The organism is Arthrobacter sp. TJ-270 (genome assembly GCF_058269075.1).
On the sequence record NZ_JBZCNB010000012.1, the window covers coordinates 1 to 53,896 of the forward strand.

Consider the following 53,896-nt stretch of genomic DNA (forward strand, 5'->3'; position numbering starts at 1 on the left):
TTGGTCGTCATCGCCGTGGTGGCAGGAGGCACATTGGGCGGAATCATCGGGGCCCTCGTCGCGGTTCCCGTGGCAGCCGCGGCCGTCATTGTGCTGCGAAAAGTTGTCATCCCGAAACAAAACCAGCGATAGAGCCGTTCCGGCCGCGTCGCAGAAGTATCCGCGGGAAACCCGGACAGGAAAAAAATGAAGCGTCTGTTCAAATCGGCGGCTGCCGGCCTGATGGTGTTTTTAGCACTGCTCATCGTTTATGGCACCTTCGTGGAGCCCCGTCTGATCCTCGTCGATGCCGTCGATCAACTCACGGCAGCACTGGAGTCCCGCGGGGTGACGGTGCTGCAGAACGCGGCCTCGCCCCTAACGGTCACCGGCAGCGATGGTACGGGTCAACCTCTGCACATCGTTGGCATCGGCCCCGCCTACAAGGGCTATGCCGACGTCGACCAGGCCCTCAGCGGAGTCCCTGACGCGGATCCGCGGATCGTCATGATGCACAACCCCGTAACGTTTCCAGCTATCCCTGCAGACAGCGCACCTCTTGCCGTCGCCGGCCATACCCGCTGCGGATAGATCGCGGTCCCGGGGCAGCCGCAGTGGTCCTGGCTCGCCCGGACCACCAAGGAAACCATGGTGGCCGATGGATTCGCTCCGGAGGAATACGGGGAGCAGGGAACGCCTTGTTTGTCACCTGCGGGATCGGTTCAGCAATCTGCCGATGAGAATCAGCGCACCGCCCCAACTGGTCTTCTTCGAATTACAGGCAGCGAATTAGGCATAGGGCCATACACCGGAAACGGCTGGGCCAACCACAAGCTGGACCCTTGCCCGATGCGCTTTGTCCTGGACTGGCCCCGGCGCGCGTGCCGGGACATGTACGGGAAATTGGCAAGGTGCTTGCTGACGAAAACCCGGGGGTGTGCTCAGGCAAAACGAAGGCGCTGGCCGGAAGCAGGACGACTCCCGGGCCAGCGCCACAGCAACGTCTGCTGTCCCTTTCTCATCCATGCGTGAAACAGGTGCTAATCAACGGATGGGCAGGTTCCAGCGGTAACCCTTTATGTTTTCGAGGCAACGCAACGAACTGTTCAGCGGTTCCTAGCCGCCCTCTTCGACGACTTCCTCTTCGACGACTTCCTCCTCCGCCGCGTTATCGTCGCATCCGACGACGCCTAGGGCGGACAGTGGCAGTATTGCTGCTACTGCCGCCTTTCTCCACCACGAATTCATGCGTCCGTTTCTCATGACTTCTCCTTCGTGTGCAATGGACCGCTGGCGCGGCGGCGCCATACACCGGTTGCAGGTGGACGCGCCAGTCGTTAAACGGTAAGTACCCCTGCTGTCGTGGATCAACCCTCCGCGTGCATTCTCGGCCGCATGAGTGCCGTGCAGGTCCAGTGGCTCGACACGCTCGGTGCCTGGCGCAGCACCGTCAATGGCGACGGGAAACGCACGGGGGACGAGTCCCACGCCCAGTTGCTGCAGTGGCACCGTTTGCACCGGCCGGAGGCGGCCTGAGTGGCCTAGGCTCCTGCTAGCGTCGCGGTCTGCGTAGCAAGGCGCAGACTAGAAACGTTCAACCTTCGGTGAGCCGAAGCGCAAGTGTGTCCTGTCCCTCCGAACCAGGGTCGCGCCGGTCTAGCTTCTCGGTGCGTTCTTCTTCTCGAATGTCTGCCTAACGAGGGCAGGCGAGGCGAGGTGTGATGGTTCTAGGGAAACGGTGGCCGGTGGTTATTCGGCTTCCACTGTGATGCGGTGGTAGCCGGTGGCGCCGCTTGGGATGACCGGGGCGACCTCGGCGGTCTGTATGACACCGTCTGCGTCGATTGCCCGCACGGCGAGCTCGTGGAGACCCGGTTCGAGCACTACCTCGGCAACCCACTGGCGCCACGTGTCCGCGGAAATCGCGGCCAGCAGCTCGGCTGGCTGCCACGCTCCGCCGTCGACCTGGACCTGGACCGCCTCAATCCCAAGGTTCTGCGCCCAGGCGTACCCCGCCATCACCACTGTGCCTGCCGGTACCACTGAACGGGGGCGCGGTCTGTCGATCCTGGCGGAAGTCTTGATCGGCCCCCTGGCCGTCCAGCCGCGCTCCGTCCAGTACGCAACTTCGTTCTCAAAGCGCGAAAGCTTCAGTTCCGTCACCCATTTTGTTGCCGATACATATCCATACAGGCCCGGAACCACCATCCTGACCGGGAAACCGTGCTCGTAGGGAAGGGGCTCATCATTCATCCCCACTGCCAGCAAGGAATCACGCTCATCCGTCAGAACTTCAAGCGGGGTGCCGGCGGTCCAGCCGTCCACGCTGGTGGAGAACACCATGTCCGCGCCGGCGGTCGGCCTCGCCTGGGCAAGTAGCTCGCGGATGGGCCAGCCAAGCCATTTCGCGTTGCCGATGAGATCTCCACCGACGGGATTCGAAACACAGGCCAAGGTCAGGTACTTCTCGACCAATGGTTTTGCGAGCAGCTCGTTGAAGGTCAGTTCGATTTCGTTTTCCACCATCCCGGTGACCCTGAGCCGCCACGACGCAGGATCAACCCGCGGTACCACCAGAGCGGTATCGATCCGGTAAAACTCGGGGTTCGGAGTAACGATCGGCGGAACTCCCGGCAGGCCCGCCGTCGCGCCTGCCGGGATAGGACCGGCGGGGTTCACTGGTGAAGGAAGGGTCACGGCAGAGCGCAGTTCGACGACTCCGGTCTGCGTACCCCGCAGGGTTGTGCTGGCAACGACGCCGGCCACTGCCACGACCGCGCCGGCGCCTGAGGCTTGCAGGAAACGACGCCGGGCCACGGAGCTGCCGTCACCGAGTTCAGTGCTGTTCCATCGGCGCAGTAACTGGCCGAGCGAGACGATGATCAGCGCCCCGGTTACACCAACCACGATCGGTGGTGCGATGGCCGCGGGTTCTGCTTGCGGTGTGGCCAGGACAGCGGCAAGTCCGATGAGAGCAAACACGACAATCACCGCAGCTCCCACGTAACGACGGCGGAACTCGGCAACACCGGCAACCGCGGCAAGGACACTAATCACCGCCGCCATCACGACCAACAGGACGGCCTTATCGGCGGTGCCGAAGGTAGCGATCGCCCATTCCTTCAACGGTTGCGGCATCACATTGATGACGGTCGAACCGACAGCGGTCACAGGAGTCACAGCAGGGCTGACCACAAGAGCAACCAGTTCACCGGCGGCCGCCGCGACGCCCACCGCAACCACTCCGGCCAACGCCGCCCACCACAATTTCCTGTGCACTTTGGGTTCCTGCCCCAGCGTTGACGCAGCGGCGTCGGCGCTGTCTGGTCCGTCGTATCCTGCCAGCGTAACCAGCAAGGGCTCAGCCCCGACGCCAACCATCCAATCGTGAGGCAATCGTTAGGTACCCTAGCCATCAGCCGGTAGTGGCCAACACGGTTGCCGGCAAACCCGAAAAGGTGATCGGCAGGCACGGAACCGACGAAGCCCATGACGCGCTACTTGTGAATCATTGTTCTCGAGGTGGGTGAACGGTTCGGGCGGCTCACCCACAGGTGGACGGCTTTGAGCTCTATCCTTCGGGCTCCACCCGCCCACAGGTGGATGACCCATCAACAGTCGACATCCGTGCCTTCGGTGGCCTAGGGGCCTGTAATCAGGGGCCCAGCGTGAAGGGGGCTGTGCACGTCCACCGCTTGCTCAAGGCGAGTCCTCCCGTGTCGGTGATGTGGTGGGTGTGTGCATGCGGGCCTTCTGGTTCCTGCTGTCCAGATGTGTGCGGGAAAAAGCAGCGGAGCGTGGGGAGCTTTTGCCGTGCCCATGTGGGCAGGAGGCGCAGCAGCCGGCCACTCAAGGGCTAGATTGTGGAAGACGGAGGAATTTGCCAGCGAGTTAGCTGGCATTTCCTGCATAGTGTTCAGGCGAGGATCCATCAACATACCAATGCTCCGAACACAAGGCTGGACTGTTGGTCCCCAGCGGTCCTATTCAGCGAGTGTGACGGTCGTAGTGGGCTGTAAAGGACGGACTGAATTATCACCTCGAGTCCGAGTTTGGATCCTTCTGGTTGAGTAGCTGCAGCTGCTCCCTGATGTCGCTCAGTTCTCGGCGCAACGCATTATCACTTTCGATCTCGGCTTCCGTATCGGCGGTCACGCTCTCCACCAGCCAGGACGCCAGAGACGCCGTTACGACACCGAGCACGGCGATGCCGCCGATCATGAGCGCTGCAGCGATGGAACGGCCAGGGGCGGTGACCGGGAATTGGTCCCCGTATCCGACGGTCGTGATGGTTGCCATCGCCCACCAGAGCGCGTCACCGATCGTGGTGATGTTCGCATCGGGCGCATCCCGTTCAACGTCAAGAACGGCCAGCGCAGCCGCATAAGACAGGATGGTTGCAGACGTAGCCACATAGGTGAGCAGCTGGCCCCGGAGAGCGTGCCCGCCAGCCCGGTGTAGGACCCGCAGCAGAGTCACCAGGCGCAATAGCCTCAACGGGCGGAGCATGGGCAAGGCAACGATCAGAAGCTCATGAATGTTCCGGATGAACCATAGGCGCCGATCCGCTGCCAGGGACAGCATGACGACGTAATCGACCAGGAACACCGCCCATATGACCCACAGGAATGTAGTAAGGATGTCTTCGGACCGGCCCTCGGGCTGACCAATCACTTGCACCGAATACACGATCAGGAACACCACTGCGGCACCTGCCAGCGGTCACTCGGTACGGGTACGCCACGCTTCTTGAGTCATGGCGTTATCCTATTGACCTCCTTCGGGAGGGCCTGCAGCCGTGAACACGCGTGGGCGGTAGGCCCACAGCCAGGGGGAATTGATTCACCGCGCTCCTCGCCATATGAACCGAAATACCGTTTGGACATGCTTGAGCAGCCGCGGCCCGTGCAGATTGGACTAACGTAATGGGCCGTTATCGGCATTCACTTAATCAGAAGGACCTCGGCACCCTCCAGGGTGTCGGATCCGTTGAGAATGAGTAGAGCAGGTGGGGTGTCTGTCACTGAAAGGGCGGCAGTTAGGAGTTCATATGGCAAATCTCGACCTGCGGGATTTCCTACGTCGCCGTTGTCGAACAGTAGAGCAGCATCACCACGGTCCTACTGGTAGGTGACCAACCACGGCTTCGGATCAACGATGGTGTAGGTCTGCTGGGGCGTGAGCATCGGCTGGTCCTCATCATAGAAGTTCTTCCACGAGGGCCAGATCCCTTCAGGAGGCACGGACTGCAGGGCGGCCCAGGTCTCAAGTTTCTGGTCCGGGGTGCCGTGACCGTCGGCGTGCAGAGTGATGGCCAGCTCTGTCCTCGAGGTGTCGAATTCTGCACGGTCGTTGATCATGTCGATGCGGAACTGGTGGACCATGAGGAGTTTCTGCGGCAGGTTGCGGTCCCGCGTAAGGTCCGCAAGCCAGGTCGAGACCGCGTTGATCTCTGCGGCACCGACGGTGCCGATCTGCTCGAGCGGCTGCTGGCCCTGTGCCAGACGCCATTCAGGATCAAGCGCGAGTCCCACAAAGGGGCGTGCAAGGAACTCCTCGTACAGCTTCGCCTGGGACAGAAAATCGCTGCGCCCGGACTGCAGGTCCAACACCACGTAGACGCCTTCCTTCTCTGCGGCGTCAATCCATGGGCGAAGATCCTCCAAGGTCGTCTCGGTCGAGTAGTCGCCGTCGTCACCGGGTTCAGCGCTGGCGATCGTGGCGATAAGGTCCAGGGCCGGAATGACAGGCTCATCGCTGAAGGGCTGGTATTGGGCAGCGAGTCCCTTGACTCTGGCGATGGTTTCCTCAATTCCTTGTTCCCCCAGGGCGCCCAGTGCCGGGCCGCTCGGGTGTCCATAGAGGGCCACCATGCGCCGGCCGGGAAAGACGGTCTGGCCTCCTCCGGGCAACTGCACGCCTGTAGCGGCGACCGCGGTGTGTGCGGCGAATCCGGCCTGGGTGCCGAAGGCTTCTCCGACCGCGAGGATGGGCGAGCCTGCGTGGCTGCGGACAGCTTCGACCGCGGCCGGGGTGGACCGCGGATCGGCATCCGTAACGATTTCGACGTTGGCCCCTGCCGCCCGGGCGGTCGCCAGGGATGCGGGAGCGGACGCACCTGTTGCCAGCACCAGCGCCGGGGCCGCCTGCCCTGCGGGCTGGAACTCCGGCAGCTGCGTCATCGTCGCCAAACCTGCCAAGCCCGTGCCGGCACCGGATGCGGTGGGCTGCGCCGATGCGGATCCGGCCGGGGGTACCGAAGCCGGTGGGCCGGCCGTATCCGAGGAAATATGGATCAACCGCGGGTTGCTGTCTTCCAGGCCGCTGACCGCGGCCACCACATCCGGTGCCTGTACCGGCTCCTCCGTGACCTCCAGTCCCAGAACCGATTCGAAACCGTAAGCGTCGGTGGGTCCGGCGAGCATGTCCCGCGAACCCAGAAGCCCCGCCCAGTCCGCGGCGGGATCGCCGTAGCCCACGATCGTCTCAACCCCCAACCTCTCGATCTCGGCAGCGATCTCCGCCACGCCCTCACCGCCGGGGCCAATAACGAGCAGCGGGATGTGTAGGCCGGCCGCCGCACTGGCGGCGGGGCCGAATTGTGCGTCAGTGAGGGAATAACCGCCTTCGGCATGACGGGCGAACACGACCGCTGCCGGACTGCGCTCAAACAACGCGCGGCTCATCTGCACGGAAACCTGGGGCCCGGTGCCGGTCACGACCTCGCCGCCTGCCGCGGCCGGCTGGGCCAACTCAACAGTGGGCACGGGCGATATAGCCGAATCGGTCACCCCAGGTCTCGGAGGGTGATCAGTTGTGCAGCCCGTCGCTGCGACAAGGACCACAAGGGCAAGGGCCACACTGGTGCGCCGGAGACGAAGGACGATAACTGCCTGCTTTCACGAAAGGTTCCTCCACTTAGCCTATGCCCAACGCCCCGAAGCTCGACCCCTGGCGCAACCGGACCTGCTCGGTGAATGGCTGGCTCTTAGAAAGCTTTAGGTTTTCGGGACGCACTAGGGCGGACTGTGGTCCGATTCGGCGTCCGTCAGGTGAGGGAAATGACCTCGTAGGTATGGCCTGCCGCGCGCAGCCTCTCAACCAGGACGTCGCCGAGGGCGGTCGCCGGGGTCAGCGATCCTGCAGCGGGCGGCAGGCGGGCGCCGTCGAGGGCAAGTGAGAGCGCTGTCTCCCCGGCCATCACCGCGGTGGCGGCGTATCCCGGGTCGCCGGGCCCGGCTGCGACGGCCCGGTACCGCCGGCCGCTCTCTGTGGAAGCAGTCACCTCGGAACGGAACCAGCCTGAGCGCCGCGCGGCCTCGCTCGGGCCCGCACCGGGCGACGGAAGGACGCGGTCCAGTAGTTTCCTCGTGAGAGGTATGGCCAGTGTGGCTCCGAACACCCGTAGGCCGAGCGCCGTCGCTCCGGCAATGACGGCGCCGGCGGGCCCCCGCCCCATACCCATCACCTCGCCGTACCGCAGGGACCGACCGTAGGCCCAACCCTGCAGGGCATTGCTGCGACGCACGATCCGCGTGTTCGCTGACGCCATGATGAAGGGCGCGGTCCGCAGGCCGTCCTCCGCACGGCCGACCCACCCCAGGTCCGCCGGCTGCCGGGTCGAGGGCTCCGCCGTCCGGTCCGGACTGAGGGAGTAGGGATCGCCCGCGAGCGATCGCAGCACAGGGTCCGACCGCATGCCGTCGAGCTGCCCACGCATCGACTCGATGGTGCCGCCGCTGAAGCCACCCTTCGCCCTGGCGACGAGCTGCACCTCGGTCAGTCTGCCCGCGCCGTCGGCCTCCACGGCACGGTGTAGGAGGAGCACTGCGAGGTCCGACGGGACGGAGTCGTAGCCGCACGCATGGACGATCCGTGCACCGGTAGTTCTTGCCAGGGTGTCGCAACGGTCGATGGCTTCACGGACGAAGGACACCTCGCCCGTCAGGTCCCCGTAGTGGGTGCCGGCGCGGGCACACGCCTCGACGACGGGCAGTCCGTACTTTGCGTAGGGACCCACCGTGGTGAAGAGAACTGTGGTGCCCGCGGCCAGCGCAGCGAGCGAGTCAGGGTGATCCGAGTCGGCCTCGATGAGGGCCCAGTGGTGTGCGGCGACGGGCAGCCTGGACCGTACGGCCTCGAGCTTCACTCTTGACCTCCCGGCGAGCCCCACGCGCAGGTCCGGCGGAGCGTGGTCCGCAAGATATCCGGCGATCAGTTCACCGACGAAGCCGGTCGCACCGAAGAGGACGAGGTCGTGGTCGCGCGCTGGGGCCTCCATGCCAGCAGTCTTCCACGGCAGCGGCCGGACCGACGCGGAGAAGTGCCTACCTCTCCTGTAGCTGAAGCGCCCCGTCACCCTGAAACTAAATCGCAGATCATCACTAGATCGCGAGGGCCGGTGCCCTGACCAATCATCTACTCGTCAGGTGTTGCGTCGAGTACACCGTGAGCAGCCAATCTGCGGCGGCAGTGGTGTCTTATTCATCCCTGTCGGTTAGTGGGTCGATCTAATCGAAGGCCGCCGAGAGGTCAGAAGCCGGGCATCGCGGACGTGGCGCTTTAGAGCGCGAGCGTTTGGCCGTAGCCATCAGGAAGAACATCATCAACACCGGCCTGCATCCTCCCGACGATGGCCGCTCGGGAACCAAGCTGCGACGAGTGACTCCAATGCTCGTACCGTTTGGTCAACATAATGGGCCGTTATCGGCGTTGGGCTGCCGGCCCCTTGCCTCCGGGGTAGCCGCACGGTGCCGGCCTTGCTATGTGTGGCCCGACGCTGGAGCGAGCTGGCCAAGGTAATAGTTCTTCGGCCAGTGCCTGATCCGTTGCGGAAGCAGCGGATAAACCCTGGCCAACAGACTTATCGTGCATTTGAAACACAGACGGTGCCGCTGGTTCCACGGCAGCCGGAAGTCCTTCCGAAGCCGGCGCGGCAGGAGCCCTGCCGTGATCAGGCGCGCCAGCGGCATGACCAGGCGCATCACGACCGGTCCGGCTGACGGATAAAGCAGGTCACGTGCAACGCGCACCGCGACCTCATCGGCTTCCAGTCCGGCCAGGGTGCGGTTCCAGTATTCGCGGAAGGCCGCCCTGTCAGCCGGCCACATTTTCTCCGGCAGCTGCAGGGCAGTGCCGATCCTGGCGTACTCGCGGTAGACAACATCGGCCGAGGCCTCGTCGAGCGGGCCGTGGATTTTCTCGTGGACCGTGACCATTGTGTCGTACAGGGTTGCCACCACCCAGAGCTGGGTTTCGGCGTCGAAGGCGTTGTACCCCCTCGAGGCGGCGTCCGGCTGGCGGCGGACACGGGCATGGGCCCGGTTTACGGCACGCCTGACGGCGGCCACCTGGCCCGAGGTGCCGTAGACCACGGCGTAGACATAGCTCATCGTGCTGCGGAGCCTGTCCAGGGGGCGCTCGGAGAAGTTGCTGTGTTCAGCGATGGCATGACCGATGGCAGGATGGGCGATCTGCAGCAGCACGGCGCGCCCCGCGCCGGCAAGCAAGACACCCTCCGCCCCGATGTCGGCAAGTCCACGAACCATTCAGACACTATACCCGAGCGGTTTTCCGGGGCTGTGGCAGGTCCGGATGGCCCCGGCAGGACGTTCTCATGCCTGGCCCCGGTTCACTGCCGGCAAGGCCCGTACCCGGATGCACGTCCGCCGGCGCGGCCGCGGCTGCCGGGCTGTTATCGGCGTCTGTGCAAGGCGTAAAAGGACCGTTTGTGACCTGCAGCGTTGATTTGTGTGCTGGTCGTCTCAGTTGGTATCAGAAACCAAGTGCTGAACCATTACGGCCATTCTGGACCGCGAGGATGGGTTCTGACCCTGTGGGGTCCACACATTGGCGAAGTGTGGTGCCCGATCCGCCTGTATAGGGACCAGACAGAACATCCGCTTCCTAGGCCATCACATATCAAGCCCTCTGATGTCCTCGGGCGAGGATGCGGCCGCGGAGGCGGTGAAGGTGCGGCATGATGCCGTAAATCACGATGGGAACCGCGGTAGTGGCGAGCACGAAGGTGCGCAGGACAGGGTGCAGCATTTCCAGCCAGTGCCCGAAGGCAAGGTTGATGATGGTCAGTGTGGGGAAGACGGCCAGCCAGATCATCAGCGCGAGCTGGTGTTTCGTTGGTGGTGTGGGGCGGTGGGTCGCGGTGGATGCGGACATCGGTACTCCAGGAGTGTCTATGGGCGGAATGGGCGGGCAGGGTGTCGAAGTTTCTTGTCAGATGCCGAGGTTGAAGTTGTGGACGGCGACCCGGACGTCTGCGTCGATGAGGTCGGCGTTGATTGCCATGGCGGAGGAGGATCCTTCGCCGGCAGCGGTGATGACTTGGGCCCGCGGGTTTGACACGTTGCCCGCTACCCAGAGGCCGGGAACAGTGGTGAGGCCGGTACTGTCCTTGACGGGCCAGCCTGTTTCGTCAGTCTGGCAGCCGACGCGGGTCAGAAGGTCGTTGTTCGGGACGAAGCGCGGCGGCACGAACAATGCGTCACGGCGGACGATGCGGCCGTCATCCAGTTCCACTCCGAGGAGGCGGTCATTCTCTACAACGACCCGCTTCACGGTGCCTTCGACTATCCGTATGGCCCGGGCTAGCAGCTCGGAGCGCTGGGGAACGGTTAGGGACCCGGCCGGTACGAACAAGACCAAATCTTGGGTCCATTGTCGAACGATCTGTGCGTAGCGTACGGCCTCGGGGGAGCCACCAATGACTCCAAGCTGCTGGTCGCCGACCTCGTAGCCATGGCAGTACGGACAATGCAGAACATCGCGTGCCCACCGGTCGCTGAGGCCTTGAATGTCGGGCAGTTCATCGCGCAGGCCGGTGGCCACGAGCAGGCGCCGTGCGGCAACACGTTGGCCGCCGGAGAGCAGCACCTGGAACCGGTCTTGTCCGCAGCGGATCAGTTCCGTGACAGTTCCCTCAAGGACCTCTGCACCGTAGCCCTTCACCTCGGCCCGGCCGATGGCAAGGAGCTCGGCTGGCGGTAGACCGTCTTGAGATAAGAATCCGTGCATGTGTGAAGCCGGGGCGTTCCGCGGAGCACCCGAATCAACCACCAGCACCCTGCGGCGGGCTCGGGATAGAACCAGTGCTGCCGACAATCCGGCGGCACTGCCGCCGATAATCACTACGTCATAATTGCTCATAACCCTAGAGTGCCCACGCACTCCCAGTCCGCCAACGAACGTTGCCGTTTCCGGGAATTGCAGGGTCCGGTGGCCCTTCAGGTGATTGGATGGCTCTGTGGACGACCAAACAACGGCGATCGAGGCGACACTTGACCACATTGGCGCCCGACTAAAGCAACTGCGCACCCGGCGCGGCGTCACCCTGACCAGCCTTGCGTCCACCACCGGTATCTCCAAGAGCACGCTCTCCCGTCTGGAGACAGGGCAGCGGCGTGCGAGCCTGGAACTCCTCCTTCCCCTGGCGCTGGCGTTCCACGTTCCGCTGGATGAGCTGGTTGGCGCCCCGGAGGTCGGAGACCCCCGCATCCGCCTGAAACCAGCCAACGCCAATGGACGTACCGTGATCCCGCTGACCCGCCAGCCCGGCGGTATGAAGGCGTGGAAAATTATCATTCCCACCTCCAAGTCCATTCCCGAATTGAAAACCCATGAGGGATACGAATGGCTGTACGTCCTATCGGGCCGCATGCGGCTTGTCCTTGGAGACCATGACCTGGTTTTAGGCCCTGGGGAGGTGGCTGAATTCGATACTCACGTACCCCACTGGTTCGGGAGCACAGGGGAACGGCCGGCGGAAGTCCTCAGTGTGTTCGGCGGGCAGGGCGAGCGGATGCACGTCCGCGCTAAGTCCACTAAAGAACCAGCCGAATAGCGCGTACCGGTAGCGGTCCGGTAATTCGCGAGCCGCTGCCGGGCAGTCCCTCGCGTTCTAACCATCACGCAGACTAGGCGTGGGGCGTATTCCGGCGAGGAACGTGCGGCGACGTCCACGTAGAGCGTTGCCCATTCATCTGACGAAAGTGAGCAATCGCGTGGGCTCCGTTTCCCGGTTTTGGCAACAAAACCCGACCGCGACCTGTCGGAGACGCACCCTCAAGGTACGACCTTTTCGCAGCTGTCTAGCCAGTGCGTATGGGACGAGCAAATCGGGTGTTGACCGCTTCTCTCACTTATCAAGGATGAAAATCATGAAATCTCCAAAACGTCTGGCCCGAACCGCCGGCGCGCTGTACCTAGTCGTCGCCATCCTGGCTGGCTTCGCCATCGGCTTTGTACGTAACAGCATCTACGTTCTCGGCGACCCGACCGCCACCGTAGCGAACATTGCCGCCAATGAGGGCCTGTTCCGACTGGGCTTCTTGGCGGACCTGACGCAAGCGACGCTGATGCTATTCATTGTGATGGCGCTCTATCTGCTGCTTCAACACGTCAATAAGAACATCGCCCGGGCGATGGTTCTGATTGTTGCCATCAGCGTCGCAATCCAGACGTTGAATCTCGTACCCTCGTTGGCTGCGCTCAGGGTTGCCACCGATCCGGACTATGCGGCCTCAGTTGGTTCCGACGGTGCGGGCTCTCTCGCGATGCTGATGCTGGATATGCAACGGGACGGCTTCCTGATCGCCCAGGTGTTCTTCGGTCTCTGGTTGCTGCCTCTTGGATACCTGGTTCTCAAATCAACCATGTTCCCGCGGGGGCTCGGTGTGCTGCTGATGATCGCGTGCTTCAGCTATCTGGTTCACCTGCCTTTCATGTTTTTCTGGCCCGAAGTAGGAACGATACTCACGCCGATCATCGCCGTGCCAGCAATAGTGGCCGAGGTCTGGATGGTGCTGTATCTGCTCATCAAGGGTGTGCGGACCCAGGAACCCATCGAGGATGCACGAGTCGCGGCTTGACTGACCAAATCCGACGACGAAACCCAATGATCAACAGCACCACAGCCGCGCAATGAACGGACCAAGTGGTGCCGACACCACTAAGTAGCCGACACGCCTAAGTAAAGGAAATGCCGTGATTCGCAGCAAAGAAGAACATCGTCCGGCCAGTCGCGCAGGAAAAGTCGCGGCGGCTCTGCTGATAGTTGCCGCTGGCTTCCAAGGACTGCTGGCGGCCGGTGCACCTTGGGGTGAAGCTGCATACGGAGGAGCCAACTCCGGGGTCCTGCCCGAGACTCTTCGCGTAAGCAGCGCCGTCGCCGCCGTGGTCTATTTGGGGCTGGCAGGCATTGCCGGAACCGGGCTGGCCCCCACATCCATTCGCAGCCGCTTTATGTACGGCACAAGTGCGTTGATGACCGTCGGAGCCATACTGAACATTGCTTCCCCCTCACTCGTAGAACGCATCATCTGGACTCCGGTGACCATACTGCTGGTTATCAGCCTCTGGCGTGCGGCCAGGTTAGATGCAGCCGCACCGCGCGAGAAGACGATCACCCAGAGGCTCTCAAGCTTGAGTGGATGAAGGGGATGGGCTTTGATGAAGCACGAATCAGGGATCGTCATTACCATCCAGCCTGAAGGGTCTACAGGTTGGGAGGACGACGTCGCCTTTCAGCGACAGCCAGATCGCCAATGCCCGCCGGCTCATCGAACAGGGGCAACCCGCCTCCCATGTCGCACGTGACCTCGGCATGTCGAGAGCCACCCTGTACCGGCGAATCGCCGACCTCGACGCACAGCAATGGATCGCTATCCACCCAGATTCCACGAACGTCTAGATTCCAGTTGAGAAGCCAAGAGCCGACGGTGCGAGAAGCTTCTTCGAAAGAACCGCCAATCGATCCGGGGAAGGCGCTTGTGTCGCGGTTTCTCGTCAGGCTGGGGTGGCTTGGAGACGGGTGATGATGGTGATCAGCTGGTTTCGTAGGATTTGGTCGGGCATCACGGCTTTCGGCCGGGACCTTAGTCATCTGATCTATGCGCCGTAATACAGTCTTGCCGCGCTGCATGAGGCGGATGCGTGTTGAACGCCTGTCCTTTGTGTTGCGGGCCCTGGAGACCAGCCCTTTGAGTTCGAGCTTTTCAAGGACCTAGGTCTAGGCCGGCGTTTCGGCGTTTCGTGTTGGAGTCATTGACGCGTTCCCGCTTGATCTCCAGCTCCATTTGAGCCAGGCAGCCATAACGGTGAAGACCATCGAACCCATGGGTGTGCCGGTATCGACATTCCCGCCGCCGAGGTACAAGACTCGCAGGTTCACCTTTTGAGCTCGAAGTTCATCGGCCAGGGAGAGCATGTTTGAGGTGGAGCGCCCGAGAGGATCAAGGGTAGTGACGATCAAGGTGTCACCTCCATGCAGTGCGTCGAGGGCTTTGTCGAACTGGGGCCGCCGCGCATGAGCACCGCTGACGCCGTGGTCGTGTACAGGTCATCGAGGTGGACGCCGGCGGCGAGTAGGTCGGTGACTTGCCTGTCGGTGTCCTGGACGCGAGTTGATACCGCGCGTACCCGATCAGCTTTCCCACGCCGTTCCTCAACGTCGATCTGTCCCGGATGGAGTTCGTAATCGTTCTGCCCGGCCGCGTCGCGGAGCAAGGTGAAGAATGATTCAGTCAATAAGTCGGCACCGGTGAGAGCGTGGACCCGATGTATCGGCTCACCGTGGCACAATTTGTGCACAGTGTTCACATTCGGCCTGACCTGCGCACTTCAGGCTTCGGGAACCGTGAGGAGGCGGCGTGACGCATCGGAAACGCACCACTTACCGTCACGGTGACCTTCATCGTGCACTCGTTGCGGCAGGAACTGATCTTGCCCGCGAGGGCGGGCCGTCCGCCGTCGTGCTTCGCGAGGTCACACGCCGCGCAGGGGTGACACCGAACGCCGCCTACCGGCATTTCGCGGACAAGCGTGCACTTCTTCACGCGGTGTCGATGGCGGCGCAGGCCGAGCTTGCCCGTTCAATCGAGGATGAGCAGTCGAAGATTGACCGGAACGACGACGGTGCCGCCGTCGCGAGGGCACGCCTGCGCGCGGTCGGTGCGGGTTACGTGCGTTTCGCGCAGACGCAACCGGGTCTATTCCGGACGGCGTTCGCGGAGCATGTGGACCTTCGCGATGCTGCCACCGCGGCCTCGGCGGGGGAGAGCGGGCTGACTCCGTTTCAGCTGTTGTCCGCGGCGCTGGACGGCTTGGTCGAAGCGGGTGTCCTCCCGGCGGAGCGGCGCATGGGAGCGGAGTTTCTGGCGTGGTCGTCAGTACACGGGTTTGCGATGCTGGTCATCGACGGGCCGCTCCGGGGGCTTGACGTGGAGCAGCGGACCTTCGCTGCACAGCGTCTGCTGGAGATGGTCGAAAAGGGCCTGTGACCCGGTCAGTCCCACCTTTGCGCAGCTGCTCGCGTCCGAGCCCTGTACCGGAGCACGTGCCCCCGCGCGAACAGTACGATGGCGGTCACCACCAGTACGGCACCAATGGCCAGCAGCATCGGTGAACCCGGATCGACGGGCTCACCTCGAACCGATGCGCCCGCGAAGTCGGACAGTCCCTGCGGGATGAAGAGGGTGCTGAGAAAGATGAGCACCCCACCAACGATGAAGTGCTTTACTCCATTTTTCACGGACGTCCCATCTGTAGCGAACAGGTATCCAGCCTACCGAGTTACAGCCGACGACGGCGTCACGGCCCACCTCCTTTGTCGGATGCGACGCCTAGGCTGGTTTCGTGACAACCACCGTTCCCGACCGTCGTCAGCTTGGCCGCTCCATCCTCCGCCTGGCTGTGCCTGCTCTCGGCGCGCTCATCGCCGAACCGCTCTTTCTCCTGGCTGACTCCGCAATTGTGGGTCACCTCGGAGTGAATGAACTGGCAGGCGTGGGGTTGGCTTCGACCGTGCTTCAGACCGCCGTCGGGCTCATGGTTTTCCTCGCCTACTCGACCACACCCGCGGTGGCCCGCTTTCTCGGGGCCGGCCGGATGCAGGATGCGCTCGCAGCAGGGCGCGACGGCGTTGGCCTGGCTCTTCTGCTCGGTATAGTCCTGTCGATTCTGGGCTGGATTTTCGCGCCGGCGCTCGCCGCCGGAATGGGTGCGGAGGGGCAGGTGCACCAGTTCGCCGTCGACTACCTCCGGTTCTCGATGCCCGGACTGACCGCCATGCTGATCGTGCTGGCTGCAACAGGTGTGCTGAGGGGGCTGCAGGACACCCGCACACCCCTGGTTGTTGCGGCAGTCGGGTTCGGAGCGAACATTGTCCTCAACTTCCTGCTGGTCTACGGAGCAGGGCTGTCTGTCGCCGGATCTGCGCTGGGCACCAGCATCGTGCAATGGGGCATGGCCATTGTCTACCTGATCATGATCTACCGTTTCTCGCGCAAGAATTCGGTGGCTCTGCGGCCGACTTGGCGGGGAGTCCGCGCCACGGCCCGGGTCGGTTCGTGGCTCATGCTGCGGACAGCCAGCCTCCGCTTCGCAATCCTCGCGACGGTGGTGGTCGCGACGGCGCAGGGGCCCGTTTCACTTGCAGCACACCAACTGGTGATGACCATCTTCACCTTCCTCGCGTTCGCGCTGGACGCGCTCGCCATCGCAGCACAGGCACTCATCGGGAAGGAACTCGGTGCCGGGAACCGCGCGCTGGCGCACGCCCTGACACGAACAATGATCCGGTGGGGTGTCGCATTCGGTGTCCTCACCGGGCTGTTGCTAGCGGCAGCCGCACCATTCCTGGACTGGATCTTCACCACGGACGAATCTGTGCAAACCGCCTTCACGGTCGGCCTCTGGGTGCTCGCAGCGGCACAACCCATCTGCGGGTATGTCTTCGTTCTGGACGGCGTGCTCATCGGTGCAGGGGACGCGAAGTACCTGGCGCTCGCCGGCGTCGTGAACCTTGTCCTGTACATTCCACTGCTCGCACTGGTGTTCGGCGCTGATCTGACGGGTGAGGCGGGCATCGTCTGGCTGTGGGCGGCATTCGGCGTCGGTTACATGGCGGCGCGTGCGCTAACCCTTGGGTGGCGCGTCCGGAACGACCGCTGGATGGTTACCGGTGCGGCCTAGGACTAAACTTGCAACGTCCCACATGCCGCAGGAAGGCCGGAAATGAGCGCCGAAACGGCAGGCAAGCCCGCGCTGCCCGGGCTCTGGCGCGCCTTTCTGCTGCATGGCGCTGTAGCCGGCGCATTCGGACTGCTCACAATTTTCTGGGGACTGCCGTCGGTTCACGTGATGTCCGTCGCAGGGGGACTCTACTTCCTCGGGCTGGCCGTCGCGGTTCACCTCACAGAACAAAGTCTTCGTAAGCAGGACGCGATGCCTGCCTGGCTCACCCGAACGGTGCCGGTATTCCTCGCAGTGGTCGGGCTGCTGAATCTGTGGGTCCATACCGACAGCATGTTCGCCCAGACCGGAGCGCTTGCCCTGGTCCTCATGGGCGTGGTGTACCTCATCGTGTGGGCCAGAAACCGCGGGAAGCACATGGCTGCCTGCGACTTCCTCCTGACCGGGATCGTGACGTCGCTGACCGGTCTTCTCCTGCCGCTGTTCCAGGCGCTGGGGGCGCACGCACTGCTCGGTGTGGCAGGTGGCGGTGCGGTGATCACCGCCGTCGTCCTCGCTCTCGCGGCGCTCAGCTACCGGCATGATTCCCGCCAGGTCTCCGGCGCGGCAACCCCCGCGAAGCCCGTAAACTAGCTTTCTACTATTCGTAGAAAACATTGAGGAGAAGGAACCGTGTCCAAGCAGGTCAAGGGCGTCAAGGGTCCTCTCATTTTCTCTGCCGTTCTTGCTGCCATCGCCGGAATCGCGACCATGGTTTTCGCCACCGGTGGGGGCACACGCGAACTTCGCGTCGACCTGGGGCTGACCGCCGCGGGCATTGCCTTCATCGTCTCCCTCGTAATCAGCGCGCTGCTGCTCATGACGGAGAAGCCCAACGATGAGCATCTCGGAAAGGGTACGGGGATCAATCGCTCGTCCTCCAAGATGCGGCGCGGGGCAGCAAACCTTGACGAGCACGGCAACCCCCGTGGCTTCAGGCCTGGAGCCACCGACGACGACGCCCGCTAACCCAAGGATCGCACCATGACTGTTCCGGAGATCAACGTCCTCGCCGTCATCATCGCCACGCTCTCCACCATGGTGATCGGCACTATCTGGTACACCCCCAAGGTCTTCGGGAACTACTGGATGCGAACAGCGAAAGTGAACCCGAGCGGAGACGCGAAGGACGCCGTCAAGCCGATCCTCATCACCCTCGTGGTCAGTTTCATCAGCGCCTCGGTCCTCGCGGGCGGCGCTGCCATCGCCCAGGATTTCTACGGCGGCAACTTCCTGGTCAATACCCTTATCACCGCGGTCATCCTGTGGGCGGGGTTCACCGCGTCACGGTTCATCACACATGATGCCTTCGAGGGGCGCCCCGCCGGACTTACTGTCCTCAACGTCGCCCACGAGCTGGTTACCTTCGTGGTGATGGCACTGATCATCGGCCTCTTCGGGATCAGTGCGGCCTGACTTCCGGCGCCGCCTGCGGGAGGTTGCTCTTAAAAGGTGAACTATGTTTCACTTGTTGTACGGAGGGGAGTATCCCCCTGTCAGTCCATCGTCATTACGGCGGCCCGAGTGCTTCCCGGTGGACGGGCCGGCAGTCCGGCGGGAAAGACCTCCAGTTGGTAGTAACTGACTGGAAGCAGGTACCCCATGAACGTGCCCTTGTGGCTCTGGTTGGCCGTCATCGGCCTCATTCTCCTGATGCTGACCGTCGATCTGGTGGCGCATCGTCGTGCACATGTTATTTCCGTCCGCGAAGCCGCCATCTGGTCGACCGTCTGGGTCATCATGGGTGTGGCGTTCGGCGGGGTAGTGTGGCTCGGTTGGGGCGCCGAGTTCGGCCAGCAGTATTTCGCTGGTTATGTCATCGAAAAGTCGCTGGCCGTGGACAACGTTTTCGTCTGGGCCATCATCTTCGCCTTCTTCGGTGTGCCCCGTCAGTACCAACACCGTGTCCTCTTCCTGGGCGTTCTCGGAGCTCTCATCTTCCGGGGGATTTTTATCGCTGCCGGGGCGGTGATTATCGCAAGTGCCGAATGGGTGCTCTACGTGTTCGCGGTATTCCTGATCTTCACCGGCTACAAGATGCTCAGGCAGCGCAACGAGCACATCGACCCGGCGAAGTCACGGACTCTGAAACTCTTCCGGCGTTACGTTCCCATGACCGATACCTTCTACGGTCAGCGCCTTCTCGTGCGGAAAAACGGACTTCTTCTCGCAACGCCGTTGCTCGCTGTCCTGGTGATGGTGGAGGTCACCGACATCGTCTTCGCGGTCGATTCGATCCCCGCGATCTTCGCCGTGACCGATGAGGTGTTCCTCGTGTTCACCGCCAACGCCTTCGCAATTCTCGGTCTGCGCGCCATGTACTTCCTCCTCGCGGACCTGATCCACCGATTCATCTATCTGAAGGTCGGACTGGCTCTGGTGCTGGTGTGGGTCGGCATCAAGATGGTGCTCAAGGTCGACCTTTATTACATTCCTACCCCGATCTCCCTGGCAGTAATCCTCACGATCCTCGCCGTCTCGGTTGCGGCCAGCCTTCTTGCGACTCGTGGGCAGAAGCGCCAGGTGCTCCCGACGCCGACGACTCCTCCATTCCGTGAGGCCACACCTGAAGAGATGGATGACCTCCAGCCGCTTTGGCGTAAGAATGGCGTGGTGGCCGGTGTGGGTGCCGGCAAGGGGGACACAGGCACAGACAACTAAGGAGGCGGCATGTCGGGTGCCGTGGAGGGCCCGGCAGCAGGCCAGGAACCGGAGGACACGAGGGACGAAAGTCGCCCCTCGTGGACCATCCTCACCAACCATGGGCACGTTCTGCTGGCGGTTGCATACGATCCGAACATGCTCGTTGAAGATATCGCCAAACGTGTGGGCATCACACGGCGCGCAACCCTCCACATCCTGAAGGACCTCGAGGAGGCCGGGTACATCCAGCGCGTGAAAGAGGGGCGTCGGACGCACTACCTTGTGGAGGGGAACCGCCCATTCAGGCACCCCGCTGAATCAGACCACGACGTCGGGGCGCTGCTGAAGATCTTCGCCAGGGAAGTCCCCGGGAACGGCCACCCGGACCACTGAAGTGCTCGTTAGCATGGACCTATGGCTCCAAACGTAAACATCACCGGTGACAGCGAGGCGGATCAGCTGCTGTCCGACGATCCGCTTGCCCTCCTGGTCGGCATGCTCCTCGACCAGCAGGTCGCAATGGAAACGGCATTCGCCGGACCGGCCAAGATCAAGGACCGGCTGGGCACCTTCGATGCCGCCGCCATCGCAGATCACGACGCCGACGGTTTCGGTGAGTTGTGCCGTACCCCTCCCGCGGTGCACCGCTACCCCGGAAACATGGCGGGACGGATTCAGTCGCTGTGCCGCACCGTGGTCGACGAGTGGGACGGTGATGCGTCGGCGATCTGGACCCGCGGTGAACCCGACGGTCCGGAGGTTCTGCGGAGGCTGAAGGGCCTGCCCGGCTTCGGTGACCAGAAGGCGAAAATCTTCCTCGCGCTGCTCGGAAAACGCTATGGCTTCACCGGACAGGGCTGGCAGGAATCGGCCGGCGCCTACGGTGAAGAAGGAAGCTTCCGGTCCGTTGCGGACATCGTGGACCCGGAGTCCCTCACGAAGGTGCGCGAGACCAAACGGGCAGCAAAGGCCGCCGCGAAGCAGAAAGCCTGACCCCACTCTATGAGTTATGACCGTAACCCGTCTTGACTCATAACGCGTCGGAGCTTAACGTCATCACTGTAAGACCATTTTGGTTATGACGTTATGAGGAGTCCCATGAGAAGCGGTACCGCTACCGGACTGTGGCTCGCGCTTCTGTCGGCTGCCTGCTTCGGCGTCTCCGGCCCGTTCGCGAAGTCACTGCTGGAAATCGGTTGGAGCCCGGGAGCCGCCGTTGGAATCCGCATCGGCGGCGCTGCCCTCGTGTTGCTCATCCCCGTCGCCATCGGCCTCCGTGGACGCTGGGGCACCCTCCGACGTAATGCGCTCACGCTCATCATCTACGGGGTGACCGCCATAGCGCTGTGCCAGTTCTTCTACTTCAGTGCGGTGCAGCGCATGTCCGTCGGTGTCTCCCTGCTCCTCGAGTACCTCGCACCCGTGCTCATTGTGGGCTGGCTGTGGGCCCGTTCTCGTCGGGGGCCGAGCAGGCTGACCATCAGCGGGTCCATCGCGGCCATGCTGGGCCTGCTCCTCGTTCTCGACCTCACCGGGGACCAGCGGCTGGACCCCATCGGCGTGCTCTATGGACTCGCAGCCGCTGTCTGTCTCGCCGTGTTCTTCGTGATGGCAGCCAAGGCCGACGACGATCTCCCGCCCCTCATCATGGCCGGCGGAGGCATGGTGGTCGGCGCGCTGACAATCCTGGTTCTCGGGCTCGTGGGCGTGATGCCCTTCACGTTCGAGTTCCGCGACGTTACCCTCGCCGGCTGGCAGACTCACTGGCTCGTTCCGGTTCTGGCGCTTGTCCTGATCGCCACGGTGCTCGCCTACGTCACCGGCATCTTCGCCGCTCGTTGCCTCGGCTCGAAGGTCGCATCCTTTGTCGGGCTTACGGAGGTCATGTTCGCAGTCCTGGCGTCCTGGCTGATCCTGGGCGAGCTTCCTTCTCCGATCCAGTTGCTTGGCGGGGCGCTCATTGTGGGGGGAGTGGTCCTCGTCCGCATCGACGAACTGCGCCAACCGGCGGACCCCGCGGACCCGCTCGACCAGCCGAACGCCGTCGAACCCGTGCCCTCCGCTCGGCGCAACTGAGGGATTACTTGCCGAACCGGCGCAGCCGTAGCGAGTTGGCCACCACCAGCACGGAGCTTGCTGCCATGGCACCGCCGGCAATCATCGGGTTCAGTAGGCCCAGCGCGGCAACCGGGATGCCGATCGTGTTGTAGAAGAACGCCCAGAACAGGTTGCTCTTGATGGTGCCGAGCGTCTTGCGTGAGAGCTCGATCGCCTGAGCCACCTGGTCGAGGCTGTTGCCCATCACGGTGAGGTCGGCGGCTTCAATTGCAACGTCGGTACCCGACCCCATCGCGATACCGAGGTCCGCCTGGGCCAACGCAGCGGCGTCGTTCACGCCGTCGCCGGCCATCGCCACGGTGGCTCCTTCCGATTGGAGCCGTTTCACGGCGTCGACCTTGCCTTCGGGGAGGACGTCAGCCATGACGTCCTCGGGCGCGATGCCCACTTCCGCGGCGATCTTCCGTGCGACCGGGGCGTTGTCACCGGTGAGCAGCATCGGCCGAAGACCCAGCTCCTTCAGCCTCGCAATGGCTGCGGCTGAAGACTCCTTGACGGTGTCCTGGAGGCTGATCAGCCCCACAACCTCGCCATCGACCGCGACCCAGATCGCAGTGGAACCGGCCTCCTGCTCCGCAGCGAGGGCCGAACGGTGCGCGTCGGTGATGACGACGTCGTTCTCTTCAAGCCAACCGGCACGCCCGGCCAGCACCACCGAGCCGCCAACCGTGCCGCGCACGCCGCCGCCGGCGGCGCTCACGAAATCACTGACCTTCGGGTGCCCCGGCGCGGCCGCGGCGATGGCCTGGGCGATCGGGTGCTCACTGGCTGACTCCACGGCCGCCGCAAGCGCCAGCACGTCCTCACGGCCACGAGAACCAAGTACGACGACGTCCGTCACCGACAACCGGCCGCTGGTCACTGTTCCGGTCTTGTCCAGGACGATGGTGTCCACCGTTCGGGTGTCTTCAAGAACCTGCGGCCCGCGGATAAGAATGCCGAGCTGGGCTCCCCGACCTGTACCGGTGAGCAGCGCCGTCGGGGTTGCAAGGCCGAGCGCACAAGGGCAGGCAATCACCATGACGGCGACGGCGGCGGTGAATGCGGCCTGCACGTCTCCCGTAAGGACCATCCAGGCAATGAAGGTGAGTACAGCGATGACCAGGACCACCGGCACAAACACGGCGCTGACCCGGTCAGCAAGCCGGGCGATGGGTGCCTTGCCGCTCTGCGCCTGGCTGACCAGCCGCCCCATCTGGGCGAGGGTGGTCTCGCTTCCCACCCGGGTTGCGCGGACAATCAGGCGCCCGGAAGTGTTGATCGTGGCACCGGTAACCGTGCTTTCCGGCCCAACCTCGACCGGAAGCGATTCCCCGGTGATCAGAGAGGTGTCAACGGTGCTGCGGCCGTCAACAACGAAGCCGTCGGTGGGAATCTTCTCGCCGGGTCGGACAACGAACTCGTCACCATGCACCAACGACGACGCCGGCACCTTCACTTCGACGCGTTCGCCGTTGCGGTCGCGCAGCACGGTCGCGTCCTTGGCGCCCAGGTCCAGGAGCGACTTCAGCGCATCACCCGCCCGCTGCTTGGCGTTGGCTTCGAAATAACGCCCGAGCAGAAGGAAGGTCACGATTACGGTGGCCACTTCGAAGTAAAGCCCGTGATCGCCCATGTCCATTCCGACGTGCGCAGTGACCATGGGGTCGGCGAGGAGTTGCACGAGGGAGAAGAGGTAGGCCGCCGTAACGCCGATGGACACGAGTGTGTCCATGGTGGAGGAGAAGTGCCGGGCGTTAATGGCCGCGGCTTTGTGAAAGGACCAGGCCGACCAGGTGACCACCGGCGTGCTGAGCGCCAGCACCACCCAGCCCCAGTGCGGGAACTGAAGTGGCGGAATCATCGAAATGAGGAACACCGGCACGGTGAGGATGGCGGCTGCGATCAGACGCGGCCGCAGTTGAGCGGCCGTCCCGCCGTGCGTCAGGTGGTCAGGGCTGCCGTCGTGCCCAGCGGGCGCCAACCCGGCAGCGGCCGGTTCGCCTTCCGACGACGGCCCCGGTTGGTGCTCCTGCTTCTTCAACTGCGCGGTGTACCCGGTGGCGTTGACGGTCTTGACGATGTCCTCGTCCGAGATGTGCGCGGGTGCCGTGACCACCGCAGATTCCAACGGCAGGTTCACGCTCGCCTCAACACCGTCCAGCTTGCCGAGCTTCCGCTCCACCCTGCCCACGCAGGAGGCACAGGTCATGCCCTGGATATCCAGTTCAACGGTCCGGGTGGCGCCTGCTGTCTCTGCAAGGTCCGGTTCGGTGGTCATGATGGTCCTTCCAGGCCGGCTGGGCGCCGGCCGTCTGTCGGCGTGTTGCTACGCGTCGTTGGAGACGACGACGTAACCGGCTTCAGCTACTGCTTCGCCGATCTGCTCGGGGTCGATGTCGCTCTCGGAGTTGACGACTGCGGTGGAAATTCCGCCCTTGTTCAGGTCCACGGTGACGCTCTGGACGCCGTCGATCGCCGAGATTTCCTCGGTGACGGAGTCGACGCAGTGGCCGCAGGTCATGCCCGAGATGCTGACGGTGGTGGTGCTCATGATTGTTCTCCTTGTGTTGGCTTGCAGGGTTCCGGTTACCGCAACAGGCGACTGATCGCTGCTGAGGCTTCCTGCACTTTTTCGTTGACTGCCCGGGGGTCTCCGGAGGTCTGTGACTCGTTGGCGGCGCCGACAACGCAGTGAGCAATGTGCTCCTCGAGGAGCCCGATGCTCACAGCATGCAAGGCCTTGTTCACGGCCGAGACCTGGGTGAGGACGTCGATGCAGTACTTGTCCTCCTCCACCATCCGCGCGATCCCGCGCACTTGTCCTTCGATGCGCTTGAGCCGGCGGAGGTAGGCCTCCTTGTCGGCGGTGTAGCCGTGGTGCTGTTCAATGGTTTCCTGCGTCATGATTCCTCCCGGGTCGCACATTCAATCTATACCCGTAGGGGGTATCGGTCAAGTACCCCTGGGGGGTATGCAGGTGGGAACGATCGGTGCGGTGCCCTACGTTAGATAGCAAGACACGAAAGGCAACCTTCATGACCCTCAACCTTGAGGCGTGGCAGAAGCGCGTCCTCCTCCTCCTCGGCCTCGTCGCCGTGGCCGGTCTGTTTGCGCTCGCCTTCACCGCCGGGAGAGTGGCAGCGGCACCGCAGAACCCGGGCAATAACAGCGCGGACGCAGGATTCGCCCGCGACATGCAGATCCACCACGCCCAGGCTGTGGAGATGTCACGGATCGTCCGCGACAGGACTGACGACGTCGTCCTGCGCACCATCGCGTATGACATCGCGATGACACAGCAGCACCAGATCGGCCAGATGTACGCGTGGCTGCAGGAGTGGGGTCTGCCCCAGAGCACCGATGCGGACCGCATGGCCTGGATGGCCGGCAGCGGCCATGCCCACACCGGAGAGGGCAGCCAGGGCGACGCCGGTACGGTCGCCCCTGACGGCCTGATGCCCGGTATGGCGACGCCCGAAGAGCTGCAGGCACTGTCGGAAGCGTCTGGCGAGGACGCTGAACGGCTCTATCTGGAGCTCATGATCGACCATCATGAGGCAGGAGCCGATATGGCACGCGCGGGTGCGGACCTGGCCCAGGAGCCGAGGGTCCGCGAGCTGGCGCAGAAGATGGCGGAAGGGCAGGTCATCGAAATTGTGGAGATGGAAAAGCTCCTGGCGCAGCGCTAGGTCTGCTGCCCGGTACATTTAGACCCGAACCCCTTGAAAGTTACAGAAGGAATCAGCGCGTTGAACAAGAAGCGAGCTCAGGAGAATATTGACCGCCAGGCGCGGTTGGCTGCACTCCAGTCACAGCAGCGGGCCAGCGAACGGAAGCGGAACAGTTTGATTTTCGGCGGGATCGCGCTGGTGATTGTCGCCATCATCGTCGCCGTCACAATCGTGATCGTGCAGCAGGTTCAGGAGAACAACCGGGTCGATGAGCTCGCCGGACAGGACATCGAGGGCGTTGAGACCATCGAGGTGACCTCGTTCGAGCATGTGCAGGGCACGGTCGAGTATGAGCAGGCTCCTCCGGTGGGCGGTGACCACAGTCCGCTCTGGACGAACTGCGGCATCTACACGGAGCCGATTCCGAATGAGAACACGGTCCACTCTCTGGAGCACGGCGCCGTGTGGATCACGTACCAGCCGGACCTGCCGCAGTCGGAGATCGACGCGCTCACGGATCTGGTGGGTGACCGGGGCTACGTCCTTCTGAGCCCGTACGAGGGTCAGGAGTCGCCGGTCATGGCCAGTGCGTGGGGCCTGCAGCTCGGCGTCGATTCAGCTGAGGATGAGCGCCTTGCCGCCTTCCTTGCAAAGTATGTCCAGGGCGAGCAGACCCGCGAGCCGGGTGCGTCCTGCGACGGAGCACTGGACCCCTCCGCCTAGACCTCGTTGAGTTGGCAGGACACGCCGCGTTTCCTTCGGGATTCGCGGCGTGTCCTGCTTAATGAACCCTACGCGGATGTTGGTTTGCGCAGGCTCCAGAAAGCCAGCGCCGCAGCGGCGACCATGAGCACCGCACCGATACCGGCAGTGACCACCACGCCGCTGTCGAAGGCATGAAACGCTGATTCGAGCAGGAGGGAGCCGGTTTCGGCAGGCAGCTCCGACGCAACGTTGATAGCGCCGCCCAGCGTTTCCGTCGCCGTCGTGCCCTGCCCTGCGCTCAGTCCGGCGGGGAGCACGAGGTGCTCCTGGTAGGAAGCCAGCAGGATGCTGCCGAGGAGCGCGGTCCCGAAGACGGAACCAACCTCGTAGGCTGTCTCGGAAATCGCCGAAGCGGCACCGGCTTTGGCGGCCGGGACACTGGACAGGATGAGGTCGTTCGACACCGTCTCCGATGCTCCCACTCCCGCGCCGAGCAGGACGAAGGCTGCCAGCAACGCCGCGATTGATCCGCCCTCGCTGGTCAGGGCAACAAACGCATAGGCTGCCGCCGAGAGCAGCAAAGCCGTCGGTACCACCCGGTGTGGTGGGACCCGCCGCACCAGGGGCACGACTGTCAGCCCGGCAATGATCGTCATGACCAGGCCCGGCACCAGCACAACGCCGGCCTCGAGCGGGCTGAGGCCGAGTACCAGCTGCAGGTGCTGGGATACGAAGTAGAGGAACCCCACCAGCGAAAAGATCGCGAGCAGGTTCACCAGCACCGCGCCGGTGAACGGCCGAACCGTGAAGAGCCGCACGTCGAGCATCGGGTTCTCGCGCGTCAGCTGACGCCGGACAAAGCCCGTTCCCGCGGCAAGACCAATGACGACGGCGGCCGCGACTACCGCCGCCGACCCCCCTTTGGCGAAGGTCTTGATGGCGAAAACGATGGGCAGCATTGTTCCCACGGAGAGCACAATGCTGACGTAATCCACGCGGCCGGGATTCGGATCTGCCGACTCCGGGACAAGGAGTGGCGTGACGGCGAGCAGAACCAGCAGTACGGGGACCGCCAGCAGGAAGACCGAGCCCCACCAAAAATGCTCCAGGAGCGCCCCACCCACCAGTGGACCCAGTGCCGCACCGGCCGAAAAGCCCGCAGCCCACACCGCGACGGCAAGGCGGCGCTGATTGCGGTCAAGGAAGATGTTCCGGATCAGCGACAGCGTGGAAGGCATCAGCATGGCTCCGAAAACGCCCAGCCCTACACGGGCCGCGACGAGGAGTTCCGCGGTGGGTGCGAAGGCGGCGGCAACCGAGAATACGGCAAAGCCGGTGGCGCCGATCATGAGGAGCCGGCGTCGTCCGAAGCGGTCTCCGAAGCTGCCCATCGCGACGAGCAGGCCGGCGAGCACCAGCGGATAACTGTCGATGATCCACAGCAACGTTGTGCCGCTGGTGTTGAAGGCCAGCGAGATTTCCGGCATGGCAAAGCTCAGAACGGTGTTGTCCACCGCCACCAGCAGGACCGGCAGCATGAGGGCCGCGAGCGCGCCCCACTCACGGCGGCCGGCCAGAGGGGTGCTGACAACCGGGGAGTTCGCAGCCGAGACAGACATGTACTGAGTCATGGATCAAAGCTATACCGTCCAGCCGGTACAGTAAAGCCTGAAGGCTTCAGTATGATGAACGTCATGGCCAGTGCCCGGGAGCGGATCCTCGACAGCTTCGAAAGCATTCTCATTAGCGACGGCGAGCGGAGCGCCACGATGGAATCGGTCGCTGCAGCCGCTGACGTCTCCAAGGGCGGCCTGCTCTACCACTTTCCCTCCAAGGAAGCCCTGGTTGATGGACTGGCTGAGCGTCTGGAAGGGCTGGTTGCCCGTGACCGCGAGGCTATGGCCGCCGATCCCGAGGGCCCGGCGCGTTACTACGTGCGCACCTCCATGTATGAGAACAGCCCGCTGGATCGGGCGCTTGTTGCCATGGCGCGGTTGGCGCAGCAGGGACACCCGAAGGCGCAGGCAACCTTCGCGCTCATTCAGGAGCAGTGGCTCGGTGCCCTTGAGGCCGAGCTGGGAAGCCGGGCCGTTGCCCGTGCGGTCAAGCTCCTCGGGGACGGGTTGTATTACGACGCCGCGTTCTTCGCCGGTGCGGGCTCTGAGCAGCAGAGCGGCGAAGAGCTGAAGGAGGTCCTCGCCATCGTGGACCTGATCGTCCGCGAGGGTGCACAGGCGCAGGGCGGGGCCTAACCGGGGCCCGCAAATTCTCGACGCCCCCTATCCACTTCGGCGAGCACTGGGTCTACGATGCTTCCATGGCTGAGCGACAGTGGTCCGGACACGTCTTCATCGGAATGAGCGTCGACGGCATGATCGCCAGGGCCGATGATGACCTGGACTGGCTGATGGGCGCCGCGGGCGAAGCGGAGGATCCCGAAGCGTCAGGCTTCCTTGAGTTCATGGCCTCGGTGGATCACCTGGTGATGGGGAGGAGCACGTACGACATCGTCGAGGCGATGGGGGAGTGGTTCTACGGCGATACACCGGTGTACGTGTTGAGCACTACGCTCCAGACAGATGATCCCCGCATCCGGATTGCGCGCTCACTGGATGAGGTCACGGCAATGCTCGACGACGACGGTGCGCGCAACGTGTACGTCGACGGTGGCAGGACAGTGCGCACGTTCCTCGCGGCGGGCTTGATCAAGACGCTCACGCTCACGCGGGTCCCCCTGCTCATTGGAGAAGGTAAGCCGCTGTTTGGTGCCCTCCCAGCCGATGTGCGCCTGCAACTCGATGAGGTCAAGGCCCTTGACGGCGGTGCGGTGCAGACACGCTACACCGTCCTCTAGGAAAACCGGCAAAACCCTTGACTCAGTCACCATTGGGGGAATAATCTACAACCAAATGGTTGTAGATCAGCTTTCGGAATCTGAAGTGGACCGGTTGTTCCACGCTCTCGCGGACAGTACCCGGCGCAGCATTGTTGTCCGCGCCATCAGCGAGGAGCATTCGGTTTCAGCCATGGCTGCGCACTACGCCATGAGCTTCGCGGCGGTGCAGAAGCATGTAGCGGTGCTGGAACAGGCAGCGCTCATCACCAAGGAGAAGCGCGGAAGGGAGCAGATTGTGCGCGCCAACCGGGAAACAGTCAGGAAGGCACGGCAACTGCTGGACGAGTACGAAAATATCTGGCGGCAACGCGTCGACCGGATTGCGGACATCCTCGCCGAGGGCTAGAAGTCAAGATCAGGAAGGGCAGCACCATGGCTGTAATCAGCACGGAAAAGGACCTCGAGGCACTCAGCCTCACGGTCGTTGCAGAGTTTGACGCCGCCGTCGAACGCGTTTGGCAGATATGGGAGGATCCGCGCCAGCTTGAGCGCTGGTGGGGCCCGCCCACCTGGCCGGCGACTTTCGACAAGCATGAGTTCCGCGAAGGCGGCTCAGCCAGCTACTACATGACCGGGCCCGACGGAGAGAAGAGCCGGGGCTGGTGGAAGTTCACCGCCATTGAATCACCCAGCCGCCTTGAATTCGACGACGGCTTCGCTGATGAGGCGGGTGCGCCGGTCGAGGCGATGGGCGAGACTCACGCCGTCATCACCCTGGAGGAAGTTGAAGCAGGCCGCACGCGCATGACCGTGGCATCCCGCTTCGAGAGCGTGGACCAGCTCCAGCAGATGCTCGACATGGGCATGGAGGAAGGACTGCAGCAGGCCATGGGCCAGATCGACGGGATTCTCGCCGAGCGGGCCAGCGTCTGACCAAAAAGCAATGGCCTCGGCGGGTTGTTGAACCCGCCGAGGCCATCACATGACAGCCGTCAGGCCTTTACCGCCAGCACGTTGCACGCGGCGCCCAACAGGATCGACTGGGCAGTGGAGCCCATGATCAGCTTGCCCACCGGCGTGCGGTGGCGCAGCCCGATGACGATGAGCTCGGCAGCGTTGCGTTCGGCAGCTTCGAGCACGTCTTCGGCAGCGGTGTCCTTGGAAGTTCCGTGGTGGAGGGTGAAGTCCACACCGGATGCCTGCAGCGTGCGCTGGAGGCGGGACATGTCGTCGTCGTCGGCGAAGGCGGGGTCCACCAGCCGGTCAGCGCGGGTGGTGTTGACCACCACCAGCTTCGCACCGCGCTGCTTCGCCTCTTCGACAGCGGCCTTCGCCGCGGCATCGCCCAGCGCGTTCGGCACGTAGCCGAGTACAACGGCACTCATCTTCCGCCTTCTTTCTGGTCAACTGCTGCGACCGTGGTTTCTTCGAGGACCTCGGACTCCATGGCCTTCTGCCTCTTCTTCAGCCAGAAGGAGAGGACGAAGATAACAATGAGCACCACGTAGATGGCCGCAGCGATCGGCGTGCTCACGAGGGCGATCGGGTCGCCCTGCGAGATCGCCAGGGAGCGCCGCAGCTGGTCCTCAAATATCGGTCCGAGGATCAGGCCGACCACCATCGGTGCGATCGGGTAGCCGTAGCGGCGCATGAAGAATCCGATCACGCCAACCACCAGCAGGACGAAGACGTCCACGGGGGTGAAGTTCACCGAGAAAGCGCCCATGGCGGCGAAGACCAGGATCCCGGAGTAGAGGTAGGGCCGTGGGATCTGCAGGATCTTCACCCAGATGCCCACGAGTGGCAGGTTCAGGACCAGCAGCATCAGGTTGCCGACGTAGAGGCTCGCGATCAGCGCCCACACCAGTGCACCCTCAACTTCGAACAGCAGGGGTCCGGGCTGGATGTTGTAACGCTGGAACGCAACGAGCATCATGGCCGCGGTGGCCGTCGTCGGAATACCAAGGGTCAAGAGTGGGACCAGCACGCCGGCAGCTGCCGCGTTGTTGGCCGATTCCGGCCCCGCGACTCCCTCGATTGCTCCCTTGCCGAACTGCTTCTTGTGCTCGCCCTTTGCGAGCTTCCGCTCCGAAGCGTAGGACAGGAAGGTTGCGACGTCGGCGCCGCCGGCAGGAATGGTTCCCACCGGGAAGCCGATGAAGGTTCCTCGGAGCCAGGGCTTCCAGGATCGCTTCCAGTCTTCCTTGCGCATCCAGCTTGTCCAGCGTCCGGCGACAGGAATCACCTTCACGGGTCCGTGGCGGAGCCGTGAAGCTACATAGAGTGCCTCACCGACCGCGAAGAGCGCCACTGCAACAAGCACGACGTCGATACCGTCCGCCAGGAACGGGTTGCCGAAGGTGTAGCGCTGCTGGGCGGTCAGTGCATCGACGCCGATCAGCGCGATGAAAAGGCCCAGCGCCAGGGATGCGAGACCGCGCAGCACGGAGGCTCCAAGCAGGGCGCCGACGGTCAGGAATGCAACGATCATCAGCGCGACGTACTCGGTGGGTCCGATCTGTACGGCGAATTCGGCGACGTAAGGTGCGACGAAGCTGAGCAGCACGGTGGCCACGGTTCCGGCTATGAAGGAGCCGATCGCCGCCGTCGCCAGCGCCGCAGCACCCCGGCCCGCCTTGGCCATCTTGTTGCCCTCCAGGGCGGTCACAATGGAGGCGGATTCACCTGGCGTGTTCAGGAGGATCGAAGTAGTTGACCCGCCATACATACCGCCGTAGTAGATGCCCGCGAAGACGATAATCGCCGCCGTGGGTTCGAGGCTGTAGGTGATGGGCATGAGCAGCGCCACTGTCATGGCGGGGCCGATGCCGGGCAGGACACCTACTGCAGTACCTACCAGTACGCCTCCCAGCGCGTACAGCAGGTAGATGGGCTGCATCGCAACGCTGAAGCCTTCGAGCAGTGCAAAGAAGTTATCCATTGAAGATTGCCACCCCTTCCAGGAGGAACCCAGGCGGCAGCGAGACTCCGAGGAGGCCTGCGAACACAAACTGGAGGATCAGGGCGAGTACGACGGCGATAATCGCGTTGCGCCACCACGGTTTGGCACCGAGGGACCACGCGGCGCCGAAGAACAGTACGGCTGCCGCTACCGGCCAGCCGAGGGGGACGATGAGTGCAATGTGGATCGCGAGAAACCCCACGAGTTTGCCGACGGTCAGCCAGTCGGTCTTCACGCTGGGGTCAATGTCCTCGCCCTCCTCGGCGGCTCCGGTGTGCCCGCGCAGCAGCTGAATGATCAGCCCGATGCCGATGGCCACCATGATGCCGGAGACGATGAAGGGGAAAACGCGGGGACCGACAACACCGGCTGAGGGAGGAATCGGGATTCCTGCCCCGGCGACGAATCCAACGATGCCGACGCAAACAATGAGTCCTGCGAAGACCAGTTCTCCGAGGGGCCGAGCGGGCGCGGTATCAGTACCGCGCCCGCTCGATGCCGCGTTGATTGAAGAGCTCATCGTCGTTACAGCAGGCCGATCTCGGTCAGCGTGGTCTTGACGGTGGCGATGTCTTCCTCGAGGAAGGCCTCGAACTCCTCGCCGGCAAGGAAAGCGTCAGACCAGGCGTTGGTTTCGAGCGTGGTCTGCCACTCTTCGGTCTCCGACATCTTGGTCACGAGCTCCGTCAGCTCTTCGGCCTTGGCCTCGTCGATGCTGCCCGGTGCCACGACGCCGCGCCAGTTGGTCAGCACCAGGTCGATGCCCTCGTCGGTCAGGGTGGGGACGTCCGGCAGCAGGGCGGCGGGCTCGTCACCGGAGACTGCCAGCGCGCGCACCTTCCCGGCCTTTACCTGTTCGGCGTACTCGCCGACGCCGGAGATTCCGGCAGAAACCTTGTTGCCGAGCAGCGCCGCGAGGGACTCGCCGCCACCGGAGTAGGGGATGTAGTTGAGGTTCTCCGGGCTGATGCCGGCTTCCTTGAGCATCTGGCCCGCGAGGATGTGGTCTGCACCGCCGGCTGATCCGCCGGTGATGGAAACGCCCTGGCCGTCCTTCTCGATGGCGGACAGCAGATCATCGACTGTCTGGAACGGCGAGTCGGCCGGTACGACGACGATCAGCGGCTCTTCCGTCAACCGTGCGATCGGGGTGGTGTCCTCGATGCGGGTCTCGGCGGCGTTGGTTTCGACGGCACCGACCATCACGTAGCCCATGACCATCAGCGTGTTCGGGTCCTTCTCTGTGGCTAGCTGTGCAAGGCCGTTGGTGCCTCCGGCGCCGCCGACGTTGACAACTGACGCGTTATCTACGAGGTCGGTCTCCTGCAGGTCCTTCTGCATGGCACGGCCCGTCTGGTCCCATCCGCCGCCCGGGTCAGCGGGGACGATGATGTTGAGCCGGTCAATCCCGGCTTCTGCTTCTGCGCCGCCGCCGCCTCCGGACGTGGTGCCGCATGCCGACAGTGCAAGGACAGATGCGACGCCGATCGCGCCGACAGCCGACAAGCGCTTCTTTGTGCTCTCGAGCTTCATTGGGTTTTCCTTCCATCAGTGTGATGCGCCTCACCACACGTTCAGGTCCAGCGTAGGAAGGGAAAAGTGGCGTGGGAACCATACGGTCACAACGTGCGTAGTGGTCTTTATGGTCATGGTCACAGTCGCAGGTCCGACCATGCCCACAGGTCCGGTCTCAGCCATGATCCCGAGGCAGGCTCATACACCCAATCATGCGAGAATGGAAGGATGATCCGCACGATGTCGCTTAGATCACAACTGTTTTTTCTGCAGTTGTTGATTGTGCTGATCATTGTGCTGGTTGCCGGAACGGTCGCCGTCCGGATGCAGGAGCAGCAGATCCGTGACGCTTACCAGGGCCGCATGGTCGGGGTGGCGCAGTCCATGGCGCAGCTGCCGTCGGTGGTGGACGCGTTCGACGACGAGGATCCCAGCTCGGTGATCCAGCCGATCGCTGAACTCACCAGGCAGGCGACCGGGGTCACCTACGTGGTGGTGACTGACGACGTCGGAATACGGTATTCGCACCCGAATCCGGACATGATCGGCCAGATGGTCTCGACTGATCCGTCCGTCCCACTCTCCGGCGAAACTTACATCGGCACACAGACCGGAACGCTGGGCGAGTCATGGCGGGTGAAAGTGCCCATCCGGAGCGAGGACGGCACTGTGATCGGGACCGCGTCGGTCGGCACCCTCGAGTCGACCCTCGCCGCTGACCTGCAGGAAGACATGCCGGTGCTCCTCGCCTGGCTGATCTTTGCCGCGCTGGCCGGTACGGCGGGTTCAATCTGGATCTCCAGGCTCATCTGGCGCCGTATTTACCGACTGGAACCGGAAGAGATTGCCGCGCTGCTTGAAACTCGCGACGCAATGCTCCATGGCATCGGTGAAGGCGTTGTGGCGGTTGACGAACGTGGCCGGCTGGCCGTGCTCAATGACGAGGCCAGAAGGTTGCTCGACCTTGGTGATGAAGCGATTGGAAGGTCGGCAAGCTCCGTTTTGGACCCCGCGCTCTCGAGCATGTTCGGATCAGCCGGTGACGCCGATGAAACCGTTCTCGTGGGAGAACGGGTGCTGCTCGCACGCTCGAGTGACGCCGTCGTCGACGGCCGGCGGGTGGGCAGCGTGCTGATCCTGCGTGACCGCACGGAACTGCACCAGTTGCTGCTGGATCTCGACGGAGCGCGGGATGTTACCCAGGCACTGCGAAGCCAGGCACACGAGTTCGCGAACAAGATGCATGTCATCTCGGGCCTGCTTGAACTGGGCCATACGGATAAGGCGGTCGACTTTATCTCGCGGTCCGGGCACGGCGGCTCGGTGGTTTCGGGAGACGTTTCGCCCGGCGTCAGCGATCCGGACACGGCCAGTCTCCTGATGGCCAAGACCACGATCTGCGCGGAGAAGGGCATCATGCTGATCGTCGACGAGACGTCGACCTTCGAGCCGGATGGCACCACCGACCCGGTCACAGTCCTGGGGAACCTCGTCGACAATGCGGTCGACGCCGTCGGCTCCAACGGAACCATTCACGTTCAGCTGACCTCCCATGCCGGAGGCTGCTCCATTGCGGTGTCCGACGACGGCCCTGGCATTCCGGAAGAACTGCGCTCTGACGTGTTTGCCTCCGGTTTCTCGACGAAGGACGCGGCGGGCTCCGGCTCCCGCGGATTCGGGCTCGCGCTCGTGCACAGGGTGGCCGAGCGCCGCTCCGGCTCAGTCACGGTCACGGAGTCGGTGCTGGGCGGTGCGCACATTGAGGTGAGGCTCGGCCCCGCGCCTCAGCCGTCGGCCCACGCTGACCCGCAGCCAACAGAGCTCCATCCCGCGCGCACTACCGGAATGCTGACTCCATGAGCCTCATCCGAACGCTGGTCGTCGACGACGATCAGGAAATCGCCGGTGTGCACTCAGGTTTCCTGCTGGCGCACGGAGGCTTCGACGTCGTCGGCGTTGCCAATTCCGGTGGTGAGGCGCTCGAGAAGGTGCGCGACCTGAAACCCGAGCTGATGCTGCTCGACATCCACCTGCCGGACATGTCGGGCATCGAGGTGCTTCGGGCGGCCCGGAACCTGCCCGGGGACCCGGTGGACATCATCGCCATCACCGCGGCACGGGAGCTGGAAACGGTCCGCGCCGCAATGGCCGGCGGCGTGCTCCACTACCTCGTCAAGCCTTTCAACTCAAAGGTGCTGATGCAGCGCCTTGATGACTATGTGCGGCACCGGGCAAGCATCATGGAACACAGCTCCGTCTCGGCCGGGCCGCTGGATCAGGAACGCATCGACAGGCTGCTTGCCGCCACGCCGACGAAGGCATCGTCCACGGTATCCCCGGTGCTCACGGTGTCACTGCCGAAAGGCCTGTCCCAGCCCACGCTCGAGGCGGTGATCGGCGCGCTCCGCTCTTCCGGATCGGGATTCTCAGCGTCCGAGGTTGCGGCGCAGTTGGGTCTCGCCCGGGTGAGCGCGCGGAGATACCTGGAGTACCTCGTCACGAAGGGCAACGCCCGCATTGTGCCCAAGTACGGTGCGGCGGGCAGGCCGGAGAAGTTCTACGTCTGGACCCGAAACTAGTCCGCAGCAACGGGTTCACAGCGGCCCGGGAAGCGATTAGGCTCGGGGTTGTCAGGTCAGGCGGGTAGAGGGCGCCGGGCAGAGCCGAATAAACGCAAGGAAATTCGCCATGTCTGAAAACACCTCTGTTGATAACAACCGCAGCATCCGTGACTGGGCCGACCTCGCCGAGGAAATGTGGTCCTACCTCACCGGCAAGGGTGCCGCGGTCAATTACAGCTTCATCGACATGACCATCGAAGTCCCACGGGACATCGGACCGGATGCGCCCCGCGCAACCTGGAAGCTGAACGGAACCGTCCGGGTCACCACCAGCGATCATGACGCCGCAGGCTCTGACAAGCACCGGAGCTAGCCAGTGTCACAGCGGGTACGCCTCGATATAGATCTCGCCTTCTCGCTCGCGGATACCGACGACGACGGCGCCACCGAAGAGAAACACGGCACCGTCAGCGCAGCCGGCTCCGAGGTGACCATTTACTGTGAGGATCCCTCGATAGCAGGTTTCGGCGGCCTTCCGTCACTGAACAGCGTGCGTGAGTTGGCAGCAAGCCTCGCCGACGAAGGCCTCACCGTGACGATCGCCGGCCCCGCGGGAACGCTGGTCAGCATTGGCAAGGTCGAGACGTCGATGGCCCAGCGTCTGATGACGCGGTCACCTCACATCCGTGCCGGGTCCCTCGCAGCGTTGGCGCCTTTGATCCGTGGAGGGAGCCGGAAGATCAACACTCCGCTGCTGCCGCCGTCGACCCCGTTTCCTCTGGTACCCACCGTGAACCGGCGCATCCGGCGTCAGGTGACCACTACCCACCACACGCCGGGCAGCGGACGTCCACGCCTCATCTTCGTGCAGGATTCCGACACCTGGAACGGGCAGGTTCCGCGTGAGGTGAATCTGGCTCAGGAGAAGATCGTCATCGGCAGCTCGCCTGACGCGGACCTGGTGCTTGAAGGGTTGCTTCCGGTCCACGCCACAGTGGAGCACAACGCTGATGACGAGTACGTACTCGTGCCGCACGGCCCCGTCCGTGGCAGCGTTCAGCCCGATGCTCCCTCAATCCTGAGGACCGGTGCACGCGTACAGCTCGGTGATTGGTGCCTCGCCTACTTCCGTGAGGAGTACGCCGATCATGGGCGTCCCTTCGGCGGCCGCAGCGGAGGCGAGCTGGCCTACCAGTGGCCGCAGTTCGACCCGCGGACGGGCGCGGTGGAGGAGGACGGCTCCGTCGGTATCGGCGATTACCGGCAAAACCCGCGCTGACCATGGACAGCGTGGAGCTCCTCCTTGATCTGCGCGGGGAGGAGCTTCTGCACCGGGACTGGGAGGCACTCAAGCAGGCAGGCCTTCCATCCCAGGCCAGGCACACCGCCGCGTCCAACCGTCCGCACATCACGCTGCTGGCTGCACCGCACATTCCTGCTGAGCACGACGGCGCCCTGGCGGCGCTCGTCGAGGTGTTGCCCCTTCCCATCCACATTGCCGGCCTTGTCACCTTCCGCACCGGTCGCGGGCAGGTGCTGGCGCACCTCGGCGTCGTCAGTGCGGCACTTCTCGAGCTTCACCGGGTGGTGCACGGCGTTCTGCGGGAGGTCCCGCAAGTCGCCGGTAATTGCCTCCCGGACCGCTGGGTCCCGCACATCACGCTCGCCCGGGGAATGAACTCCGCGCAGGTCGCCCAGGCAATGGACCTCCTGCCTGGCGACCACGGACTGCTCCCGCTCACCGCCCTGCGGCGCTGGGACAGCCACGAAAAAACGACGACCCTGCTGGGCTCAGGCTAGAAGTGCGGTCACGAGGATGAGCGACGGTACGGCAAGTGCCGAAGTGAGCACGACGACGTCGCGCGCGATCGGGATGCCCCGGTTGTAGCGGCTGGCGAAGAGGAAGGTGTTTTGCGCTGTGGGCAGCGTCGCCATCACAACTGCTCCGAAGAGCAGCTCGGATTCGAGACCGAATGCGAAGCGGGCCAGCAGATAGGCGATCACCGGCATGAACGCCGTCTTGATGAGGGTGGCAACGATGACTTCCGTGCGCACTTCCCGCGCGCCGAGCGGGCGGGTCCCACGCAGGGACATTCCGAAAGCCAGCAGGACCAGCGGCACCGCCGCGCCGCCCAGCAGGACGAGGGGCTCGTAGACCGGATCCGGGATGTCCACCCCAGTGAGCGCGACCAGCACTCCCAGGACCGATGCGATGATCATCGGGTTCCGGATGGGTTGAGAGGCGATGCGGCCGAAGGATGCCTTTCCTCCTGAGGCGATGTCCAGGAAGGCAAGGTAGAAGGGGACAAGAATGAGAAGCTGCACCAGAAGAACCGGCGCCACGGGCGTGGCGTCACCCAGCGCGTAGACGGCAATGGGGATACCGATGTTGTTCGCGTTCACGAAAGAACCGCTCATCGCGCCGACGGCCGTCTCCGCAGCACGCCGTCGGAACCAGATTCGGCTCAGCAGAACGTAGAGCAGGGCAGACGAAACCGAGGCGAGGAACGCCACCGGTGCGTAGGCGGAGAAGACCTCTTCCAGGTCCGCCGTCGCAAGGATCGTGAAGAGCAGTGCCGGGTTGGTGATGAAGAATGCCGTCCGGCTGAGCACCGGACCTGCGTCCCGGCCCGCAAGCTCGTACCTGCCTGCGAGGTAACCAATAAAGATGACGGCACCCACGATGGCAAAGCCAATCAACACGCCCGCCATCGCAGGACCTCTCTGGTTCTGGGCTGGTTAGCGGAGGTGGTCTACGAGGGTGTCGGCGATGCCTGTGTAGGTTCCCGGGGTGAGTGCAAGCAGCCGTTCCTGGGCTTCGGGAGAAAGGCCGAGTTCCAGGACAAACTCACGCATCCGCTCAGCATCAACCCGGTGCCCGCGGGTGAGATCCTTCAACCGCTCATAGGGATCTTCCATGCCCGGCGTCCCGGCGATCGCTTCGGCGCGCATGACCATCTGAATGGCTTCACCGAGGACCTCCCAGTTGCTGTCGAGGTCCGCAGCCAGGACAGATTCGGCGACGTCCAGCCGTTCAAGGCCCTTGGACACGTTGGAGATGGCCAGCAGCGAGTGTCCGAAGGCTACGCCGATGTTGCGCTGCGAGGAGGAATCGGTCAGGTCACGCTGCCACCGCGAGGTGACAAGGGTCGACGCCAGAACATCCAGCAGCGAGCAGGAGATTTCGAGGTTGGCTTCAGCGTTCTCGAAGCGGATGGGGTTCACCTTGTGCGGCATGGTGGAGGAGCCGGTAGCTCCCGCCACCGGCACCTGTGCAAAGTAACCGATCGAGATGTAGCTCCACACATCCGTGCAGAAGTTGTGCAGGATGCGGTTGAAGCGGGCCACGTCGGCGTAGAGCTCCGCCTGCCAGTCGTGGGATTCGATCTGGGTGGTCAATGGGTTCCAGGTAAGCCCGAGGCCCTCGACGAAGTCGCGTGCAACGGTCTGCCAGTCGGTTTCCGGTACGGAGGCGACGTGTGCGGCGAAGGTTCCCGTTGCGCCGTTGATCTTGCCGAGGTACTCCGTGCGGCGGATGCGCTGAAGCTGCCGTTCCAGGCGGTGCGCGACGACGGCGAGCTCCTTGCCCAGCGTGGTGGGCGTGGCGGGCTGCCCGTGTGTCCGGGAGAGCATGGGGACGGACCGCGATTCCTCGGCCATCGCCTTCACCTGGTCCACGAGGGATGACGCGGCGGGAAGCCAGATCTGCTCCACCGCGCCCTTCACTCCCAGGGCGTAGGAGAGGTTGTTGATGTCCTCGGAGGTGCAGCCGAAGTGAACGAGCGGCTTCAGGCGGCTGATGCCGATGCCTTCGAGCCGGCTGCCGATGAAATACTCCACTGCCTTCACGTCGTGGACGGTGACCCGCTCGATCTCTGCAAGCTCACCGACGGCGCTGCCGTCAAAGGTGGTGACAATCTCCCGCAGTGCTGCTTCCTGTTCACTGCTGAGCGCCTGCGTTCCGGGGAGGACGCTATTGCGCGTCAGGTGGATCAGCCACTCCACTTCCACGTGCACGCGATCCCGGTTCAGCGCCGCTTCGGAGAGGTAGTCGACCAGCGGGGCAACTGCTGGACGGTACCTGCCGTCCAGGGGTCCCAGCGCGATCGGGACCTGGCTCTCACCCTGGTGGATGGATACGGACGCAAGGTTGACCCGGGAGGAAGGAGTGTGCGGCATGCCTCCAATCATTCCACGATCGGCGGCATCCACCCGCTGCATGACAACTCCTCCACTCGAGCGGGATCGGGGCGGGATATCAACATAGGCGCACGTGCCCGACGCCGGCCCCTGCCTGCCGCCTACCGTTTTGGGCAGGCACAACCGCTGATTGAGGAGGGACCGGGCATGTATCCCATTACCACGCCGGCACTACCGCGCGAGCAGGAGTCTCATCAGGCTGTCCGGGACCTCGCGAGAGCGCTTCGGATCGAGGCGGAAGCCGTGGAATCGGTGCGTGAGCGTCTCCGGGGAGCCGAAGGTATCAGTTGGCACTCGCCTGCGGGGCAGAACTTCCGGGCGTACCTGGCTGAAAGGGCTACGACTGTGACGGTCACGGCTGCACATCTGCGTGAAGTGGCTCTCGCGCTTGATGCCTACGGCGTGGCACTGGCCAGTACCGAGGGGAAGGGCGCCCTCGCATGACAGCTCCTGATCCAGACCTCAAGCCGATCGTTACGCCCGGCGATACAGAGGGGGTGGCGAGGGTGATCGGCGGAGTCGGCGGTATCCGTTTCCAATGGGATGAGTTGGACAAAGGCGCGCAGATCGTCAGCGATGCCGCAGCGGAACTGCAACGAATATGGGTAAGTATCAAGTGGATCGAGCTGCGCCTGTCGGCGGTCCGATCGCTCAGCGACCTGCTTGCCGCCGGTACCTCCGCCGCAGCGGGCGCAACAGCCACCGAGGGGATCCATGCGGGTCTTCAGCGGCTCTCGGAGGATAGCTCCGCCCTGGATGGAACAGCAGACAGGATCAGAAGAAGCCGCCTGACGTATGAGCTTGCTGAAATCAGCACCAGGGATCACATCAGCCATGCCGTTGCAGAAGTTCTCCCATCGGTGCCCTACCGGTCCACACCCGTGACGTTGACGCACACGAGAACTGACTCGATTCAGTTGCAGGGGACTGTGGATGGTCTGTTGTCGCGGGTGTCCAAAGCCCGGGATGAGCCCGGATCGTCCTTCGAGGTCCTGGAAGTGGCAGGCCAGTCCGGACCGACCTATGTCGTTGTAATCCCCGGAACGGAGTGGACAGATGCGGGCCAGCCCTTCAATGGGGATGGAATCGCCGAATCGAAATTCGAGGACAGCAGGCATGTCAATGAAGCGGTAGCGGGCGCTCTTGAAGGAGTGGGCGCAGAGGCGGGCGCCAACGTCGTGCTGGTCGGTTACAGCCAGGGAGGAATGCACGCGGTAAATCTCGCGAATAGCGGGCGGGTGCGTGAAACGTATTCGGTTGGTCTGGTTGTTACGGCAGGATCTCCCATCACCGAGGAGGACGTTCCGCAGAGCACCACCTTTCTCCACCTTGCCCACGAGGATGATCACATCCCGACGTGGAACTTCGCCCCCGTCACGGACCGGCCGAACCAGGTATCAGTCATGCTTGATCATCCGGTCGAGTTGGCCCCGGGCGAGGTCTTCGGCCTCGGTCCCGCCCACAAGATCAGGAGTTACCGGGAGGGTGCGCGGGCGGTTGACCTGAGCTCGCATCCGTCCATCGCACCGATCACGGCTGCGCTCAGCACGGCTGTGGCGGGAACGTCAGCCAAGCGCCACGTTTTCCAGATCACCAGGGCGCCTTTCTCCGGTCCTCAGTCAGCTCCGGCAGGCATACGCTCCAGCAACCATCAGGCCAAGGCAGGCTCAGCGCCTGGTGCCGGTGATCGTTCCCGCGACAAGTGAGACCAGGCTGATGATGATCGCCCCGAGGATCGCGGTCCAGAAGAAGTCGTCCACCACGAAGTTGATCGGGGTGAATGAGGTGAGCCACGAGGTGAGCATGAGCATCCCGGCGTTGATGATGATCGTAAAGAGGCCGAGAGTGAGGATGGTCAGGGGAAGCGAGAGCAGCGATACCACTGGTCGAACCAGGGCGTTCACAATGCCGAACACCAGACCGACGAAGAGGAAGGAGAGCACGCTTTCGACTGTTTCGTCACTGGATACTTCGACGGCGGCTTCTGAGCCCAATTCGATGCCGGGTAACAGCCATGCCGCCACCCACAGGGCAAGAGCGTTGATGAAGACTCTCATAATGAACCTGAGCATGGACTTATGCTGTCACACCCGGTCAGCCTGATCCGCTGCCTGACCAAGGTTTCCAGCGCCGGCCGTCGCCCGCTGACCAAGCCTCGCCAGTACGCTTGTGCACATGAGTGCACCCGAAAACCACACCGACGTTGCTGCGGAAGAGGTCACCCGCATCCACCCGCGCAGCGTACTTGGTCGTCTGCCCCGTTACGCCGCCGGGAAACCCCCGGTGGTCATCGAAGGGCTGGAGAGCTACAAGCTTTCGTCGAATGAGAACCCACTGCCGCCCCTCCCCGCGGTACTGGAGGCCATTGCCCAGCAGACCCAGGTCAACCGCTACCCCGACCCGATGACCACAACCCTGCGCACCGAGCTCGGTGCCTTCCTGGGAGTGCCGCCCGAGGACATCGTCACCGGCGCCGGAAGCCTCGGCGCACTCAACCAGATCCTCGCCGCATTCGCAGGGCAAAACGACTACGACGCACCCGACGAAGTCATCTACCCCTGGCGGTCCTTCGAGGCGTACCCGATCTGCGTGGGGCTGGCAGGCGCCACAAGCGTGCAGGTTCCCCTGCTCCCGGACTCAACCCACGACCTCGATGCCATGGCCGCAGCCATCAACGAGCGCACCCGCGTCATTCTCCTGTGTACGCCCAACAACCCAACCGGCCCCGCACTCAGTGAGCAGGAAGTGAGGAGTTTCCTTGCCCGAGTGCCGACCAATGTCGTCGTCGTGCTGGATGAGGCCTATGTGGAATTCGTTCGAAAGACCGACGCCGTAGAGGGACTCCCGCTCTACCGCGACTATCCCAACGTCGTCGTCCTCCGCACGTTCTCCAAGGCGCACGGCCTCGCGGGGCTACGGGTGGGGTACTCCATCTCCCAGCCCACTCTCACCGAGCACCTTCGCGTCAGCGCCACGCCCTTCGCGGTATCCCAGATCGCCGAGCACGCCGCCGTCACTTCACTGCGCCACATCGACGAGGTCCGGGAGCGAGTGCAGAGCATAGTTGACGAGCGCTCTCGGGTGGTCGGCGGATTGAGGGACCTCGGATGGGAGATCCCGGAAGCAGAAGGAAATTTCATCTGGCTTGCACTGGGGGAGAACACTCCGGAGTTCGCTGCGCTCGCAGAACAGCAAGCCCTCTCAGTGAGGGCATTCGGCACAGAGGGGATACGGGTCAGCATCGGAGAACCCGAGGCAAACTCCCGCTTTCTCGAGCTCTGTGCAACCTACACAGGGGGCCCAGGCGTTTCCTAGCACTTCACAAATAGGTGGTGGGCGCCGTCGTCGCTACTCTAGTAGACTGCGCATGCACTCTAGTGCATGAACCAGCAAAACATATACTACCCACGGAATATTACCTGCGAGGAACCAGAGTATGGCAACACCCCGCCTGCCTGCAGCCGAGTTCGATGCAGAGGAGCAGCTCGACGCGCACCACCTCCCCGAGTCCCCCCGGGACCCCTCTGGAATGGTGCAGATGCTCACGCCCGAGGGCGAGCTGAAGAACCCGGACTTCAGGGGCTATGCCCCGGCCGAGGACGAGCTTGCCGCGCTCTACCGGGAGATGTATCTGATCCGACGGTTCGATCAGGAAGCCACCGCCCTGCAGCGGCAGGGTGAGCTTGCACTCTGGGTGCCGATGCGCGGCCAGGAGGCAGCCCAAATCGGCTCCGCCCAAGCCATGCAGGCGCAGGATTACGCATTCCCCACCTACCGCGAGCACGGTGTCGCCGTCTCCCGGGGGGTGGCCCACACAGACTTGCTCAAGCTGTTCAGGGGCGTCACGAACGGCGGTTGGAACCCGAAGGACTCCAACTTCCACCTGTACACGCTGGTGCTCGCAGCGCAGTGCCTGCACGCTGTTGGCTACGCCATGGGGATGCAGCGTGATCAGGTCGCGGAGCCGTCCGCGCCGAAAGCAGCCACCGTGGCCTACTTCGGCGACGGGGCCAGCTCCGAGGGCGACGTCCACGAATCCATGGTCTTCGCCGCCTCCTTCAATGCCCCGGTGATCTTCTTCTGCCAGAACAACCACTGGGCCATCTCAGTGCCCACCGAGGTCCAGTCACGGGTTCCGCTGGCACACCGCGCCCACGGATACGGTTTCCCGGGCATCCGGGTGGACGGCAACGATGTCCTCGCGGTGCAGGCAGTGACCCGCTGGGCCCTGGACCGCGCACGCAACGGCGGAGGTCCGGTTCTGATCGAAGCGTTTACCTACCGGATGAGCGCGCACACCACCGCTGATGACCCCACCAAGTACCGTCTTGCCGCAGAGGAAGAGCAGTGGGTGGCACGTGACCCGCTGACCCGGGTGGAACTCCGCCTGCGCGCCACCGGTACCGGAGATGACTTCTTCGAGCAGCTGGAGGAGGAAGCGAAGGCGCTTGCCGCGAAGCTGCGCGCCGGGGTCCTGTCCATGGAAGCGCCGGGCCTGGAGCATCGGTTCGCTACCACCTATGCGGAAGCGCACCCGCTCATCCAGGAAGAACTGCAGGTTTGGCGGGACTACGAAGCCGGGTTCGACGTCGAGGAAGGTGCTCGCTGATGGCTGTGATGACCATAGCAAAGGCCATCAACGAGGGACTGCGGGCCGCGTTGAGCGCACACCCGACCGCCCTCCTCATGGGCGAGGACATCGGGGACCTCGGCGGCGTCTACCGGGTCACCGAGGGCCTCAAGGCCCAGTTCGGGCCGGACCGCGTGGTGGATACGCCCCTCGCCGAGTCGGGGATCATCGGCACCGCCATCGGGCTCGCCCTCCGCGGGTACCGGCCCATCTGTGAGATCCAGTTCGACGGATTCGTCTTCCCGGCGTTCAACCAGATCACCACACAGCTGGCAAAAATCCATGCGCGCAGCGACGGGCTCCTGACCGCACCGGTCGTCATCCGGATCCCCTACGGCGGCGGGATCGGGAGCGTTGAGCACCACTCCGAGTCACCCGAGGCGCTTTTCGCCCACACCGCCGGCCTCCGGATCATCACGCCGTCCAACCCGCATGATGCTTACTGGATGATCCAGCAGGCGGTCATGTGCGCGGACCCGGTGATCGTGTTCGAGCCGAAGCGCCGTTACTGGTTGAAAGGGGAGGTGGACGTGTCAGCGGTGCCGTCGAGTCCCTTCCAGGCCGAGGTGCTGCGGGAAGGCAGCGACGCCACCATTGTGGCCTATGGTCCGCTGGTGCCTGTTGCCCTCGCCGCGGCGAACGCCGCCGCTGAAGACGGCAGAAGCGTCGAGGTCATCGACCTGCGTTCCATCTCACCCATCGACTTCGATACCGTCACGGCCTCCGTACTGAAGACCGGGCGGCTGCTGGTCGCGCATGAGGCCCCCACCTTCGGCGGCATCGGCGGGGAGATCGCCGCACGGATCACCGAGCGTGCGTTCCTGTCCCTCGAGGCGCCGGTCACTCGGGTAGGCGGCTTTCACCTGCCGTATCCCACCGCACGTACCGAAGAGCACTACCTGCCGGACCTCGACCGTATCCTGCACTCGCTCGATACGGTGTTCGCCTACTAGAAGGACTCCCATGACGCTGAATACCTTCAACCTCCCTGACGTGGGCGAGGGTCTCACGGAGGCCGAGATCGTCCGTTGGCAGGTCCAGCCCGGCGCAACCGTCGCCGTCAATGACGTCATCGTGGAGATCGAAACCGCCAAGTCGCTCGTCGAACTCCCGTCGCCCTACGCAGGTGTGGTTGCCGAGCTCCTCGTCCAGGAGGGCGAGACCGTGGAAGTGGGAACGCCCATCATCTCGGTCTCGGACAGCGCGCCGGCAGATCCGGGCAGTGCTGCGGAGGAGCCGCCGGCCGCCGAACACGTGCCGGGCGAATTCGTCACTCCGCCGGCGGCAGCGCCGTCATCGGATGCGAACGCGCCTCTGGTCGGAACCGGTCCCAAAGCCGATTCCTCCCGCCGCAGACCGCGCAGCAACCGCCCCGCCAGCGCCCCGGAAACACCAGCGACGACGACGGCGCCGGCACCCGCATCGGCGCACGTCACCGATGTGCAGCCGGCTGGCAGCGCAGCAACACCGTCCGCTACGGCACCGTCGGTTGCAACACCGGTAGCAGCAGCACCGCCCGGCGCGTTGCGTCGCGCCCTCGCGAAGCCGCCGGTCCGCAAGGCCGCCCGCGATCTCGGAATCGACCTGGCCGACGTCCCCGCCACCGGCGGCTCCGGAGAGGTCACCAAACAGGACCTCCTGAGCTACCAGGCGCAGCGGGACGCCGAGCAGGACCACGCGCCATCGTTCTGGGGAGCTGCCACACGTCCGCAGGATGAGCGGATTGAGCGCATCCCCGTGAAGGGCGTCCGCAAAGCCACCGCCCGGGCGATGGTCGAAAGCGCCTTCTCCGCTCCGCACGTGAGCATCTTCGTGGACGTCGACGCCTCCCGGACCATGGAGTTCGTGAAACGGCTGAAGGTTTCACGGGACTTCGAGGGGATCAAGGTGTCACCGCTGCTGATCCTCGCCAAGGCTGTCATTTGGGCAGCAGCCCGGAACCCATCGGTCAACGCGACCTGGACGGACCAGGAAATCCTGGTCAAGCACTTCATGAACCTCGGTATCGCGGCCGCCACGCCCCGCGGACTCATGGTGCCGAACATCAAGGATGCCCAGGATCTCTCCCTGAAGGAGCTGGCGCTCGCGCTCAATGACCTGGCCTTGCGCGCACGGGCCGGCAAGACCCAGCCCGGGGAGATGCAGGGCGGAACGCTGACCATCACGAACATCGGCGCCCTCGGCATCGACACGGGAACTCCAATAATCAACCCGGGTGAAGTGGCCATCGTGGCGTTCGGAACCATCAAGCAGAAGCCCTGGGTGCTCGACGGCGAGGTCATACCGCGCTGGATTACCACCCTCGGCGGTTCGTTTGATCACCGCGTTGTCGACGGTGACCTGAGCGCCAGGTTCATGGCCGACGTCGCGTCGATCCTTGAAGAGCCGGCGTTGCTGCTCGACTGATCCGTGAGGGACGCCGACGGCGGAGATTCCGCCGTCGGTCAGTTGCGGGCGGAATTATTCTCGATCGCAGTCTGCAGGATCGGCGCGAGACGTCGGACGCCCTCCTCGATGTCCTCCGGAGAAACCGCGCTGAAAGCCAGACGCAGCTTGTTTGACGGTTCGTCCGAGGGCGTGAACGCGGCTCCGGGGATGAAGACGACGCCGGCATCAATGGCCTGGTAGAGCAGCGGGTACGTGTCCACGCCCTCCGGCAGGGTGACCCAGATGAAGAAGCCGCCGTCCGGTGTGGTCCAGGAGGCGCCCTCCGGCAGGTGCTCGGCTAGGGCTTTCAGCATGGTGTCGCACCGCTCGCTGTAGAGGGAGCGTGTGTTGGAGAGGTGCCCCTGCCAGTCGTAATCGCTCAGGTACGCGGACACCAGCATCTGCGTCAGCGGCGACGGGCACAGCACCACCGCTTCGCACGCCAGATAGAACCGGCGATGCAGGTGCCGTGGAACAAGCGCCCAGCCAAGGCGGACGCCGGGAGCGAAGATTTTCGAGAATGAGCCGAGGTAGATGACGTCGTTCGGGTTGTCGGCCCGCATCGGCGGCAGGGGGTGCCCGTCAAAGCGGAGCAGACCGTACGGATTGTCCTCGAGGATCAGGATGTTGTTGGCGCGGCAGATATCGACAACACGCTGTCGCCGGTCCGCGGCCATGGTTATGCCGCTCGGGTTGTTGAAGCTGGGGATGGTGTAGAGCAGCTTGATGCGGCGACCCTCCGTGAGCAGGTCCGCGATGCACTGCTCGAGTCTTTCCGGCACGAGACCCTGCTCATCCATCTCGATGGCCTGCACGTCCACCTGGTAAGCCTCAAAGGTATTTAGGGCGCCTACATACGTCGGGTCTTCACACAGGATCACGTCGCCGGGGTCGCAGAAGACTTTCGCAGCGACGTCCTGCGCGGACTGCGAGCCGGTGGTTACAACGATGTCTGCCGGATCCGCATCGGTGATTCCTTCGGCGGCCATCACCTCGCAGATCTGGCGGCGGAGCTGTTCCATGCCCTGGCCGCCGCCGTACTGCAGCGCCTCCAGGCCATGCTCGGAAATGAGTCGCTCAGCGGTCTTCCCCAACTCCTCCAGCGGAAGCGACTTCAGGTACGGGCTCCCACCTGCCAGCGAGACGAGTCCGGGCCGGATGGAGATGTCGAAGACGTCCCGGACGGCGGACTGTTTGATGTTCGCGGCCCGCTCGGAGAACAGATCCTCGTGTCGGTGGGCCGACTCCGCAGCCCGTTCGAGGGCTACCTCGGTTTCGGCGGGCAGCAGCGTCGAGTTCAGTTCATCCTGAGAGGTCACGCGTCGAGTCTAGAGGACACGTTCACCGATAGACAACAGAAGTTGTCTATATCCACCCTGCCTGGCACGCTTTGATGCCCGCCTGGAAACGACTGTCCGCGTGCAGGGCCTCGAGCATCCAGGCGATGTGGCGCCGGCAGGTGCGCACATTGATGTCCAGGCGCCGGGCGATGACCTCGTCGGAGTAACCGTCCGCGAGGCACTTGAGGATGGCCCGCTGGGTGCTGTTGAGGGGGGAGGGTTTCGGCTCGTCAATGAGGAAGGGCTCGCTGAGCTCCCAGGCGAACTCAAACAGCTGGGTGAAGATGTGGATCAGGTGAGGATCCCGGACTACCAGCGCCGCCTTGTCGTCGTGCTTGAGCTGACGGGCCACCAGTGCGAGTTTCCGGTCGAAGATCAGCATGCGGAGCGGGACACGTGGCAGCGCACCGAACTGCCCGCCTCCGGCCGTGATCGCCGCGACCGCCTTGCGCGTTGGAACGTGGTCGCGTGTGCTGACATCGTAGAGCGTCTTGCGCTCAACGCCCTGGCTGAGCAGCTCCAGATCCTTCCGGACGTTCTCCTCCTGAACATCCGCCGTCGATCCCTGGCCGGGCTGGGCAATCAGCACCTTCTCGCTGACGTCCCTCCCGTAATCGATGAGCACCCGATGGATGAGATGCGGGTCTTCCAGGGTCTCTATCGAGGAGCTGGTGATAACACCTTTTCGAGCTTCCAGGTAGGTCGGCACTAGGGTGGACAGTTCCCGTCGTCGGGCGCTGATCCTTGACCGGAGGTCCTGCACCGCCCGCTCATCTGCATCGACGAGATCGGCCAGCGCCACGTCGGGAGAAACGGCAACATATGCGTCCGGAGAGGCCCCCTGCTCGCTCAGCAGCCGGCGTTCCACGAGTACTTCCATCGCCGAGTCAATCTCCCGTAGGGTGTAGCCAAGCGCCTCCGAGGCCTGCGGTTTGGTCCATCCCGGGTGGCCGACAGCATAGCGGTATAGCTCAATGGACATACCGTCGAGCATCCGGATTCCCTTTCCTGCTGGCTGCGTTCTCATGGGTAGCCTACAGACCCGCCGTCGGGGTCCTGCTTTCGGCGTCCGCGCTGGTCGCCGCAAAGCCCGAAAATGACGCCGAAAAACATGACATGCCAGCTTAATGACATCGCTGCCGCGCCTGTGCGATTTCCGTTCCCAAGACCCTCAAATCAGCGGAGTACAAGGCATGCAGGCCTGACACCAGGGACCTGTGAAGGGTCCACAGGAGTCTGGATGTCCGCATCAGGTCATGTCCTAAAGAGGGCCTCGTCTCAGCTGGACACGCCTTGAGAGCCACGCACATGCTGGATTTACCGGCTCGACGGCGAGCGGGACAGCGTCACATGCAACCTGACGGAAGGGAACGTCCAGTGAAGAAGATCATCGGCGCAGCCGCAGGCCTCCTTGTCGCAGCAGCAGCTCTCGCACCGGCCACCCCGGCAGTTGGAGCAGCAAGCTGGGATTGGCCAAAGACCGTGACCGCGAGCTGGGACTGGCCGAAATAAGACCAGTTGCATAGCGTTTCAGGCCTTTATCGCTGAAGCTGGAACGCCCAAAGACTCGCCCCAGCGGGGGTAACCATTAGCCCGAAGGAGGATGCCATGAGTCAGCTGACAGCAGTTCGAACCGCCTCACGAACAGCACTCAGCGCTCAATGGTGGCATCTCTCCACTCATGCAGGCGGTTTCGATGTAGCGGACGGCATCATCGCAGACCTGGTTACCCCGCTGGCGGCGCAGGCTCAAGTACTACGAGCCGGAAGATGGTTCTACACGCGAAGTGTAGAACCATCTGCTGTTCAGGTGCGTCTGCACATCCTGGCGCAGCCCGCAACCATCGAAGGGCTGCGGACGGCGCATCAGTTGCTGCTGAAGCGCAACCCCGACACGTTGGCCGCACTGCCCTCCCGCCAGTCCATTTCCACGCCGGCCACCAGCGGGTACTACCTGCGCGGTGTCGAAGACGCCGACCCTCAGCTCGAAGCCGAGCTGTACAAGTACGGCGGAGTCGAGGGCCTTGAATTGGCAGAAGAAGTATTCGAGCTTTCCTCCGAGTTGGCGGCATGGGGAACGCAGCGTTTCTCAAAGATGCACAGCCGGTCCGCGTTTGCCGCGCTGGTCCTCTTCGACTCTGCACGGAGCATGATGAGAGGCTCCCGTTCCGCGAGTTGGGCTGATCGGCGGCGGATCTCCTGGAACTATTACTGGGACAGCCATCTCAGGACCTGCACCCCTGATCTCGGCCCACGAGGCCCCGCAGTCCGGGAAGCGATTATTAACCAGGTGAACGCGAAAGTACCCGCTTTCCAAAGCCTGATGGCTGCAACGGCTGCCGAATCAGCGGTACACAACTGGCGGCGCCGGTGGTTCCGTGCGGTGGACGCCTACCTTTACCGCGCAGACAAGGCACGCGTAAGCCGAAGCGCCCAGCACCTGACCGTGCACCAGGCCCATATGACTTTGAACCGCCTTGGTTTCAGCCGCCGCGAGGAAGCCGTCCTCGGCTTGTACGCCCGCACGTGGAGCGCAGACCGTGAACGCGTCCTGTTCAACCGGAATTGACTACGTCCTGCTCGATCGTCCACCTAAGACGAGAAAGGAAAGTGCAGTATGGCCTACAACGAAGACGTCATCCTCGCCGCTGACACACACGACTTGAGCGAAGCATTGGGATGTTCGCCCGACACCGTGGAGAATCTTCGCGGAATGGGAGTGATCGCCTCCCAGGGAGAGCTCTGGGAAGTCGGAGCCGCGCGGGACTACCTTCGCGACGCCGCCTGGGCCGATAGCCTCTGGCACTGAATCAACCCAACAGAAACCGCCGGGACACTGAACGCAAAAGCCCGGGCCCTCATGAGTCCGGGCTTTTCAGTGCGGGGGCTTTATGCTGCGGCGCCCACAGCGACGCCCTCCAGTGACTTCACGATGGACCGAAGCTGCTCAACCACTTCCTCGTCATCCTTGGGGTGTACGTCCGCGAAGCGTGTGATCGAGCTGGGGATGGACAGCTTCGCGTCCTCAAGGACACGGGCGCCCGCCACCGTGAGAGAGCGGCGTGCGTCGTCGTGGGCCCACACCCCGCCGTACTGACCGAATGCTGAGCCGATTACCGCGGCGGGCTTCCCGCTGATGGCCCCCGCGCCGAAGGGACGTGACAGCCAGTCGATGGCGTTCTTCAGGACGGCCGGCATGGTTCCGTTGTACTCCGGGGAAACCACCAGCACCGCGTCGGCGTCCTGGGCCGCTGCCCGCAGCGCGGCGCCGGCCGGGTGCCTGTCGGCGTCATTGTCGTTGTCTTCGTTGTAGTACGGGATGTCGGCGAGTTGGTCGAACTGGACCACGTTTACGCCCTCGGACGCACGCAGCGCGAAGGCTTCAGCAAGTTGTTGATTGATGGAACCTTCGCGGAGACTTCCAACGAGCGTGAGAACAGTGAACTTCGCCATAAATTACTCCTCGGGGCGCTGTGGCGCAGGCGCGCCGATCAAGCTTTACAGGAGTTAAAACTCTCTCTTGGAATCCGCTATTCCGGCGCCGGCTGTGACATGCACGACGCCGGCCTGTATCTCACCGCTCCAAGGACCCGTAAGGGCCTACGTGGCGTCCAGGGCCCCGCCGTCCCGGAGGCGACTGATCAGGGAACCGAGCTCCATCCGGAGAGTGGTGCTTTTCTCCGCGAAAAGCTCGTCCTCGAGGGCGCGCGCCTCGGCAAGGGCTTTGATGCCCGTATCGGTGATCGAGTGGACGTCTTCCTCCGCCTCCACGAACCCCAACTCGGTCAGGTTGTTGATCGAGGTTTCACTGACGGACCCGGAGAGGAGGCACTGTGCGGCGATCTCCGACACGGTAGCTTCCCCCAGTTCTGCAAGGCCGCTCAGTACGGACAGGTCGAGGGGGGTCAGCCCGAGTTCGGCCAACTGCGAGTGCAAGTGCTGCTGCACGAAGTGGGCCGCTGTGGTGAGCATGAGGCGCGTCGAGTGCGTGTCTACTGTCACGCCGTCGGCTTGACCGATTTCAGCTCCACCGGAAGAGACCGGCGAAGCGGGCACGTCAGCGCTGAAGTCTGGGGTGGATTGAGGGCTGAGGTCCTGGGCAGTGGCCATTGAGGTCCCTTGGGTACGAGGAATTCCGCGGCCACTGCTTGACCGAGGATTGATCATAGTATGGCTTCGCGAAGTCGTAAACTCCGTTGTCTTCGTCCTTCGGCTGGTGCCGAAGAGGAGTTGCGGCCCTAGGGTTGGGTCATGGAGAAAATCAGGACTGCCCTCATCGGATTCGGCTTGGGCGGAAGGGTTTTCCACGCCCCTTTTATCAGCACCAATGGCCGGTATTCACTCGATGTCGTCGTGACGTCCAACGAGGACCGTATCGCCCAGGTGGAGACCCAGTACCCCGAAGCCCGGATTCTCCGCACCGTCGACGAGCTGTGGCAGCAGCTCGATCAGCTGGATCTCGTGGTGGTGAGTACGCCTCCCGCCACTCACGCACCGCTGGCGGAGCGGGCGCTCAGGGGAGCCACCGCCGTCGTTGTTGATAAGCCGTTCGTGGTGGATTCAGCAGACGGCGAGCGGCTCATTGACCTCGCCCGGGAGGAAGGGCAGCTGTTGACCGCCTTCCAGAACAGGCGCTGGGACGGCGACTTCCTGACCGTTCGGAAGCTGCTCGAGGAGGGCCGGCTCGGGACGGTTCGGCGGTTCGAATCCCGGATGGAAACGTACAAACCGCTGGTCACCAAGCCGTGGAAGGCCAGGAGCGGGGCCGAAGAGGGCGGCGGGATTCTCTACGACCTCGGCCCCCACCTGATCGACCAGGCGCTGCAGCTCTTCGGCGACGCGGAACTCATGCACGTGGAGCGCGCGGCCCATCGGGAAGTCGAAGGGCCCGACGACGACGTCTTCCTAGCCCTTCGGCACTCCTCGGGCGTAATCAGTCACCTCTGGATGAACGCCCTCGCGCCGCAGGCGGCACCGCGGTTCCGGGTCACCGGTTCGGAGTCGGCGTACACCAAGTGGGGAGTGGACGTGCAGGAGGGCGCAGTCGATGCTGGGATGCTGCCCACCGATCCCGGTTACGGCGTCGAAGACAAGCTGGCGTGGGGACTGCTCGGGTTCGATCATGAAGCCACACGCCAGCCCACCGAGAACGGCAACTACCCGGCGTTCTACGAGGTTCTTGCAACGGCGCTGCAGGACGGTGGTCCTGTTCCGGTCGATCCGGCGGACAGCCTGCGCGCCCACCGGATCATCGAGGCCGCGTACACCTTCTAGACGAGCTGGCGCCAGTCTTCGGTGAGGTC

General features: G+C 63.7%; 61 protein-coding genes and 1 pseudogene (1 of these 62 cut by a window edge). 36 read left to right on the plus strand and 26 right to left on the minus strand.

All coding sequences use genetic code 11. From position 1 onward, the window contains the following. The first annotated feature begins 186 nt into the window (after positions 1 to 186). Positions 187 to 570 carry a hypothetical protein gene (locus AC4D2M_RS16205; RefSeq protein ID WP_490892927.1) on the plus strand — a complete coding sequence of 128 codons (384 nt, stop codon included), beginning with the start codon at positions 187 to 189 and terminating at the stop codon, positions 568 to 570. A gap of 525 nt (positions 571 to 1,095) precedes the next feature. Here the strand turns inward: AC4D2M_RS16205 and AC4D2M_RS16210 are convergent. Beyond that, positions 1,096 to 1,242, minus strand: coding sequence for a hypothetical protein (locus AC4D2M_RS16210; protein WP_490892928.1), 147 nt, complete (start codon positions 1,240 to 1,242; stop codon positions 1,096 to 1,098). Between the two features lie 132 nt (positions 1,243 to 1,374). On the opposite strand from AC4D2M_RS16210, the gene AC4D2M_RS16215 reads away from it, so the two are divergent. Continuing rightward, on the plus strand, positions 1,375 to 1,515 hold the full coding sequence (locus AC4D2M_RS16215) for a hypothetical protein (protein ID WP_490892929.1): 141 nt from the start codon (positions 1,375 to 1,377) through the stop codon (positions 1,513 to 1,515). Between the two features lie 213 nt (positions 1,516 to 1,728). On the opposite strand, the gene AC4D2M_RS16220 is transcribed toward AC4D2M_RS16215, so the two are convergent. From AC4D2M_RS16220 to AC4D2M_RS16250, 7 genes are all read right to left on the minus strand, one after another. Then, a complete protein-coding gene (locus tag AC4D2M_RS16220) occupies positions 1,729 to 3,375 on the minus strand; it encodes a molybdopterin-dependent oxidoreductase (protein WP_490892930.1) in 1,647 nt (548 codons plus the stop codon). Between the two features lie 639 nt (positions 3,376 to 4,014). After that, the gene (locus AC4D2M_RS16225) at positions 4,015 to 4,683 is read right to left on the minus strand and encodes a potassium channel family protein (protein ID WP_490892931.1); all 669 of its coding nucleotides are present in this window, start codon (positions 4,681 to 4,683) and stop codon (positions 4,015 to 4,017) included. Between the two features lie 416 nt (positions 4,684 to 5,099). Continuing rightward, the gene (locus AC4D2M_RS16230; protein WP_490892932.1) at positions 5,100 to 6,746 is read right to left on the minus strand and encodes a hypothetical protein; all 1,647 of its coding nucleotides are present in this window, start codon (positions 6,744 to 6,746) and stop codon (positions 5,100 to 5,102) included. Between the two features lie 281 nt (positions 6,747 to 7,027). Next, on the minus strand, positions 7,028 to 8,260 hold the full coding sequence (locus tag AC4D2M_RS16235) for a saccharopine dehydrogenase family protein (RefSeq protein WP_490892933.1): 1,233 nt from the start codon (positions 8,258 to 8,260) through the stop codon (positions 7,028 to 7,030). A 481-nt stretch (positions 8,261 to 8,741) separates the two neighbouring features. After that, the gene (locus AC4D2M_RS16240) at positions 8,742 to 9,527 is read right to left on the minus strand and encodes an oxygenase MpaB family protein (RefSeq protein ID WP_490892934.1); all 786 of its coding nucleotides are present in this window, start codon (positions 9,525 to 9,527) and stop codon (positions 8,742 to 8,744) included. A gap of 373 nt (positions 9,528 to 9,900) precedes the next feature. After that, positions 9,901 to 10,155 (minus strand): putative antibiotic biosynthesis monooxygenase, encoded by a 255-nt coding sequence (locus tag AC4D2M_RS16245; protein ID WP_490892935.1) that lies wholly within the window; start codon positions 10,153 to 10,155, stop codon positions 9,901 to 9,903. Between the two features lie 57 nt (positions 10,156 to 10,212). Further along, complete coding sequence (locus tag AC4D2M_RS16250) at positions 10,213 to 11,142, minus strand: NAD(P)/FAD-dependent oxidoreductase (protein ID WP_490892936.1); 930 nt, start codon at positions 11,140 to 11,142, stop codon at positions 10,213 to 10,215. A 97-nt stretch (positions 11,143 to 11,239) separates the two neighbouring features. Here AC4D2M_RS16250 and AC4D2M_RS16255 point away from each other — a divergent pair, with 97 nt between their 5' ends. From AC4D2M_RS16255 to AC4D2M_RS16270, 4 genes are all read left to right on the plus strand, one after another. Continuing rightward, entirely contained in the window at positions 11,240 to 11,836 is a 597-nt protein-coding gene (locus AC4D2M_RS16255) for a helix-turn-helix domain-containing protein (RefSeq protein ID WP_490892937.1), read from the plus strand. A 307-nt stretch (positions 11,837 to 12,143) separates the two neighbouring features. Continuing rightward, a complete protein-coding gene (locus tag AC4D2M_RS16260) occupies positions 12,144 to 12,863 on the plus strand; it encodes a DUF4386 domain-containing protein (protein ID WP_490892938.1) in 720 nt (239 codons plus the stop codon). Between the two features lie 115 nt (positions 12,864 to 12,978). Further along, complete coding sequence (locus AC4D2M_RS16265; protein WP_490892939.1) at positions 12,979 to 13,428, plus strand: hypothetical protein; 450 nt, start codon at positions 12,979 to 12,981, stop codon at positions 13,426 to 13,428. A 124-nt stretch (positions 13,429 to 13,552) separates the two neighbouring features. Continuing rightward, on the plus strand, positions 13,553 to 13,684 hold the full coding sequence (locus AC4D2M_RS16270; protein ID WP_490892988.1) for a helix-turn-helix domain-containing protein: 132 nt from the start codon (positions 13,553 to 13,555) through the stop codon (positions 13,682 to 13,684). Positions 13,685 to 13,994: 310 nt separating this feature from the next. On the opposite strand, the pseudogene AC4D2M_RS16275 reads toward AC4D2M_RS16270, so the two are convergent. Beyond that, positions 13,995 to 14,429, minus strand: a pseudogene (locus AC4D2M_RS16275) (recombinase family protein); the annotation flags it as partial. A gap of 213 nt (positions 14,430 to 14,642) precedes the next feature. Here AC4D2M_RS16275 and AC4D2M_RS16280 point away from each other — a divergent pair. Beyond that, entirely contained in the window at positions 14,643 to 15,272 is a 630-nt protein-coding gene (locus tag AC4D2M_RS16280) for a TetR/AcrR family transcriptional regulator (RefSeq protein ID WP_490892940.1), read from the plus strand. A gap of 5 nt (positions 15,273 to 15,277) precedes the next feature. Here AC4D2M_RS16280 and AC4D2M_RS16285 read toward each other — a convergent pair whose 3' ends face one another. Then, positions 15,278 to 15,523 carry a hypothetical protein gene (locus AC4D2M_RS16285; protein ID WP_490892941.1) on the minus strand — a complete coding sequence of 82 codons (246 nt, stop codon included), beginning with the start codon at positions 15,521 to 15,523 and terminating at the stop codon, positions 15,278 to 15,280. A 104-nt stretch (positions 15,524 to 15,627) separates the two neighbouring features. Between AC4D2M_RS16285 and AC4D2M_RS16290 the strand changes: the two genes are divergently transcribed. The 8 genes from AC4D2M_RS16290 to AC4D2M_RS16325 all read left to right on the plus strand — a co-directional run bounded on the left by AC4D2M_RS16290 (position 15,628) and on the right by AC4D2M_RS16325 (position 21,723). Then, positions 15,628 to 16,965: an MATE family efflux transporter gene (locus AC4D2M_RS16290; RefSeq protein WP_490892942.1), complete on the plus strand. Its 1,338-nt coding sequence runs from the start codon at positions 15,628 to 15,630 to the stop codon at positions 16,963 to 16,965. Positions 16,966 to 17,007: 42 nt separating this feature from the next. Beyond that, positions 17,008 to 17,598: a hypothetical protein gene (locus AC4D2M_RS16295; RefSeq protein ID WP_490892943.1), complete on the plus strand. Its 591-nt coding sequence runs from the start codon at positions 17,008 to 17,010 to the stop codon at positions 17,596 to 17,598. A gap of 39 nt (positions 17,599 to 17,637) precedes the next feature. Beyond that, on the plus strand, positions 17,638 to 17,973 hold the full coding sequence (locus tag AC4D2M_RS16300) for a hypothetical protein (protein WP_490892944.1): 336 nt from the start codon (positions 17,638 to 17,640) through the stop codon (positions 17,971 to 17,973). Positions 17,974 to 17,988: 15 nt separating this feature from the next. Beyond that, entirely contained in the window at positions 17,989 to 18,420 is a 432-nt protein-coding gene (locus AC4D2M_RS16305) for a DUF1761 domain-containing protein (protein ID WP_490892945.1), read from the plus strand. Positions 18,421 to 18,606: 186 nt separating this feature from the next. Beyond that, entirely contained in the window at positions 18,607 to 19,665 is a 1,059-nt protein-coding gene (locus tag AC4D2M_RS16310; RefSeq protein ID WP_490892946.1) for a TerC family protein, read from the plus strand. Positions 19,666 to 19,674: 9 nt separating this feature from the next. Continuing rightward, positions 19,675 to 20,040 carry a helix-turn-helix transcriptional regulator gene (locus AC4D2M_RS16315; RefSeq protein ID WP_490892947.1) on the plus strand — a complete coding sequence of 122 codons (366 nt, stop codon included), beginning with the start codon at positions 19,675 to 19,677 and terminating at the stop codon, positions 20,038 to 20,040. 21 nt (positions 20,041 to 20,061) lie between these two features. Beyond that, on the plus strand, positions 20,062 to 20,640 hold the full coding sequence (locus tag AC4D2M_RS16320; protein ID WP_490892948.1) for an HhH-GPD-type base excision DNA repair protein: 579 nt from the start codon (positions 20,062 to 20,064) through the stop codon (positions 20,638 to 20,640). 105 nt (positions 20,641 to 20,745) lie between these two features. Then, positions 20,746 to 21,723, plus strand: coding sequence for an EamA family transporter (locus AC4D2M_RS16325; protein WP_490892949.1), 978 nt, complete (start codon positions 20,746 to 20,748; stop codon positions 21,721 to 21,723). 4 nt (positions 21,724 to 21,727) lie between these two features. Here the strand turns inward: AC4D2M_RS16325 and AC4D2M_RS16330 are convergent, their stop codons facing one another. From AC4D2M_RS16330 to AC4D2M_RS16340, 3 genes are read right to left on the minus strand one after another with little or no spacing between them, the layout of a single operon-like run. Further along, complete coding sequence (locus AC4D2M_RS16330; RefSeq protein WP_490892950.1) at positions 21,728 to 24,025, minus strand: heavy metal translocating P-type ATPase; 2,298 nt, start codon at positions 24,023 to 24,025, stop codon at positions 21,728 to 21,730. A 48-nt stretch (positions 24,026 to 24,073) separates the two neighbouring features. After that, positions 24,074 to 24,298 (minus strand): heavy-metal-associated domain-containing protein, encoded by a 225-nt coding sequence (locus AC4D2M_RS16335; RefSeq protein ID WP_490892951.1) that lies wholly within the window; start codon positions 24,296 to 24,298, stop codon positions 24,074 to 24,076. A 35-nt stretch (positions 24,299 to 24,333) separates the two neighbouring features. Further along, positions 24,334 to 24,651, minus strand: a complete 318-nt coding sequence (locus AC4D2M_RS16340; protein ID WP_490892952.1) for a metal-sensitive transcriptional regulator — start codon at positions 24,649 to 24,651, stop codon at positions 24,334 to 24,336. 131 nt (positions 24,652 to 24,782) lie between these two features. Between AC4D2M_RS16340 and AC4D2M_RS16345 the strand changes: the two genes are divergently transcribed. Next, positions 24,783 to 25,436 carry a DUF305 domain-containing protein gene (locus AC4D2M_RS16345; RefSeq protein WP_490892953.1) on the plus strand — a complete coding sequence of 218 codons (654 nt, stop codon included), beginning with the start codon at positions 24,783 to 24,785 and terminating at the stop codon, positions 25,434 to 25,436. A 60-nt stretch (positions 25,437 to 25,496) separates the two neighbouring features. Next, positions 25,497 to 26,141: a thioredoxin-like domain-containing protein gene (locus AC4D2M_RS16350; RefSeq protein WP_490892954.1), complete on the plus strand. Its 645-nt coding sequence runs from the start codon at positions 25,497 to 25,499 to the stop codon at positions 26,139 to 26,141. Positions 26,142 to 26,209: 68 nt separating this feature from the next. Here AC4D2M_RS16350 and AC4D2M_RS16355 read toward each other — a convergent pair whose 3' ends face one another. Beyond that, the gene (locus AC4D2M_RS16355; RefSeq protein WP_490892955.1) at positions 26,210 to 27,754 is read right to left on the minus strand and encodes an MFS transporter; all 1,545 of its coding nucleotides are present in this window, start codon (positions 27,752 to 27,754) and stop codon (positions 26,210 to 26,212) included. Between the two features lie 63 nt (positions 27,755 to 27,817). On the opposite strand from AC4D2M_RS16355, the gene AC4D2M_RS16360 reads away from it, so the two are divergent. From AC4D2M_RS16360 to AC4D2M_RS16375, 4 genes are all read left to right on the plus strand, one after another. Further along, positions 27,818 to 28,375, plus strand: a complete 558-nt coding sequence (locus AC4D2M_RS16360) for a TetR/AcrR family transcriptional regulator (protein WP_490892956.1) — start codon at positions 27,818 to 27,820, stop codon at positions 28,373 to 28,375. A gap of 65 nt (positions 28,376 to 28,440) precedes the next feature. Then, complete coding sequence (locus AC4D2M_RS16365; RefSeq protein ID WP_490892957.1) at positions 28,441 to 28,977, plus strand: dihydrofolate reductase family protein; 537 nt, start codon at positions 28,441 to 28,443, stop codon at positions 28,975 to 28,977. Between the two features lie 55 nt (positions 28,978 to 29,032). Beyond that, positions 29,033 to 29,365, plus strand: a complete 333-nt coding sequence (locus tag AC4D2M_RS16370; protein WP_490892958.1) for an ArsR/SmtB family transcription factor — start codon at positions 29,033 to 29,035, stop codon at positions 29,363 to 29,365. A 26-nt stretch (positions 29,366 to 29,391) separates the two neighbouring features. Continuing rightward, positions 29,392 to 29,892: an SRPBCC family protein gene (locus tag AC4D2M_RS16375; RefSeq protein WP_490892959.1), complete on the plus strand. Its 501-nt coding sequence runs from the start codon at positions 29,392 to 29,394 to the stop codon at positions 29,890 to 29,892. Between the two features lie 59 nt (positions 29,893 to 29,951). Here the strand turns inward: AC4D2M_RS16375 and AC4D2M_RS16380 are convergent, their stop codons facing one another. Genes AC4D2M_RS16380 through AC4D2M_RS16395 form a run of 4 tightly spaced genes read right to left on the minus strand, consistent with a single transcriptional unit; the run spans position 29,952 to position 33,454 of the window. Further along, positions 29,952 to 30,344 (minus strand): universal stress protein, encoded by a 393-nt coding sequence (locus AC4D2M_RS16380; RefSeq protein WP_490892960.1) that lies wholly within the window; start codon positions 30,342 to 30,344, stop codon positions 29,952 to 29,954. After that, on the minus strand, positions 30,341 to 31,900 hold the full coding sequence (locus AC4D2M_RS16385) for a tripartite tricarboxylate transporter permease (protein ID WP_490892961.1): 1,560 nt from the start codon (positions 31,898 to 31,900) through the stop codon (positions 30,341 to 30,343). Before AC4D2M_RS16385 ends, AC4D2M_RS16380 begins: the two co-directional genes overlap by 4 nt. Continuing rightward, the gene (locus tag AC4D2M_RS16390; RefSeq protein WP_490892962.1) at positions 31,893 to 32,441 is read right to left on the minus strand and encodes a tripartite tricarboxylate transporter TctB family protein; all 549 of its coding nucleotides are present in this window, start codon (positions 32,439 to 32,441) and stop codon (positions 31,893 to 31,895) included. The genes AC4D2M_RS16385 and AC4D2M_RS16390 overlap by 8 nt, the downstream gene beginning before the upstream one ends. Positions 32,442 to 32,446: 5 nt before the next feature. Then, positions 32,447 to 33,454 (minus strand): Bug family tripartite tricarboxylate transporter substrate binding protein, encoded by a 1,008-nt coding sequence (locus AC4D2M_RS16395; RefSeq protein ID WP_490892963.1) that lies wholly within the window; start codon positions 33,452 to 33,454, stop codon positions 32,447 to 32,449. Positions 33,455 to 33,676: 222 nt separating this feature from the next. Between AC4D2M_RS16395 and AC4D2M_RS16400 the strand changes: the two genes are divergently transcribed. From AC4D2M_RS16400 to AC4D2M_RS16420, 5 genes are all read left to right on the plus strand, one after another. Next, positions 33,677 to 35,296 carry an ATP-binding protein gene (locus tag AC4D2M_RS16400; RefSeq protein ID WP_490892964.1) on the plus strand — a complete coding sequence of 540 codons (1,620 nt, stop codon included), beginning with the start codon at positions 33,677 to 33,679 and terminating at the stop codon, positions 35,294 to 35,296. Further along, positions 35,293 to 36,015, plus strand: a complete 723-nt coding sequence (locus tag AC4D2M_RS16405) for a response regulator (protein WP_490892965.1) — start codon at positions 35,293 to 35,295, stop codon at positions 36,013 to 36,015. The genes AC4D2M_RS16400 and AC4D2M_RS16405 overlap by 4 nt, the downstream gene beginning before the upstream one ends. A gap of 109 nt (positions 36,016 to 36,124) precedes the next feature. Beyond that, on the plus strand, positions 36,125 to 36,370 hold the full coding sequence (locus AC4D2M_RS16410) for a hypothetical protein (protein ID WP_490892966.1): 246 nt from the start codon (positions 36,125 to 36,127) through the stop codon (positions 36,368 to 36,370). 3 nt (positions 36,371 to 36,373) lie between these two features. After that, a complete protein-coding gene (locus AC4D2M_RS16415) occupies positions 36,374 to 37,276 on the plus strand; it encodes an FHA domain-containing protein (RefSeq protein WP_490892967.1) in 903 nt (300 codons plus the stop codon). 11 nt (positions 37,277 to 37,287) lie between these two features. After that, complete coding sequence (locus AC4D2M_RS16420) at positions 37,288 to 37,797, plus strand: 2'-5' RNA ligase family protein (RefSeq protein WP_490892968.1); 510 nt, start codon at positions 37,288 to 37,290, stop codon at positions 37,795 to 37,797. Here AC4D2M_RS16420 and AC4D2M_RS16425 read toward each other — a convergent pair. Both AC4D2M_RS16425 and purB read right to left on the minus strand, forming a co-directional pair. Continuing rightward, on the minus strand, positions 37,789 to 38,709 hold the full coding sequence (locus AC4D2M_RS16425) for an AEC family transporter (protein WP_490892969.1): 921 nt from the start codon (positions 38,707 to 38,709) through the stop codon (positions 37,789 to 37,791). The genes AC4D2M_RS16420 and AC4D2M_RS16425 overlap by 9 nt on opposite strands. Before the next feature lie 27 nt (positions 38,710 to 38,736). Continuing rightward, positions 38,737 to 40,176 (minus strand): adenylosuccinate lyase, encoded by a 1,440-nt coding sequence (gene purB / locus AC4D2M_RS16430; protein WP_490892989.1) that lies wholly within the window; start codon positions 40,174 to 40,176, stop codon positions 38,737 to 38,739. A 168-nt stretch (positions 40,177 to 40,344) separates the two neighbouring features. Between purB and AC4D2M_RS16435 the strand changes: the two genes are divergently transcribed. Together AC4D2M_RS16435 and AC4D2M_RS16440 are read left to right on the plus strand one after the other, a co-directional pair. Then, positions 40,345 to 40,641 (plus strand): hypothetical protein, encoded by a 297-nt coding sequence (locus tag AC4D2M_RS16435; protein ID WP_490892970.1) that lies wholly within the window; start codon positions 40,345 to 40,347, stop codon positions 40,639 to 40,641. Next, the gene (locus AC4D2M_RS16440; protein ID WP_490892971.1) at positions 40,638 to 41,903 is read left to right on the plus strand and encodes an alpha/beta hydrolase; all 1,266 of its coding nucleotides are present in this window, start codon (positions 40,638 to 40,640) and stop codon (positions 41,901 to 41,903) included. Before AC4D2M_RS16435 ends, AC4D2M_RS16440 begins: the two co-directional genes overlap by 4 nt. Here AC4D2M_RS16440 and AC4D2M_RS16445 read toward each other — a convergent pair. Next, positions 41,865 to 42,269, minus strand: coding sequence for a phage holin family protein (locus AC4D2M_RS16445; RefSeq protein ID WP_490892972.1), 405 nt, complete (start codon positions 42,267 to 42,269; stop codon positions 41,865 to 41,867). The two genes, AC4D2M_RS16440 and AC4D2M_RS16445, sit on opposite strands and share 39 nt — an antisense overlap. A gap of 103 nt (positions 42,270 to 42,372) precedes the next feature. On the opposite strand from AC4D2M_RS16445, the gene AC4D2M_RS16450 reads away from it, so the two are divergent. The 4 genes from AC4D2M_RS16450 to AC4D2M_RS16465 all read left to right on the plus strand — a co-directional run bounded on the left by AC4D2M_RS16450 (position 42,373) and on the right by AC4D2M_RS16465 (position 47,233). Beyond that, positions 42,373 to 43,512 (plus strand): histidinol-phosphate transaminase, encoded by a 1,140-nt coding sequence (locus AC4D2M_RS16450; protein WP_490892973.1) that lies wholly within the window; start codon positions 42,373 to 42,375, stop codon positions 43,510 to 43,512. Positions 43,513 to 43,633: 121 nt separating this feature from the next. Next, the gene (pdhA, locus tag AC4D2M_RS16455; protein ID WP_490892974.1) at positions 43,634 to 44,806 is read left to right on the plus strand and encodes a pyruvate dehydrogenase (acetyl-transferring) E1 component subunit alpha; all 1,173 of its coding nucleotides are present in this window, start codon (positions 43,634 to 43,636) and stop codon (positions 44,804 to 44,806) included. After that, positions 44,806 to 45,780: an alpha-ketoacid dehydrogenase subunit beta gene (locus tag AC4D2M_RS16460; protein WP_490892975.1), complete on the plus strand. Its 975-nt coding sequence runs from the start codon at positions 44,806 to 44,808 to the stop codon at positions 45,778 to 45,780. Before pdhA ends, AC4D2M_RS16460 begins: the two co-directional genes overlap by 1 nt. A gap of 10 nt (positions 45,781 to 45,790) precedes the next feature. Then, on the plus strand, positions 45,791 to 47,233 hold the full coding sequence (locus AC4D2M_RS16465; RefSeq protein ID WP_490892976.1) for a dihydrolipoamide acetyltransferase family protein: 1,443 nt from the start codon (positions 45,791 to 45,793) through the stop codon (positions 47,231 to 47,233). A 38-nt stretch (positions 47,234 to 47,271) separates the two neighbouring features. Here AC4D2M_RS16465 and AC4D2M_RS16470 read toward each other — a convergent pair whose 3' ends face one another. Next, the gene (locus AC4D2M_RS16470) at positions 47,272 to 48,573 is read right to left on the minus strand and encodes an aminotransferase-like domain-containing protein (RefSeq protein ID WP_490892977.1); all 1,302 of its coding nucleotides are present in this window, start codon (positions 48,571 to 48,573) and stop codon (positions 47,272 to 47,274) included. A gap of 46 nt (positions 48,574 to 48,619) precedes the next feature. Then, a complete protein-coding gene (locus AC4D2M_RS16475; protein ID WP_490892978.1) occupies positions 48,620 to 49,621 on the minus strand; it encodes a LuxR C-terminal-related transcriptional regulator in 1,002 nt (333 codons plus the stop codon). Between the two features lie 350 nt (positions 49,622 to 49,971). Here AC4D2M_RS16475 and AC4D2M_RS16480 point away from each other — a divergent pair, with 350 nt between their 5' ends. The 3 genes from AC4D2M_RS16480 to AC4D2M_RS16490 all read left to right on the plus strand — a co-directional run bounded on the left by AC4D2M_RS16480 (position 49,972) and on the right by AC4D2M_RS16490 (position 51,402). Then, entirely contained in the window at positions 49,972 to 50,106 is a 135-nt protein-coding gene (locus tag AC4D2M_RS16480; RefSeq protein WP_275450934.1) for a hypothetical protein, read from the plus strand. 96 nt (positions 50,107 to 50,202) lie between these two features. Then, a complete protein-coding gene (locus AC4D2M_RS16485) occupies positions 50,203 to 51,162 on the plus strand; it encodes a lantibiotic dehydratase C-terminal domain-containing protein (RefSeq protein WP_490892979.1) in 960 nt (319 codons plus the stop codon). Between the two features lie 48 nt (positions 51,163 to 51,210). Beyond that, positions 51,211 to 51,402 carry a hypothetical protein gene (locus tag AC4D2M_RS16490; protein ID WP_490892980.1) on the plus strand — a complete coding sequence of 64 codons (192 nt, stop codon included), beginning with the start codon at positions 51,211 to 51,213 and terminating at the stop codon, positions 51,400 to 51,402. Between the two features lie 80 nt (positions 51,403 to 51,482). Here AC4D2M_RS16490 and AC4D2M_RS16495 read toward each other — a convergent pair whose 3' ends face one another. Together AC4D2M_RS16495 and AC4D2M_RS16500 are read right to left on the minus strand one after the other, a co-directional pair. After that, positions 51,483 to 52,046, minus strand: a complete 564-nt coding sequence (locus tag AC4D2M_RS16495; protein WP_490892981.1) for an NADPH-dependent FMN reductase — start codon at positions 52,044 to 52,046, stop codon at positions 51,483 to 51,485. Between the two features lie 147 nt (positions 52,047 to 52,193). Next, positions 52,194 to 52,703: a MarR family winged helix-turn-helix transcriptional regulator gene (locus tag AC4D2M_RS16500; protein WP_490892982.1), complete on the minus strand. Its 510-nt coding sequence runs from the start codon at positions 52,701 to 52,703 to the stop codon at positions 52,194 to 52,196. Positions 52,704 to 52,844: 141 nt separating this feature from the next. Between AC4D2M_RS16500 and AC4D2M_RS16505 the strand changes: the two genes are divergently transcribed. After that, positions 52,845 to 53,867 carry a Gfo/Idh/MocA family protein gene (locus tag AC4D2M_RS16505; protein WP_490892983.1) on the plus strand — a complete coding sequence of 341 codons (1,023 nt, stop codon included), beginning with the start codon at positions 52,845 to 52,847 and terminating at the stop codon, positions 53,865 to 53,867. Here the strand turns inward: AC4D2M_RS16505 and ald are convergent. Next, positions 53,864 to 53,896, minus strand: partial view of an alanine dehydrogenase gene (gene ald / locus AC4D2M_RS16510; RefSeq protein ID WP_490892984.1) — the 3' portion only. It continues 1,080 nt past the right edge of the window; the window shows 33 of its 1,113 coding nt (coding positions 1,081-1,113); its start codon lies off the right edge, out of view — the gene reads right to left on this strand; its stop codon occupies positions 53,864 to 53,866. The two genes, AC4D2M_RS16505 and ald, sit on opposite strands and share 4 nt — an antisense overlap.

What these genes read in the sequence shown, in the direction of transcription:
- AC4D2M_RS16205 (WP_490892927.1), top strand. Translation starts at nt 187, where the DNA reads ATGAAGCGTCTGTTCAAATCGGCGGCTGCCGGCCTGATGGTGTTTTTA.
- AC4D2M_RS16210 (WP_490892928.1), bottom strand. Translation starts at nt 1,242, where the DNA reads ATGAGAAACGGACGCATGAATTCGTGGTGGAGAAAGGCGGCAGTAGCA.
- AC4D2M_RS16215 (WP_490892929.1), top strand. Translation starts at nt 1,375, where the DNA reads ATGAGTGCCGTGCAGGTCCAGTGGCTCGACACGCTCGGTGCCTGGCGC.
- AC4D2M_RS16235 (WP_490892933.1), bottom strand. Translation starts at nt 8,260, where the DNA reads ATGGAGGCCCCAGCGCGCGACCACGACCTCGTCCTCTTCGGTGCGACC.
- AC4D2M_RS16240 (WP_490892934.1), bottom strand. Translation starts at nt 9,527, where the DNA reads ATGGTTCGTGGACTTGCCGACATCGGGGCGGAGGGTGTCTTGCTTGCC.
- AC4D2M_RS16245 (WP_490892935.1), bottom strand. Translation starts at nt 10,155, where the DNA reads ATGTCCGCATCCACCGCGACCCACCGCCCCACACCACCAACGAAACAC.
- AC4D2M_RS16250 (WP_490892936.1), bottom strand. Translation starts at nt 11,142, where the DNA reads ATGAGCAATTATGACGTAGTGATTATCGGCGGCAGTGCCGCCGGATTG.
- AC4D2M_RS16260 (WP_490892938.1), top strand. Translation starts at nt 12,144, where the DNA reads ATGAAAATCATGAAATCTCCAAAACGTCTGGCCCGAACCGCCGGCGCG.
- AC4D2M_RS16295 (WP_490892943.1), top strand. Translation starts at nt 17,008, where the DNA reads ATGAGCGCCGAAACGGCAGGCAAGCCCGCGCTGCCCGGGCTCTGGCGC.
- AC4D2M_RS16305 (WP_490892945.1), top strand. Translation starts at nt 17,989, where the DNA reads ATGACTGTTCCGGAGATCAACGTCCTCGCCGTCATCATCGCCACGCTC.
- AC4D2M_RS16310 (WP_490892946.1), top strand. Translation starts at nt 18,607, where the DNA reads ATGAACGTGCCCTTGTGGCTCTGGTTGGCCGTCATCGGCCTCATTCTC.
- AC4D2M_RS16315 (WP_490892947.1), top strand. Translation starts at nt 19,675, where the DNA reads ATGTCGGGTGCCGTGGAGGGCCCGGCAGCAGGCCAGGAACCGGAGGAC.
- AC4D2M_RS16320 (WP_490892948.1), top strand. Translation starts at nt 20,062, where the DNA reads ATGGCTCCAAACGTAAACATCACCGGTGACAGCGAGGCGGATCAGCTG.
- AC4D2M_RS16325 (WP_490892949.1), top strand. Translation starts at nt 20,746, where the DNA reads ATGAGAAGCGGTACCGCTACCGGACTGTGGCTCGCGCTTCTGTCGGCT.
- AC4D2M_RS16330 (WP_490892950.1), bottom strand. Translation starts at nt 24,025, where the DNA reads ATGACCACCGAACCGGACCTTGCAGAGACAGCAGGCGCCACCCGGACC.
- AC4D2M_RS16335 (WP_490892951.1), bottom strand. Translation starts at nt 24,298, where the DNA reads ATGAGCACCACCACCGTCAGCATCTCGGGCATGACCTGCGGCCACTGC.
- AC4D2M_RS16340 (WP_490892952.1), bottom strand. Translation starts at nt 24,651, where the DNA reads ATGACGCAGGAAACCATTGAACAGCACCACGGCTACACCGCCGACAAG.
- AC4D2M_RS16345 (WP_490892953.1), top strand. Translation starts at nt 24,783, where the DNA reads ATGACCCTCAACCTTGAGGCGTGGCAGAAGCGCGTCCTCCTCCTCCTC.
- AC4D2M_RS16355 (WP_490892955.1), bottom strand. Translation starts at nt 27,754, where the DNA reads ATGACTCAGTACATGTCTGTCTCGGCTGCGAACTCCCCGGTTGTCAGC.
- AC4D2M_RS16360 (WP_490892956.1), top strand. Translation starts at nt 27,818, where the DNA reads ATGGCCAGTGCCCGGGAGCGGATCCTCGACAGCTTCGAAAGCATTCTC.
- AC4D2M_RS16365 (WP_490892957.1), top strand. Translation starts at nt 28,441, where the DNA reads ATGGCTGAGCGACAGTGGTCCGGACACGTCTTCATCGGAATGAGCGTC.
- AC4D2M_RS16370 (WP_490892958.1), top strand. Translation starts at nt 29,033, where the DNA reads ATGGTTGTAGATCAGCTTTCGGAATCTGAAGTGGACCGGTTGTTCCAC.
- AC4D2M_RS16375 (WP_490892959.1), top strand. Translation starts at nt 29,392, where the DNA reads ATGGCTGTAATCAGCACGGAAAAGGACCTCGAGGCACTCAGCCTCACG.
- AC4D2M_RS16380 (WP_490892960.1), bottom strand. Translation starts at nt 30,344, where the DNA reads ATGAGTGCCGTTGTACTCGGCTACGTGCCGAACGCGCTGGGCGATGCC.
- AC4D2M_RS16385 (WP_490892961.1), bottom strand. Translation starts at nt 31,900, where the DNA reads ATGGATAACTTCTTTGCACTGCTCGAAGGCTTCAGCGTTGCGATGCAG.
- AC4D2M_RS16390 (WP_490892962.1), bottom strand. Translation starts at nt 32,441, where the DNA reads ATGAGCTCTTCAATCAACGCGGCATCGAGCGGGCGCGGTACTGATACC.
- AC4D2M_RS16395 (WP_490892963.1), bottom strand. Translation starts at nt 33,454, where the DNA reads ATGAAGCTCGAGAGCACAAAGAAGCGCTTGTCGGCTGTCGGCGCGATC.
- AC4D2M_RS16400 (WP_490892964.1), top strand. Translation starts at nt 33,677, where the DNA reads ATGTCGCTTAGATCACAACTGTTTTTTCTGCAGTTGTTGATTGTGCTG.
- AC4D2M_RS16405 (WP_490892965.1), top strand. Translation starts at nt 35,293, where the DNA reads ATGAGCCTCATCCGAACGCTGGTCGTCGACGACGATCAGGAAATCGCC.
- AC4D2M_RS16410 (WP_490892966.1), top strand. Translation starts at nt 36,125, where the DNA reads ATGTCTGAAAACACCTCTGTTGATAACAACCGCAGCATCCGTGACTGG.
- AC4D2M_RS16425 (WP_490892969.1), bottom strand. Translation starts at nt 38,709, where the DNA reads ATGGCGGGCGTGTTGATTGGCTTTGCCATCGTGGGTGCCGTCATCTTT.
- purB (WP_490892989.1), bottom strand. Translation starts at nt 40,176, where the DNA reads ATGCCGCACACTCCTTCCTCCCGGGTCAACCTTGCGTCCGTATCCATC.
- AC4D2M_RS16435 (WP_490892970.1), top strand. Translation starts at nt 40,345, where the DNA reads ATGTATCCCATTACCACGCCGGCACTACCGCGCGAGCAGGAGTCTCAT.
- AC4D2M_RS16440 (WP_490892971.1), top strand. Translation starts at nt 40,638, where the DNA reads ATGACAGCTCCTGATCCAGACCTCAAGCCGATCGTTACGCCCGGCGAT.
- AC4D2M_RS16445 (WP_490892972.1), bottom strand. Translation starts at nt 42,269, where the DNA reads ATGCTCAGGTTCATTATGAGAGTCTTCATCAACGCTCTTGCCCTGTGG.
- AC4D2M_RS16450 (WP_490892973.1), top strand. Translation starts at nt 42,373, where the DNA reads ATGAGTGCACCCGAAAACCACACCGACGTTGCTGCGGAAGAGGTCACC.
- pdhA (WP_490892974.1), top strand. Translation starts at nt 43,634, where the DNA reads ATGGCAACACCCCGCCTGCCTGCAGCCGAGTTCGATGCAGAGGAGCAG.
- AC4D2M_RS16460 (WP_490892975.1), top strand. Translation starts at nt 44,806, where the DNA reads ATGGCTGTGATGACCATAGCAAAGGCCATCAACGAGGGACTGCGGGCC.
- AC4D2M_RS16465 (WP_490892976.1), top strand. Translation starts at nt 45,791, where the DNA reads ATGACGCTGAATACCTTCAACCTCCCTGACGTGGGCGAGGGTCTCACG.
- AC4D2M_RS16475 (WP_490892978.1), bottom strand. Translation starts at nt 49,621, where the DNA reads ATGAGAACGCAGCCAGCAGGAAAGGGAATCCGGATGCTCGACGGTATG.
- AC4D2M_RS16485 (WP_490892979.1), top strand. Translation starts at nt 50,203, where the DNA reads ATGAGTCAGCTGACAGCAGTTCGAACCGCCTCACGAACAGCACTCAGC.
- AC4D2M_RS16490 (WP_490892980.1), top strand. Translation starts at nt 51,211, where the DNA reads ATGGCCTACAACGAAGACGTCATCCTCGCCGCTGACACACACGACTTG.
- AC4D2M_RS16495 (WP_490892981.1), bottom strand. Translation starts at nt 52,046, where the DNA reads ATGGCGAAGTTCACTGTTCTCACGCTCGTTGGAAGTCTCCGCGAAGGT.
- AC4D2M_RS16500 (WP_490892982.1), bottom strand. Translation starts at nt 52,703, where the DNA reads ATGGCCACTGCCCAGGACCTCAGCCCTCAATCCACCCCAGACTTCAGC.
- AC4D2M_RS16505 (WP_490892983.1), top strand. Translation starts at nt 52,845, where the DNA reads ATGGAGAAAATCAGGACTGCCCTCATCGGATTCGGCTTGGGCGGAAGG.